Origin of the sequence: Sphingomonas sp. MJ1 (PH-R8) (assembly GCF_048058635.1) — a bacterium.
Taxonomy (GTDB): Bacteria; Pseudomonadota; Alphaproteobacteria; order Sphingomonadales; family Sphingomonadaceae; genus Sphingomonas.
Genome location: NZ_JBBEFX010000004.1, coordinates 225,631 through 280,850, shown reverse-complemented (window position 1 = coordinate 280,850; position 55,220 = coordinate 225,631). Strand labels below are relative to the sequence as shown.

The 55,220-nt window shown below is 65.1% G+C and carries 55 protein-coding genes and 1 pseudogene (1 of these 56 running past the window's edge); 29 read left to right on the top strand and 27 right to left on the bottom strand.

Annotated elements, in window-relative coordinates; all coding sequences use genetic code 11:
- Positions 1-2 precede the first annotated feature (2 nt).
- The 5 genes from VPH46_RS05910 to VPH46_RS05890 all read right to left on the bottom strand — a co-directional run bounded on the left by VPH46_RS05910 (position 3) and on the right by VPH46_RS05890 (position 4,679).
- Complete coding sequence (locus VPH46_RS05910) at positions 3-1,295, bottom strand: copper resistance protein B (protein ID WP_024310688.1); 1,293 nt, start codon at positions 1,293-1,295, stop codon at positions 3-5.
- Positions 1,292-3,325 (bottom strand): copper resistance system multicopper oxidase, encoded by a 2,034-nt coding sequence (locus VPH46_RS05905; RefSeq protein ID WP_018251213.1) that lies wholly within the window; start codon positions 3,323-3,325, stop codon positions 1,292-1,294. Before VPH46_RS05905 ends, VPH46_RS05910 begins: the two co-directional genes overlap by 4 nt.
- A 67-nt stretch (positions 3,326-3,392) precedes the next feature.
- A complete protein-coding gene (locus tag VPH46_RS05900) occupies positions 3,393-3,962 on the bottom strand; it encodes an RNA polymerase sigma factor (RefSeq protein WP_018251214.1) in 570 nt (189 codons plus the stop codon).
- A gap of 10 nt (positions 3,963-3,972) precedes the next feature.
- The gene (locus VPH46_RS05895; RefSeq protein WP_017980786.1) at positions 3,973-4,413 is read right to left on the bottom strand and encodes a periplasmic heavy metal sensor; all 441 of its coding nucleotides are present in this window, start codon (positions 4,411-4,413) and stop codon (positions 3,973-3,975) included.
- Entirely contained in the window at positions 4,410-4,679 is a 270-nt protein-coding gene (locus VPH46_RS05890; protein WP_020486670.1) for a hypothetical protein, read from the bottom strand. The genes VPH46_RS05895 and VPH46_RS05890 overlap by 4 nt, the downstream gene beginning before the upstream one ends.
- Before the next feature lie 127 nt (positions 4,680-4,806).
- Here VPH46_RS05890 and copC point away from each other — a divergent pair, with 127 nt between their 5' ends.
- Genes copC through VPH46_RS05875 form a run of 3 tightly spaced genes read left to right on the top strand, consistent with a single transcriptional unit; the run spans position 4,807 to position 6,428 of the window.
- Positions 4,807-5,175 (top strand): copper homeostasis periplasmic binding protein CopC, encoded by a 369-nt coding sequence (copC, locus tag VPH46_RS05885; RefSeq protein ID WP_020486671.1) that lies wholly within the window; start codon positions 4,807-4,809, stop codon positions 5,173-5,175.
- Between the two features lie 4 nt (positions 5,176-5,179).
- Complete coding sequence (gene copD / locus VPH46_RS05880; protein WP_017980789.1) at positions 5,180-6,106, top strand: copper homeostasis membrane protein CopD; 927 nt, start codon at positions 5,180-5,182, stop codon at positions 6,104-6,106.
- Positions 6,107-6,158: 52 nt separating this feature from the next.
- Positions 6,159-6,428 (top strand): flagellar biosynthetic protein FliQ, encoded by a 270-nt coding sequence (locus tag VPH46_RS05875; protein WP_017980790.1) that lies wholly within the window; start codon positions 6,159-6,161, stop codon positions 6,426-6,428.
- A gap of 45 nt (positions 6,429-6,473) precedes the next feature.
- Here VPH46_RS05875 and VPH46_RS05870 read toward each other — a convergent pair whose 3' ends face one another.
- The 3 genes from VPH46_RS05870 to VPH46_RS05860 all read right to left on the bottom strand — a co-directional run bounded on the left by VPH46_RS05870 (position 6,474) and on the right by VPH46_RS05860 (position 9,158).
- Positions 6,474-6,806, bottom strand: a complete 333-nt coding sequence (locus VPH46_RS05870; RefSeq protein WP_017980791.1) for a four-helix bundle copper-binding protein — start codon at positions 6,804-6,806, stop codon at positions 6,474-6,476.
- A gap of 89 nt (positions 6,807-6,895) precedes the next feature.
- Positions 6,896-7,774 (bottom strand): DUF4396 domain-containing protein, encoded by an 879-nt coding sequence (locus tag VPH46_RS05865; protein WP_017980792.1) that lies wholly within the window; start codon positions 7,772-7,774, stop codon positions 6,896-6,898.
- Between the two features lie 70 nt (positions 7,775-7,844).
- Positions 7,845-9,158 carry a hypothetical protein gene (locus VPH46_RS05860; RefSeq protein ID WP_017980793.1) on the bottom strand — a complete coding sequence of 438 codons (1,314 nt, stop codon included), beginning with the start codon at positions 9,156-9,158 and terminating at the stop codon, positions 7,845-7,847.
- 331 nt (positions 9,159-9,489) lie between these two features.
- On the opposite strand from VPH46_RS05860, the gene VPH46_RS05855 reads away from it, so the two are divergent.
- Together VPH46_RS05855 and cueR are read left to right on the top strand one after the other, a co-directional pair.
- Positions 9,490-11,847 carry a heavy metal translocating P-type ATPase gene (locus tag VPH46_RS05855; protein ID WP_380870750.1) on the top strand — a complete coding sequence of 786 codons (2,358 nt, stop codon included), beginning with the start codon at positions 9,490-9,492 and terminating at the stop codon, positions 11,845-11,847.
- Complete coding sequence (gene cueR / locus VPH46_RS05850) at positions 11,844-12,227, top strand: Cu(I)-responsive transcriptional regulator (protein ID WP_017980795.1); 384 nt, start codon at positions 11,844-11,846, stop codon at positions 12,225-12,227. The genes VPH46_RS05855 and cueR overlap by 4 nt, the downstream gene beginning before the upstream one ends.
- Before the next feature lie 52 nt (positions 12,228-12,279).
- On the opposite strand, the gene VPH46_RS05845 is transcribed toward cueR, so the two are convergent.
- A complete protein-coding gene (locus VPH46_RS05845; protein ID WP_017980796.1) occupies positions 12,280-12,801 on the bottom strand; it encodes a DUF6118 family protein in 522 nt (173 codons plus the stop codon).
- Between the two features lie 212 nt (positions 12,802-13,013).
- On the opposite strand from VPH46_RS05845, the gene VPH46_RS05840 reads away from it, so the two are divergent.
- The gene (locus tag VPH46_RS05840; protein ID WP_017980797.1) at positions 13,014-14,261 is read left to right on the top strand and encodes a cytochrome P450; all 1,248 of its coding nucleotides are present in this window, start codon (positions 13,014-13,016) and stop codon (positions 14,259-14,261) included.
- 73 nt (positions 14,262-14,334) lie between these two features.
- On the opposite strand, the gene VPH46_RS05835 is transcribed toward VPH46_RS05840, so the two are convergent.
- Positions 14,335-14,751, bottom strand: coding sequence for a MerR family transcriptional regulator (locus VPH46_RS05835; RefSeq protein ID WP_017980798.1), 417 nt, complete (start codon positions 14,749-14,751; stop codon positions 14,335-14,337).
- Between the two features lie 62 nt (positions 14,752-14,813).
- Between VPH46_RS05835 and VPH46_RS05830 the strand changes: the two genes are divergently transcribed.
- The 3 genes from VPH46_RS05830 (at position 14,814) to VPH46_RS05820 (ending at position 16,916) form a co-directional block, all read left to right on the top strand.
- Positions 14,814-15,230, top strand: coding sequence for a mercuric transporter MerT family protein (locus tag VPH46_RS05830; protein ID WP_017980799.1), 417 nt, complete (start codon positions 14,814-14,816; stop codon positions 15,228-15,230).
- Positions 15,230-15,451 (top strand): GDCCVxC domain-containing (seleno)protein, encoded by a 222-nt coding sequence (locus VPH46_RS05825; protein WP_081609171.1) that lies wholly within the window; start codon positions 15,230-15,232, stop codon positions 15,449-15,451. The genes VPH46_RS05830 and VPH46_RS05825 overlap by 1 nt, the downstream gene beginning before the upstream one ends.
- A 262-nt stretch (positions 15,452-15,713) precedes the next feature.
- Entirely contained in the window at positions 15,714-16,916 is a 1,203-nt protein-coding gene (locus VPH46_RS05820; RefSeq protein WP_081609172.1) for an aspartyl protease family protein, read from the top strand.
- Here VPH46_RS05820 and VPH46_RS05815 read toward each other — a convergent pair.
- A complete protein-coding gene (locus VPH46_RS05815; protein WP_007406847.1) occupies positions 16,910-17,329 on the bottom strand; it encodes a MerR family transcriptional regulator in 420 nt (139 codons plus the stop codon). The genes VPH46_RS05820 and VPH46_RS05815 overlap by 7 nt on opposite strands.
- A gap of 75 nt (positions 17,330-17,404) precedes the next feature.
- Between VPH46_RS05815 and VPH46_RS05810 the strand changes: the two genes are divergently transcribed.
- The 13 genes from VPH46_RS05810 (at position 17,405) to VPH46_RS05750 (ending at position 32,049) form a co-directional block, all read left to right on the top strand.
- Positions 17,405-18,031 carry a cation transporter gene (locus VPH46_RS05810; RefSeq protein WP_004212870.1) on the top strand — a complete coding sequence of 209 codons (627 nt, stop codon included), beginning with the start codon at positions 17,405-17,407 and terminating at the stop codon, positions 18,029-18,031.
- Positions 18,031-19,998, top strand: coding sequence for a cytochrome c/FTR1 family iron permease (locus VPH46_RS05805; protein ID WP_020486673.1), 1,968 nt, complete (start codon positions 18,031-18,033; stop codon positions 19,996-19,998). Before VPH46_RS05810 ends, VPH46_RS05805 begins: the two co-directional genes overlap by 1 nt.
- A 73-nt stretch (positions 19,999-20,071) precedes the next feature.
- A complete protein-coding gene (locus tag VPH46_RS05800; RefSeq protein WP_007406840.1) occupies positions 20,072-20,368 on the top strand; it encodes a hypothetical protein in 297 nt (98 codons plus the stop codon).
- A gap of 60 nt (positions 20,369-20,428) precedes the next feature.
- Entirely contained in the window at positions 20,429-21,706 is a 1,278-nt protein-coding gene (locus VPH46_RS05795; RefSeq protein WP_004212875.1) for a TolC family protein, read from the top strand.
- Complete coding sequence (locus VPH46_RS05790; RefSeq protein WP_004212877.1) at positions 21,706-22,884, top strand: efflux RND transporter periplasmic adaptor subunit; 1,179 nt, start codon at positions 21,706-21,708, stop codon at positions 22,882-22,884. The genes VPH46_RS05795 and VPH46_RS05790 overlap by 1 nt, the downstream gene beginning before the upstream one ends.
- Positions 22,885-22,887: 3 nt before the next feature.
- On the top strand, positions 22,888-26,133 hold the full coding sequence (locus VPH46_RS05785) for an efflux RND transporter permease subunit (protein WP_004212878.1): 3,246 nt from the start codon (positions 22,888-22,890) through the stop codon (positions 26,131-26,133).
- A gap of 53 nt (positions 26,134-26,186) precedes the next feature.
- A complete protein-coding gene (locus VPH46_RS05780; protein ID WP_004212879.1) occupies positions 26,187-26,675 on the top strand; it encodes an SRPBCC domain-containing protein in 489 nt (162 codons plus the stop codon).
- Entirely contained in the window at positions 26,672-27,049 is a 378-nt protein-coding gene (locus VPH46_RS05775; protein WP_004212880.1) for a hypothetical protein, read from the top strand. Before VPH46_RS05780 ends, VPH46_RS05775 begins: the two co-directional genes overlap by 4 nt.
- Positions 27,050-27,096: 47 nt before the next feature.
- The gene (locus VPH46_RS05770) at positions 27,097-27,510 is read left to right on the top strand and encodes a hypothetical protein (protein WP_004212881.1); all 414 of its coding nucleotides are present in this window, start codon (positions 27,097-27,099) and stop codon (positions 27,508-27,510) included.
- Between the two features lie 3 nt (positions 27,511-27,513).
- Positions 27,514-28,200 carry a ZIP family metal transporter gene (locus VPH46_RS05765; RefSeq protein ID WP_004212882.1) on the top strand — a complete coding sequence of 229 codons (687 nt, stop codon included), beginning with the start codon at positions 27,514-27,516 and terminating at the stop codon, positions 28,198-28,200.
- On the top strand, positions 28,197-28,805 hold the full coding sequence (locus tag VPH46_RS05760) for a cation transporter (protein WP_004212885.1): 609 nt from the start codon (positions 28,197-28,199) through the stop codon (positions 28,803-28,805). Before VPH46_RS05765 ends, VPH46_RS05760 begins: the two co-directional genes overlap by 4 nt.
- Complete coding sequence (locus tag VPH46_RS05755) at positions 28,802-31,303, top strand: heavy metal translocating P-type ATPase (protein WP_004212886.1); 2,502 nt, start codon at positions 28,802-28,804, stop codon at positions 31,301-31,303. Before VPH46_RS05760 ends, VPH46_RS05755 begins: the two co-directional genes overlap by 4 nt.
- A complete protein-coding gene (locus tag VPH46_RS05750; RefSeq protein WP_004212890.1) occupies positions 31,300-32,049 on the top strand; it encodes an HAD-IIB family hydrolase in 750 nt (249 codons plus the stop codon). Before VPH46_RS05755 ends, VPH46_RS05750 begins: the two co-directional genes overlap by 4 nt.
- Before the next feature lie 196 nt (positions 32,050-32,245).
- Here VPH46_RS05750 and VPH46_RS05745 read toward each other — a convergent pair.
- Together VPH46_RS05745 and VPH46_RS05740 are read right to left on the bottom strand one after the other, a co-directional pair.
- A pseudogene (locus VPH46_RS05745) lies at positions 32,246-33,889 on the bottom strand (Tn3 family transposase); the annotation flags it as partial.
- Between the two features lie 54 nt (positions 33,890-33,943).
- Positions 33,944-34,819 carry an MBL fold metallo-hydrolase gene (locus VPH46_RS05740; protein WP_061780293.1) on the bottom strand — a complete coding sequence of 292 codons (876 nt, stop codon included), beginning with the start codon at positions 34,817-34,819 and terminating at the stop codon, positions 33,944-33,946.
- A gap of 68 nt (positions 34,820-34,887) precedes the next feature.
- Here VPH46_RS05740 and VPH46_RS05735 point away from each other — a divergent pair, with 68 nt between their 5' ends.
- The 3 genes from VPH46_RS05735 to VPH46_RS05725 are packed head-to-tail and all read left to right on the top strand — an operon-like array spanning position 34,888 to position 36,515.
- A complete protein-coding gene (locus VPH46_RS05735; protein ID WP_042469298.1) occupies positions 34,888-35,205 on the top strand; it encodes an ArsR/SmtB family transcription factor in 318 nt (105 codons plus the stop codon).
- A 4-nt stretch (positions 35,206-35,209) separates the two neighbouring features.
- A complete protein-coding gene (locus VPH46_RS05730; protein ID WP_042469176.1) occupies positions 35,210-35,728 on the top strand; it encodes a rhodanese family protein in 519 nt (172 codons plus the stop codon).
- Between the two features lie 7 nt (positions 35,729-35,735).
- Positions 35,736-36,515 carry a sulfite exporter TauE/SafE family protein gene (locus VPH46_RS05725; RefSeq protein WP_042469177.1) on the top strand — a complete coding sequence of 260 codons (780 nt, stop codon included), beginning with the start codon at positions 35,736-35,738 and terminating at the stop codon, positions 36,513-36,515.
- Between the two features lie 23 nt (positions 36,516-36,538).
- Here VPH46_RS05725 and VPH46_RS05720 read toward each other — a convergent pair whose 3' ends face one another.
- Positions 36,539-37,165 (bottom strand): recombinase family protein, encoded by a 627-nt coding sequence (locus VPH46_RS05720; protein ID WP_082052512.1) that lies wholly within the window; start codon positions 37,163-37,165, stop codon positions 36,539-36,541.
- A 129-nt stretch (positions 37,166-37,294) separates the two neighbouring features.
- Here VPH46_RS05720 and VPH46_RS05715 point away from each other — a divergent pair, with 129 nt between their 5' ends.
- Together VPH46_RS05715 and VPH46_RS05710 are read left to right on the top strand one after the other, a co-directional pair.
- Positions 37,295-40,264: a Tn3 family transposase gene (locus VPH46_RS05715; protein WP_042491074.1), complete on the top strand. Its 2,970-nt coding sequence runs from the start codon at positions 37,295-37,297 to the stop codon at positions 40,262-40,264.
- Between the two features lie 90 nt (positions 40,265-40,354).
- Positions 40,355-40,825, top strand: coding sequence for a YybH family protein (locus VPH46_RS05710; protein ID WP_053003295.1), 471 nt, complete (start codon positions 40,355-40,357; stop codon positions 40,823-40,825).
- A 79-nt stretch (positions 40,826-40,904) separates the two neighbouring features.
- On the opposite strand, the gene VPH46_RS05705 is transcribed toward VPH46_RS05710, so the two are convergent.
- The 6 genes from VPH46_RS05705 to VPH46_RS05680 all read right to left on the bottom strand — a co-directional run bounded on the left by VPH46_RS05705 (position 40,905) and on the right by VPH46_RS05680 (position 45,204).
- The gene (locus tag VPH46_RS05705; RefSeq protein WP_042469180.1) at positions 40,905-41,357 is read right to left on the bottom strand and encodes a flagellar hook-basal body complex protein FliE; all 453 of its coding nucleotides are present in this window, start codon (positions 41,355-41,357) and stop codon (positions 40,905-40,907) included.
- 292 nt (positions 41,358-41,649) lie between these two features.
- A complete protein-coding gene (locus tag VPH46_RS05700; protein ID WP_231738854.1) occupies positions 41,650-42,003 on the bottom strand; it encodes a hypothetical protein in 354 nt (117 codons plus the stop codon).
- A gap of 531 nt (positions 42,004-42,534) precedes the next feature.
- Positions 42,535-43,824, bottom strand: coding sequence for a Fic/DOC family protein (locus VPH46_RS05695; protein WP_042469182.1), 1,290 nt, complete (start codon positions 43,822-43,824; stop codon positions 42,535-42,537).
- 2 nt (positions 43,825-43,826) lie between these two features.
- Complete coding sequence (locus VPH46_RS05690) at positions 43,827-44,084, bottom strand: hypothetical protein (protein WP_042469301.1); 258 nt, start codon at positions 44,082-44,084, stop codon at positions 43,827-43,829.
- Positions 44,085-44,212: 128 nt separating this feature from the next.
- The gene (locus VPH46_RS05685; RefSeq protein WP_042469183.1) at positions 44,213-44,599 is read right to left on the bottom strand and encodes a DUF3768 domain-containing protein; all 387 of its coding nucleotides are present in this window, start codon (positions 44,597-44,599) and stop codon (positions 44,213-44,215) included.
- 305 nt (positions 44,600-44,904) lie between these two features.
- A complete protein-coding gene (locus tag VPH46_RS05680; RefSeq protein WP_042469185.1) occupies positions 44,905-45,204 on the bottom strand; it encodes a hypothetical protein in 300 nt (99 codons plus the stop codon).
- 274 nt (positions 45,205-45,478) lie between these two features.
- Here VPH46_RS05680 and VPH46_RS05675 point away from each other — a divergent pair, with 274 nt between their 5' ends.
- Positions 45,479-45,988, top strand: a complete 510-nt coding sequence (locus VPH46_RS05675) for a hypothetical protein (RefSeq protein ID WP_231738850.1) — start codon at positions 45,479-45,481, stop codon at positions 45,986-45,988.
- Positions 45,989-45,993: 5 nt separating this feature from the next.
- On the top strand, positions 45,994-46,359 hold the full coding sequence (locus tag VPH46_RS05670; RefSeq protein WP_042469187.1) for a hypothetical protein: 366 nt from the start codon (positions 45,994-45,996) through the stop codon (positions 46,357-46,359).
- Between the two features lie 166 nt (positions 46,360-46,525).
- Here VPH46_RS05670 and VPH46_RS05665 read toward each other — a convergent pair whose 3' ends face one another.
- From VPH46_RS05665 to VPH46_RS05635, 7 genes are all read right to left on the bottom strand, one after another.
- Complete coding sequence (locus tag VPH46_RS05665; protein ID WP_042469188.1) at positions 46,526-48,355, bottom strand: ParB/RepB/Spo0J family partition protein; 1,830 nt, start codon at positions 48,353-48,355, stop codon at positions 46,526-46,528.
- Positions 48,356-48,399: 44 nt separating this feature from the next.
- Positions 48,400-48,591: a hypothetical protein gene (locus tag VPH46_RS05660; RefSeq protein ID WP_042469189.1), complete on the bottom strand. Its 192-nt coding sequence runs from the start codon at positions 48,589-48,591 to the stop codon at positions 48,400-48,402.
- Between the two features lie 949 nt (positions 48,592-49,540).
- Positions 49,541-49,858: a DUF6488 family protein gene (locus VPH46_RS05655; protein ID WP_042469191.1), complete on the bottom strand. Its 318-nt coding sequence runs from the start codon at positions 49,856-49,858 to the stop codon at positions 49,541-49,543.
- A gap of 44 nt (positions 49,859-49,902) precedes the next feature.
- A complete protein-coding gene (locus VPH46_RS05650) occupies positions 49,903-50,505 on the bottom strand; it encodes a hypothetical protein (protein WP_416609616.1) in 603 nt (200 codons plus the stop codon).
- Entirely contained in the window at positions 50,505-51,152 is a 648-nt protein-coding gene (locus tag VPH46_RS05645) for a HupE/UreJ family protein (protein WP_042469303.1), read from the bottom strand. The genes VPH46_RS05650 and VPH46_RS05645 overlap by 1 nt, the downstream gene beginning before the upstream one ends.
- A 107-nt stretch (positions 51,153-51,259) precedes the next feature.
- A complete protein-coding gene (locus VPH46_RS05640) occupies positions 51,260-54,493 on the bottom strand; it encodes an efflux RND transporter permease subunit (protein ID WP_042469194.1) in 3,234 nt (1,077 codons plus the stop codon).
- A protein-coding gene (locus VPH46_RS05635; RefSeq protein ID WP_042469196.1) for an efflux RND transporter periplasmic adaptor subunit crosses the window boundary here: on the bottom strand, positions 54,490-55,220 show its 3' portion. It continues 424 nt past the right edge of the window; the window shows 731 of its 1,155 coding nt (coding positions 425-1,155); its start codon lies beyond the right edge, outside the window; its stop codon occupies positions 54,490-54,492. Before VPH46_RS05635 ends, VPH46_RS05640 begins: the two co-directional genes overlap by 4 nt.

The window sequence follows — 55,220 nt, the reverse complement described above, 5'->3', positions numbered from 1 at the left end:
GATCAGAACCAGACACGAACGCCGGCGACGATGCTCTTGGACGTTGCGCGATCCCCATCGGCGCGCGCGTAGCGGGCGGTGTCGCCGAAGCGGCGATCCCATGACACGCCGACATAGGGGGCGAACTCGCGCCGGATCTCATAACGCAGCCGCAATCCAAGCTCGGCGTTGGATAGGCCCGATCCGATCCGGTTTTCCGGCACGTCCTGCGCAGCGAAATTGAGCTCGGCGCGCGGTTGCAGGATCAGCCGCTGGGTGATGCGCTGGTCGTAATAGCCCTCAAGCCGCCCTAGCAGGTCGCCCTTGTTGGACAGGAATACCGCGCCCTCTAGCTCGAAGAAGCCCGGTGCCAGCCCCTCCAGCCCGACGGTCGCATAGGTGCGTTTCGGGGACGGCCCCAAATCCTGGCGGACACCCGCTTGTAGATTGAAATAAGGGCCAATGGTCCGGCTATAGAGCGCCTGCACCTCGGCGCTCTCGATGCCCTCGCGGAAGGCTCCCTCGCCCTCAGACTTGATGAAGAGGCGGTTGATGTCACCCCCGAACCACGCCTCGCCATCCCAGCGATAGCCGTCACGACCGTTGCGGAATTGATACTCAGCGAGGTTCAATAGCACCTGGCTGAAGTTTTGACCGCCGTGATGCTGCTGAAGGTGATGGCGACCCATCGCCATCGCGTCCGCGCCGTAAACGCTGTCGGCCGCATGGTCGGTCGGCAGGGGCGGGGCGGGGGCGTTTCCTGCGGGAAGCGCGGTGCCAGTCTGCTGCACCCCATCGGCCGCCATGCCTGGCATTCCGGCCATTCCCGACATGCCCTGCATGTCGTGGCCGCTGTGCTGGTCGGCTGGCATGGTCATCCCCGGCATCGCCGAATGGTCCATGCCCTGCATCGGCTGCTGGGAGCCCTGAGGGACCGTTTGGCCGTTTCCGGGCATCTGCATCCCCGGCATGGCTTCCATGCCCTGCTGTGAGCCCTGCGGAGCCGCATGGTCCATGCCGGGCATAGACGAGTGATCCATGCCCGGCATGGTCCCGTGATCCATACCATTCATGCCGGCCGTTGGCGCGGCGCGGCGTTTCGTCGTCGAAGCTGATGGTCGCCTCGCAGGAGCTGACCTAGTCTTGGCCGGCTTGCCTTTGGCCGTGGGCTTCACCACCGGCTTCTTTTTCGCAGGCATCGGCATGGTCATGCCCGGCATTGCCGAATGATCCATGCCCTGCATCGACTGAGCGGCGACAGGACCGGCGATGCCGAGCATGGTGGTGGCGGCGAGCGCCGCGGTCAGCCGGTTCATGCCGCCTCTCCCGCGAACGGGCGAACGGTGACGACGCGCATCATGCCTGCGGTCATGTGGTAGAGATTGTGACAGTGGAACGCCCAATCGCCGGGTGCATCGGCGGTCAGATCAAAGGTCATCTTGCCTCCAGGCGGCACGTTGACGGTGTGCTTGCGCGGCGCATGATTGCCGTGCCCCGTCACCAGCTCGAAGAAATGGCCGTGGAGATGGATGGGGTGCGGCATCATCGTATCGTTGACCAACGTCACCCGCGCCCGCTCGCCTTTGCGGAACGGGATGGGGTCGGCGGGATCGCTCAGCTTCTGCCCGTCGAAGCCCCACATGTAGCGCTCCATGTTACCGGTCAGATGGATCTCGAACTGACGCGACGGCGCGCGCACGTCGGGGTTGGGCGCGAGCGAAACGAGGTCGCGATAGGTGAGGACGCGGTGATCCAGGCCCTCCAGACCCTGGGGCGGTTCACCGCTACGGTCCTTCGGCATCGGGGAGATGGTCTGCACGCCCGGCCCCATCTTCACGCCCGGCGCATTCTTCGGGTCGCGCATGTTCATGTTCATGCCGCCACCCGACCCGTGGTCCATCCCGGCCATGCCGCCAGCCTGGCCCGATCCGCCCGACATGGCACTATGGTCCATGCCGGCCATGCCAGCACCGCCCGCTGCCATTTGGCTATGGTCCATCCCGGGCATTACAGCGCCGCCCATCTGGCTGTGGTCCATGCCCGACATGCCGGACATGCCCGCCATCGCTGCGCCTGCCGCGACCGTCCCGTGATCGGTCGGCCCCTTCCAGCCCGTCAGCTTCCAAAGATTGCGCGAGGCGTTCTGCATCAAGGTGGGGTCCGGCCCGCGCGTGGCGACCGGGCTCTCGTCCTTCATGCCGGACATGCCCTGCATCCCGCCCATGCTCCCCATGTCCATGCCCATATCGGTCATGGTCAGCAGCGTGCGCGGACGAAGCGGCGGGACCGGGGCGACCATCCCCTCACGCGGGGCGAGCGTCGCCCGGCCCATGCCGGAGCGATCGATAGCCTCGGAGACGAAGCTGTAGGCCCGGTCCTCGGGCGTCACGATCACGTCGAACGTCTCGGCAACGCCGATCTGGAACTCGTCGATCTTCACCGGACGGACATTCTGCCCATCGGCCTGCACGACGGTCATCGGCAGGTCGGGGATGCGGACGTTGAAGTTGGTCTGCGCCGCGGCGTTGATGATCCGCAAGCGGACCCGCTCGCCCGGCTTGAACAGCCCCGTCCAGTTGTCATACGGCCCGTAGCCGTTGACCAGGAAGGTATAGGTCGAGCCGGTGACGTCGGCGATGTCGGCGGGGTCCATTCGCATCTTTCCCCACTCGATCCGGTCCTTGAGCGGCATTTCCCGACCCGCGAGCAAGCCCGCGAGGGTCGGCCGCTGATAGTTGAAATAGGCGCCGCCCATCTGCTTCAGCTTCCGGAAAATCTGCTCGCCGGTCATCTGGCTGTGGTCGGACAGCACGATCACATGCTCGCGGTCGAACGCGATCGGATCGGCACCGGCCGGGTCGATCACGATCGGCCCGTAAAGTCCGCCCTGCTCCTGCTCGCCGGAATGGCTGTGATACCAGTAGGTGCCCGACTGGATGATCGGGAACTCGTAGATGAAGGTCGAGCGCGCCTTGATGCCGGGGAAGCTGATGCCGGGCACGCCGTCCATCGCGAACGGCACGAGCAGCCCATGCCAGTGGATCGAACTGTCCTCGTCGAGATTGTTGGTGACGGAGAGGCGGACCTTTTGCCCCTCCTTCAAGCGAATGAGAGGGGCCGGCACCGTGCCGTTGACGCCGATTGCGGGCGTCGACTTGCCGTCGACGGGAAGTCTGAAACTGTCGATCGTCAGCGCGATGTCAGTGCCCGAGACGGTCGGCAGCGGTTTGACGATCCCGCCCGAGACAGGCTGCGCCCACGCGGGCATATAGGCGGTCAGCGCCATGCCACCGCCAGCAAGGGCGGCGCCGCGAAGCATCTGGCGGCGATCGATAGTGCGGCTCATACGGTCCTCAAGGCTCTCGAACGGGAGTGTCCCTCTAGCCTTGATACGCAGCTCAGGGCGCTATCCCTCAGCGCCCGCCCAATCGCTCCAGCAACTTCGATCGCGCGCGATAGAGGCGGGTTTCTACCGCCTTTTCGCTGATCGACAACACTGCCGCGGTTTCAGCCTGGCTCAACCCCTCGATCGTGCGCAGCACCAAGGATTCCTTCAATGCGGTCGGCAAGCCCGCAATGGCGCGCGTCACGCGGTCGAGTTCCTGTCGGTCGCCCGTCGCGTCGTCGATCGCCACCTGGTCGTCTGCAATGGCTTCGGCTTCCGGGCCGATCGGTGCGGCGAACGCCAGAAAGCGCCGCACGGTGCGCTTGCGCCCCCAATCGCGGCACTTGTTGATCGCGATCGTCGATAGCCACGCGCGCATCGATCGATCGCCGTCGTAGCGGGGCAGGGCCTGATGCGCCGCGACGAAGGTCTCCTGCAGAAGGTCCAGCGCCTCGTCGGCCTCGCCGACGCACGCGCGCACCATGCGGAAGATTGACTGCCGATGGCGGCGCATGATCTCGGCGAAGGCGGCTTCGCGCCCGGCGATGCTGAGGGTCGCCAGCTCGCCGTCCGTAAGCGTGGTCCAGTCGAGGCTCACGCGCCGAACCTCAACGTGCGTCGTCGGTGAGCGCCTTCACCACGGCCTGATCGAACTGGCCGGTCTGATTGGGCCGCAAGAGCTGGCGCATGGCGAAGATGTGCGCCAGCGTCGCTTTCTGGAGCTCGCCCATGACGGCGTGGCTCTGGTCGACCGCTGCGGCGACGCGCGGCCCGTTGCCATGCTCGGCCTCGATCGCTTCAGCGAGCCGGGCATTGTTCGCCCGCAATTCCAGCTCGAATGCGCGCCGCTGCACGGCGAAACGCTGCTCCAGCACTTCAAGTCGCGCTTCCTGGTTGGCGTCCAGCGCCAGCTTATGATGCAGCACGTCGTGCAGCTCCGAGCCGGGCTGGGCACGTGGCGGAAGTAGCGCCCGCCCCACGAACACACCGATGATCGCGGCGATGAAGCACGCGACAATGCCAAGCAGAAGGCGGATGCGGCCGCTCATTGCACGCCGACGAGCAGCGTGGAGGGCGCGAGCGGCGACACCGGCCCCAAGGGCGATAGCGAAGCCGCGCTGGCTTCCTTCGCGGGCACACCGGCACCGAAGATGCCCATGACGAGCGCCGCAGCGATCGTCATTGCCCCAACGCCTAAGCCGGCGCGCGCCGCTGGACGTGCGGCGACCCGCGCCAGCACGCGATCTTCCATGCCATCAAGGCTCGCGGGCACGGGTGCTTGCGCCAGCCTCATCAATACTGCGTCGAGGTCCATGTCGTTCACTCCACCCCTCTAGCATGGATTACGCAAGCGACGCGCCCATCCCTCAAATCCATCCGTGAGGGGTGGTCGATCGGGGCGCGTAATGAAGGACAGGAACCCTCCTGTCGAAAGGCCCCCTATGCGCCGCCTATCCGTTCTGACTGCTGCTGCCGCTCTCGTCATGTTCGCCGGAACGGCGAACGCCCATCCTAAGCTGGTGTCGGCATCGCCGGCCGCCAATGCGACGGTCGCGAAGCCCGCTCGTATCGAACTTCATTTCAGCGAGAAGCTGATGCCAGCCTTCTCCAAGGCCGATCTCACGATGGCAGCGATGCCCGGCATGGCAGCCATGAAGATGGCCAGCGCCTCCGCGCTCTCGTCCGATGGCCGGACCCTCGTCATCACCCCGAAATCGCCGCTCCCATCGGGTCGGTATAGCGTCGCGTGGAATGTCGTCTCGACCGACACCCACAAGGTCGCAGGAACCTACGTCTTCGCGGTGAAGTGAGGCGATGGGGGACTGGTCGCTTATCGGCGTCCGCTTCGCGCTCTACGTGACGCTGGCTGCGCTGTTCGGCCTTGCCGCATTCAGCCTTTATGGGCTGCGGGCGCGCGAGCGCGGCGACGCGCTCGCGCTGCGTCCCTGGTTCATCGCCAGCGCTGGCCTGAGCCTGTTGTTTTCAGGCGCCTGGGTCGTGCTGATGGCCTCCTCAATGGCCGGAACGCCGGCCTGGCCGATCGACCGTGAAGCAGTCGGCGCGCTGCTCACCGGCTCTGCGATCGGAGCAGCATGGAAGCTGCGAATGGTCATGGTGGCCCTCGCGGCGCTGGCAGCGCTGGTCGCGGGCGGGCGCGGCATCTGGCTGAGCATCGTCGCGCTCTGCTCGGCCGTGGCACTCGCAACGCTGGCGTGGACCGGACACGGCGCGATGGACGAAGCCGTGATGGGCTGGGTCCACCTCATCGTCGACATTCTCCATCTGATCGCCTCGGGCGCTTGGGTTGGCGCACTACTGGGGCTGCTCCTGCTCGTCTCCCGACCCGCGGCGCGCGTAGACGCGGCGCATCTGGGGCTGACGCACCGCGCGCTGCACGGGTTCGGCGCGATCGGGACGGTTGTGGTCGGCACGATCCTCGTCACCGGCCTGGTCAACGGCTGGATGCTGGTCGGGATCGGCAACCTCGCCACGCTTCCTGCGACGCTCTATGGTCAGCTCCTGATCGCAAAGCTGGCGCTGTTCGTCGCCATGCTAGGGCTCGCCTCGCTCAACCGCTTCCGGCTCACGCCGGCATTCGAGCGGTCGATCGCAGCGGACGATCACAAGGGCGCCCTCGGCGCGCTGCGGACAAGTCTGGCGATCGAAACCGCCTGTGTCATCGCGGTTCTCGGGCTGATCGCCTGGCTCGGGACGCTCGCGCCGCCTGCATCGGCGATGTGATGCGCGGCCGGGGAGCCCTCGCGGTCCCCGGCCGTTCACGGGGCCGCGCCTGATGGATCAGTCGATCCTGCTCGACGAGACGGGGAGGATGCTGGCCGTGGCCGGCCTGATCTGCGTGGTGCTGCTCGTGCCGATGATGATCGTCGGGCTGATAATCAGCATCATCCAGGCGGCGACGTCGATTAGCGAACAGACGCTGAGCTTCGTGCCTAAGCTGATCGCGCTAGGCGTATGTTTGGTGATTTTCGGGAGCGCAGCGACCGAGCTCCTGACCAAGTTCACGGCCGAGCTGTTCGCTGTGATCGCGAGCATGGGCCGTTGATATGCAGATAGCTGCGCGGGCGGGCGACCGCCCGCGCAAGCCCCGCTATGCCGCCATCCGATCGCAGGAATCGGCGCACTTCCGGCACGCTGCCACGCAATCCTCCATGCCGCCCAGGGCCTCGCAGCTCGCTGCGCAAGCCCGGCAGATCTCGGCACACTCGCGGCAGATATGCTGATGGTGGGCGGACTTGCGCGCCATGAAGTCGATCGCAACCGCGCAAATTTGCGCGCAGTCGGCCATGATCTTCATATGCTCGGGCGCGGCGTGCTGGCCGCCCATTTCGAGGCAATGGTTCATCGCCATGTGAAGACAGGTCACATGGCATTCGTGGCAGGCGTCCATGCACGCCTTCATGCCGGGGTCGATCTGGTGCATCGCATTATCTCCGTATGAGCCCCCGCCTGTTCCTAGATACGCGCGCCGCGCGATCACCCCTTGCCGCGATCTCCGTCGTTCGCGGCAAGTTACATGGCCCACCGACCGAACAGCGTCGCAACGATGATGCCCGCGCCAAGCATGATGAGCGTCAACACTGTCATCGCGGCGATCTGAGGTCCGGTCACGCGCGCGCCGGCCGCCATGCCGCTCATCCCTGCCATTGCGTCGTGTCCCATGTCCGGCATCGGCGTGGCCGATTGCCGGTCCGCGCCGACTTCGTGTCCGCCATGCCCCAGCGCGCGCACCGTGCCCATGCCGTGCTTCAAGCGCACGCCAACCAGCCAAAGGTTGATCGGATAGGCGACTGCGAACCCGACGAGTGTCGCCAGCGACATGACGCCCCAAAAGCGGAGCGAGCTGGCGTGCATCGCGGCCATGTCGCGGCTCATCAACACCACCATCGTCGGGATCATGCCGGCCATGACGGCATTCATCGACAGCCATTCGGGGATGAACGACATGCGAAGCGCGCCCCAATAGGAACCGCCCGCCATGTCGCGCATGAAAAGCGCCTGGAAAATCAGCAGTCCGAACGCGAAGCCGAACACATATTCCGCGATCACGTCCTGCCACATCGGCAGGCCGAGCGCCGTGGTGATCGCGGCTGCGGCGATGACGCCGGTTGCATCGCCCGCCATGCAATGGATGGCCGAGCCGAACGCCTGCTTCCAGAGCGGTCGAACGAAATCCTCGTGCCGCTCGTTCGCCGGCTCCTGGCAGGACAGGACATAGGCCGCGGCCATGATCGGGCCACCATAGAGCGTGACCAACAGCCACCCCCATTTCATCACGCGCAGCTCGGGGTTGCGGGTGAAGGCATCCCACGCGACGTAAGCGACCGAAAGGGCGGTCAGCACGAACCACCCGATCAGCACGGCGTCGAGCCAGGGGGCCGGGGATGGCATCGTCACGGCAGCACTCCTCTACATGCTAGAGGATACGCGGCTCTCCGGATCATCCCTTGCGCGGAGCGGGCTAGGCGAGCTTGCTGGAAACGGCCTTGATCGCTTTCAGTCCCGATCCGAACCGCGCGATGGCCTCCCGGTTCTTCTCCAGCTCGCCATAGGGCAGGTAGGATATGTCGAGGTCGGCTACGCGGCTGAACGCGGGCCGCTGCAACTGCGCGCGAACGTCCGTCTCGCGCGCGTCGGGCGCGACAAGGAACAGCCCCGCGGTCGCGTGAAGGTCGCCACCGCTCAAGGCCAGGTCGAGCATCCTGACGATGCCCGAATAGATCGAGGTCGAATGCTCCACCTCGAACGCCGCGGCGACATGATCGCCGGCCTTCTCAAGCCACAGCACGTCGATCAGCCGGATCGAGTCAGCGCCCTTCGACGTCGCGATCGTGTCGGGCAGGCGCTCAAGGCATCCTGCGCCCAAGGGTGATCCGTCGAAGGCGCGGCTGCGGTCGTTCGCGGCGATCCATACGTCATAGCCGAGCGCCAACCCTAGATCGCGAAGCCATGCCTGGATTTCGGTATGGGTGCGCTCGTTCTCGCCCTCGCGCTGAGCGGCCTTGCTGAGCGTGCGCGCTTCCTCACGCGCCGCCTCAAGCCGCTGCCCCCAGCTCGCCAGCGTCGCGCCGCTCACGTCGAGGGGCGGAGCCGGATAGCGATCGGAGCCGATGTCGAACAACAGACCGCCGATCGCGCCTAAATCATTCGATAGCAGCTCGCGGAAGCGGTCGTTGAGATCGAGGATGCCGGTCCGCATCGCCAGAAAATGCTCCCAGCTCCCGAGCTTCACATTCGCCCCCGTCAGCGCGTTGTAGCCCTTAACGATTGCGGTGTTGAAGGGCGGCACCAGCGTCGGGTGAAGGAAGTAGAGGAGGTTGGCGACCGCCGGACCCAGCCCCTTGATCTTCAAACGGTCGATCGCGTGGATATGGCTGATGATCTCCTCGGCCGTGTCGCAACAGGAACAGGCGTCGAGCAAGCGGCCGAACGCGCGCTGATTGTCGGGGCTCTCGTAAATGTCGGGGATGCGGAGCTTCGGCTTCCAGAGGAACGCATGGTCCGCGCCCTTGAAGATTTGCCGCTGCTCGGCGACGGAATGGACGACGGTTTCGAGCGACGATCCGCGGTAGGCGACGCCGAACGTGCCGCGCTCGATCTCGCCGACAACCTGGGTGATGCCGCGCCGGATTGATCGGAAGTTCTTCAACCGCTCGTCCCAAAGAAACCAGCTCCGATAGGTCGCGCCCTGATCGTCACGCCAGCGGGCAATTAAGCGGCGCACCAGGCCGTCATGGTCGGTGCCAGTAGAAAGACTGTCGATCTGCGCTGCCATATGTCCCCGATTGCCCCCGGCCCGCGTTTGGCGAGCTAGTAATAGACCTAAGCTGCGGCCCTTATGGCGTCGAGGGTGTAGAGCTGGCCCCCGCAATATGAGGGCAACGCCGCTCCCGCGCGTAGATTCAACATACACGCCAGCGGTGCCGACAGGGCCTTGACCCTAACACGGTGTCATACCCTACATGCTCTCGGGTCGAAGGAGTCTTGCCATGAACGACCCTCATTCCCATTCCCAAGCCGGGGGTTGCGGCTGTTCGAAGCCTGCGCCTGAATCGGTCTCCACGCCCTCATCCTGTTGCGGGGGCGGCTCGGCCGCTCCCGCAAAGATCGAGCACGAACATCATCACACCGAAGCGGGCGGCTGCTGCTCGGGCAGTAAGGACAACGATGCCGCAGCAGCAGTGATCGACGCGGTGTGCGGCATGACGGTCGATCCCGCAAAAACGACACACCATGCCGAGCACGCTGGTCATGCCTATCATTTCTGTAGCGCAGGGTGCCGGAGCAAGTTTGTCGCCAATCCTGACGCCTATCTGAGCGATAAGCCGAAACCGGAGCCGATGGCGACGCCGGGGGCGATGTGGACGTGCCCGATGCACCCGCAAATTCGCCAGGAAGGGCCGGGAACTTGCCCAATCTGCGGCATGGCGCTCGAACCCGAAGAACCGTCGCTCGACGATACTCCCAACCCTGAGCTGGTCGACTTCACGCGCCGACTGTGGGTGGCGGGCGCGCTCACGATCCCGCTGCTCGTCGTCTCGATGTTCGCGGAAATGTTAGGCCTGCATGTGGTTAGCCCTGCGGCCTCGCCTTGGGTCCAGCTCGCACTCACCGCGCCGATCGTGCTGTGGGCGGGCTGGCCGTTTTTCGAGCGGGGGTGGACATCGCTTCGTACCCGCCATCTCAATATGTTCACACTGATCGCGATCGGCGTAGGTGCCGCCTTCCTCTATAGCGTGGTCGCGACGCTCGCGCCGGGCATCTTCCCAGCGACCTTCCGCACGCATGGGAGCATGGTTCCCGTCTATTACGAGGCGGCTGGCGTCGTGGTGACACTGGTGCTGCTCGGGCAAGTGCTCGAACTGCGCGCTAGGGCGGCGACAGGGCGCGCGATCCGCGCTCTCATGGATCTCGCCCCCAAGACGGCGCGACGCTTGCAGCCTGACGGTTCTGAAGAAGAAGTCGGGCTTGCCGACGTGGCAACCGGTGACCGGCTGCGGGTCCGCCCCGGTGAAGCCATCCCGGTCGATGGCGTCGTGGTCGAGGGTCGTTCGTCGGTCGACGAAGCCATGCTCACCGGCGAACCCGCGCCGGTCCTCAAGGAAGTCGAGGCGATCGTTACCGGGGGCACCGTCAACGGGACGGGCAGCCTGGTGATGGAAGCCCGCGCGGTTGGTTCGGACACGATGCTCGCGCGTATCGTCCGCATGGTCGCGGAAGCGCAGCGAAGCCGCGCCCCGATACAGGCGGTCGCCGATCGGGTTTCAGGATGGTTCGTGCCGCTCGTCGTGCTGATCTCGATTGCGACCTTCATCACTTGGTCGCTGGTCGGCCCTGAGCCGCGCATGGGCCATGCCCTGCTTAACGCCATCGCAGTGCTGGTGATCGCCTGCCCGTGCGCGCTCGGGCTCGTCACGCCCATGTCGATCATGGTCGGCACGGGACGCGGCGCTCAGGCCGGCGTGCTGGTGAAGAACGCGGAAGCCTTACAGGGGCTGGAAAAGGTCGATACCCTTGTCATCGACAAGACGGGTACGCTCACGGAAGGCAAGCCCAAGCTGATCGCGGTCGAGACGGTCAGCGCGGTCGGAGAGAACGACATGCTCGCGCTTGCCGCGGCCGTCGAAGGCCAATCCGAACATCCGCTCGCGCACGCAATCGTCGTTGCCGCCAAAGAACGAGGATTGCAGCTCGGCACAGTCGCGGACTTTGCCTCGCAAACCGGGCTGGGTGTCAGCGCCACGGTGGGCGGCCGCTCGGTCGTGATTGGCAATGCGGTGCAAATGAGCCGGATCGGCGCTGATCTCAAGCCGGTCGACGCCGCGGCCGATCGTCACCGTGGCGAAGGCGCGGGCATCATCCTCGTCGCGATCGACGGGGCGCTCGCCGGTCTGCTCGCAGTCGCCGATCCGGTGCGCGCATCGGCGCGCGACGCTATTGCCGCGCTTCGCAAGGAGGGCCTGCGGGTCGTCATGCTCACCGGCGACAATCGTGGGACGGCCGATGCTGTCGCGCGCGCCGTGGGCGGTCTTGATGACGTGCGCGCCGATCTGCTGCCGGAAGACAAGGCGCGTATCATCGGCGAGCTGAAAGCGAGCGGCGCAAGGGTCGCAATGGCGGGCGATGGGATCAACGACGCCCCGGCGCTCGCCGCCGCGGATGTCGGCTTGGCGATGGGAACGGGAACAGACGTGGCGATCGAAAGCGCCGGCATGACGCTCACGCGCGGCGATCTCTCGGCGATCGTGCGCGCCCGCAAGCTCGCTCGCGCGACGATGCGAAATATCCGCCAAAACCTGTTCTTCTCGTTCTTGTTCAACGGAATCGGCGTGCCGGTTGCGGCCGGCGTGCTTTACCCGGTTGCCGGTATCCTGCTGTCGCCGATGCTGGCCGGTGCAGCGATGGCGCTCTCGTCCTTCACCGTGGTCCTGAACGCACTGCGGCTCAACGCGGTAAAGCTGTGAACATCGGAGCGGCGTCGGACGCCAGCGGCGTCTCCCAACGCATGATCCGCCACTATGAAAAGATTGGTTTGGTGCCCGCGCCGCCACGGCGCGGGAACTACCGGGACTACGCCGACGCTGACGTTCATCGGCTGCGATTTATCGCCAACGCGCGCGACCTGGGGTTCCCGATCGAGGAAATCCGCACGCTGCTGGGGCTGTGGTCGGATCGCGATCGGTCGAGCGCGGAAGTGAAGACGCTGGCGGAAGCCCGCGCTGCCGAACTGGGCCGCAAGGTCCGCGTCTTGGACGCCATGCGCCGCTCGCTTACCGGGCTCGCCCAAGCCTGTCATGGCGATGATCGGCCTGATTGTCCGATCATCGAACGCTTGGCTGAATAACTTGCGCGGCTAACTTTTACTCCACTTGAGCGTGATCGTGCGTCGCACCGTTTCACGCGTTTCGCGCTGCGGCTTTGCCGCACCCCTCGATCGCCGCGCGGTTGGCCGTCACGATCCTGTCGGCCCCGACGATGGCGCGGAACGCGGTGGGACTGGCGCTCTGGATCATACGCTGCCCGGCTTCCCAGCGGGGCAAGTCGAGCGTCCGCGCCGCCATGCGCTCGGGCCATTGCCAGCTCGCCGGTGCGATCTCGCGCGCGACCAGGCCCGGCACGATCGCCCATGCGAGGATGCCGGCCGCCACCCCACCCAGGGCAAACCATAGCTGCCGATTCTTCTGGTCGGCGCGTGTCCATGCGGACCCGGCGATGGCGCGAAGATCGGCCATGATGCGGGCCTTGTCCTCGCCCGCCTTGGCGAGCGCCGCCTGATCCTCGCGCCGGGCGGCGCTGCCCGCCGCGGCGATGCGCTGCGCCATCTGCTCCGGCGTCATCGCCAGCGCCGGGGCCGCTTTCAGGAATTGGCCGATGCGCGCGACGTTCTCGCCTGCCGTGTTCACGTTCTGCTGGAGCACGCCAAGCGTCTCGGTATGGTCGGGTATGTCGATCGCCGCGCTCGGCCGCCAAGCCCTCCACGGCGCAGCGCCAGCTCGCCGCGCATGGCCTCGAACGCCTCGGCCGCGCCTGCTCCGCCCTGATCGTCCTCGTTCGTCACCTGTCGTGAGCCTGCAACCCGTGATATTCCTCCGAGTTAATCAAAGGAGACCCAACAATCACCGGACCGGTCATGCCTAAGACACCACACACGAAAGGCCCGGACGAAACCCTTTCTCTCCTCGCCGATCCCTATCGGTTCATCTCCAGGCAGTGCCAGCGCCTAGGCGCAAACGCTTTTGAATCCCGTTTCCTGCTGAAAAAGACCAACTGCCTTAAGGGGGCCAAGGCCGCCGAAATCTTCTACGATACGACCCGCTTCGAGCGCGAAGGTGCCATGCCGGTCGCTATTCAGAAGACACTGCTGGGCCAAGGCGGCGTTCAGGGTCTGGACGGCGAGACCCATCGGCACCGCAAGCAGATGTTCATGGGCCTGATGACACCAGAGCGCGTGCGGGCGCTGGCGCAATTGTTCGAGGCCGAGTGGCGCAGGGCGGTGCCGGGCTGGACGCGCAAAGGAGAGATCGTCTTCTATGACGAGTTGCATGAGCCGCTGACGCGAGCGGTATGCGCTTGGGCGGGAGTTCCTCTTCCGGACGATGAAGCCGGCAACCGCGCGGGCGAGCTGCGGGCGCTGTTCGACGCCGCCGGCTCGGCGAGCCCAAGGCATCTTTGGTCACGGCTGGCCCGTCGTCGCGTCGACGCATGGGCGAAGCGGATCATTGAAGGCATTCGGGCCGGGAGCATCGGCTCGGGCTCGGGGACCGCGGCTTACGCGATAGCCTGGCATCGCGACCGGCACGACGATCTTCTTTCGCCGCACGTCGCAGCGGTCGAACTGGTAAATGTCCTTCGCCCGACCGTCGCGATCGCAGTGTACATCACCTTCGTCGCCCACGCGCTGCAAACCTGTTCAGGGATCAGGGCGGCCTTGGTTCAGCAGCCGGACTATGCCGAGCTCTTCGTCCAAGAGGTCCGCCGATTCTATCCCTTCTTTCCCGCTGTGGTGGCGCGCGCGAGCCAAGATTTCGAGTGGGAGGGGATGGCCTTTCCGGAAGGGCGTCAAGTGGTGCTAGACCTTTATGGGAGCAATCACGACGCAGCGACCTGGGCCGACCCCCAGGAGTTTCGCCCTGAGCGTTTCAGGGCTTGGGACGAAGACTCCTTCAACTTCATTCCGCAGGGCGGCGGCGATCACTATCTCGGCCATCGCTGTCCCGGCGAATGGATCGTCCTCGCGATCATGAAGGTGGCGGCACACCTCCTCGTCAACGCGATGCGCTATGACGTACCGGACCAAGACCTGAGCATCGATTTCGCCAGGCTGCCAGCGCTTCCGAAAAGCGGCTTCGTGATGCGCAACGTCCACATAGGTGGCTAGGGCCGCGTGCCGTGGTGATGGTGATCGGCTCCGTTATCGACCGTTTGCGCGAGTACGGGGTGCGATGCGACATCTACGCAGTCGAATGTTGGTTCAGCAAGTCGATCACGGCGCACCTCGCCGCCCCGTCGCCTTCGCAACGGTCGATGGTCGCAGCCAGCAGGCTTTCTAGTTGCGCCAGATCCTCCATCTTAGCGCGCACACGCTCTAGATGGTGAGCCGCGATCTCGCGGACCTCACTGCATGACGCCTGCGCAGAACCGCCAAGAGACAGGATCGCGCGCACCTCGGCCGGGGAGAAGCCGAGTTCGCGCGCGCGACGGACGAACCCAAGTGCGCGGACGTGACCGGTCCCATATACCCGCCGCCCGCCGCTTGTGCGGGGTGGCGTTGCGAGAACACCAACGCGCTCGAAGTACCGGATCGTCTCGATATTCACGCCAGTCCGGCGAGACAGCTCGCCGATCGTGATGCTTTCCTCAACGCGCATATATTGCTTGCTCCTGTAGTCACTACAGGATGCATAACGGGCTAACCCGCTAGAGGCGATAGATGAACCAAGAGACCATCCCGCGTGAACCCCTAGGCGCACCAACGTCACGACGTCGCGCCGACACGGGGCTATCCGCCCTCGGCGCGCTTGCGAGCTTAGCCGCTGTTCTAGCTGCGGCGTCATGCTGCGTCCTGCCCCTCGCACTCGCGGCGCTCGGCCTGGGGGCGGGCCTGTCCAGCAACTTCGCCGCGCTGATACCACTACGGTGGCCGCTAACGGCGACCTCCCTCATCGGCTTGGCTGCTGGGTGGTGGGCCTACGCGCAGCGGCGGAGGTCCTGTGCTGGGGACCGGTCCTGCACAATGCCGCTGCCCTCGCGCGCGACACCTATCCTGCTCGCGATCGGAACGGTTCTGACGCTTATCGCGTTCGCCTGGGACCTCCTAGAAGCGCCGCTGATGAACGCGCTTTCCTGATGCAGCTCACCTCAACCCTGACCTGTCCCAAATGCGGCGGGGTGGCCACCGAAAGGATGCCCACCAACGCCTGCCAATTCTTCTATGATTGCCGGCATTGCGCGGTGGTGCTGCGGCCCCTGGCTGGCGACTGCTGCGTGTTCTGCTCATTTGGCGATGTCCCATGCCCTCCGATCCAGGAAGCGAAAGCAAACGGGACTGTGGCGGGCTGCTGCGGGTGAGGCGATAGCTTCACGTTTCTTCGTGAACTGGGGTCCTGCTCGCCAAGGTCGCGCAAGCGAAATTGCCTACTTCGGTCTTATTCGACCGGTTCCTGACCTGCCTCAACTGCTCATTTTCGAGAGGGCATTTGAACAGGATAGCATTTCGGGCGCTTCAAAAACCCTTGCTCCTCCAGTTGCTAGAGCATGTAACCGCAATTTGCTCTCCTGCGGACGGGGGGCTGGAGGTGGCTTTTTGACGGCCCGTGTTGAAGCAATCGGTATGTCTCGACGCTCATTAGTGGCGCGGCTGGTGGCCTGTGGAACCGGCTTGGTGCTCGGTTCTCCAACGCTCGCGCGACAGACTTCCCGGTCTGCGGCCTCGTGGAACTTCGGCGCGGCTCACCTCGAATGGGAGCCGCTGGAAGTCGGCACGGGTGATACCCTCCTTGTTTCGGCACAAGTGCGCGGAGTGCCGGCGCGGGCGGTGCTCGACAGTGGCAGCGGCGCGTCGATCATGAGCACGGCGCTCGCGACGAAGCTCGGCTTGAACAATGGTGAGCGGCGCATGATTAGCGGGCTGAGCGCCAAGGCCCCGGTGCTGCTGGTCCGCGACATCGACGTACAGCTCGCCCGCGAAACCCGTCGCTTACCCTTTGCCGTTGTTGGTGATCTGAGTTCAGTGTCGGCGGCCTTCGGACGACCGATCGACGTTCTCCTCGGTGCCGATATGTTCACGGGCAGCTGCATCGCGCTCGATTTCGCGAACAGGCGTATGGCGGTCGTCAAGTCAGGCACGTTTCTCGCCGGCCCCGACTGGCGCGCTGTCGCGCTCGGACGCGGTGCCAAGCAGGAGCTGTTCATCCGGGCCTCCGTCGAGGGCCTGTCTCCCGTGCCCTTGATGATCGATCTTGGCAGCTCGGCCGCGCTGATGCTCTCGTCGGCCTATGCCCGCGATCAAGGGCTGTTGAACGGGAAGCTCGTCTCGACCGCGGCGATCGGCGGCGTCGATGGCGTGCGGGTCAACGATGCTTTCACAACCCAGAACATCAACATTGAAGGGCTTGGCGTCTCGAACGTCCCCACACTCGGGATGAGAGCTTGGCTCTCCACCAGCACGGTTGGCAATGTCGGCCTACCGCTGATCGCTCAATTCGACGTGGTGTTCGACGTGACCGCCGGATTCGTGTGGCTCCGGCCACTCGGTCCTCGTCGTCGCCTGCCGATGCTGAAGGACCGTAGCGGCCTTGGCCTCGCAGCCTCACCAACGGCGCTCACCGTCGTTCATGTGGCGGCGAACAGTCCCGCGGAAAAGGCTGGCTGGGCGGTTGGCGACCGGATCGTGGCGGTGAACGGCCATTCGATCGATGCGAACTATACGCGTGGGGAGCTCTGGCAAGTGCGCTCCCGGCCTGCTGGCACCCTCGTAAAGCTGACGATAGCCTCGGGTGATGTGCGCGACCTCAGGCTAGCCGACTATTACTGATCGGCTTGAGGGTGGCCTTTGCCGATCGCCTTCATGATCCGACAATCGGCCATGCGCGCCTTGGTGCAGCTCTGGCTGAGCATTGCCAACTCATCCCGCAACACCGCGAGTTGCGCCAGCCTCTCCTCAACATCCTTGAGGTGCTGAGCAGCGATAGCTGAGGCGGCACCACAATCCTGGTCCGGGTTCTGCGCCAGCCCCATCAACGATCGTATTTCGTCGACCGAAAAGCCGAGCCGGCGACCGTTGCGGATGAAGTGCAAACGCTCGATGTCGCTGGCATCATAGGTTCTACGGCCCGACGCCGTGCGCGGGGCGGAGCGCAGCAACCCGATCGACTCATAAAACCGGATCGTCGTCACTTTTGTCGACGTCTCGCTGGCGAGCTGCCCAATCATCACCGGCTTCATCATGCCATCCTTGCTAATGCGAACGTGTCGCACATTTCGCTTGCTTCTACAGCGACTGGAGGTGGTAAGGAAGGCCGCATGAATGCTTCTACCGAAAGCTGCGGGTGCCACGGGGAGCCCGCGCGCGCGCAAACCGATCCGGCCTATCGCCGTGCGCTGCTGACCGTCGTGGTGCTCAACCTCGGCTTCGGAGTCGCCGAGCTGTTCGGCGGGTTCATCGCCGATAGCCAAGCGCTGAAAGCGGATTCCCTCGATTTTCTCGGGGACGGGTCGATCAGCCTTATCGGTCTTCTCGCGCTTGCCTGGTCCGCACGGGCGAGGGCAAAGGTCGCGCTGACGCAGGGGTTGTTTCTCGGTGCGCTTGGCGTGGGCGTAATCGGTTTCGCGATTTGGCGCGCCCTGAACGCAACCGCGCCGGATGCCGAACTGATGGGCACAATCGGCGTTGTCGCGCTCGCGATCAATGTCGTGTCCGCCTTGGTGCTTGCGCGTTTCCGGGAAGGGGACGCCAATGTTCGCGCGATCTGGCTGTTCAGCCGCAACGACGCGCTCGCCAATGTCGCGGTGATCGCCGCGGCCGGTCTGGTGGCGTGGACAGGAAGCGCCTGGCCGGACCTCGCCGTCGCCGGCCTCATCGCCCTCCTGTTCCTCCACTCCGCTTATGAAATCGTCACTGGCGCTCGGCGCGAACTGGGAGAGCGGTAGTGCGTCTGCTCACCTTGATCCGGGCAATGCTCTCGCTGCGGCTGCTCGCCGCGCTCGCTGCGCTGCTGATCCCTGCTGCGGCATTCGCCGAACCCGGCGACGTGCAAACCGCATGGCGGCTGCTCGACTATATGGCCGTCGATTATGGAGGCGCGGTCGCGAACGGTCGGATCAAGAGCGCGTCGGAATACGCCGAAATGAATGAGTTTGCCGCGTCGGTCTCGACACGGCTTCAAGGCCTGCCGGCGAAGCCGGAGCGCCAAGCCCTCATTCAGCGGGCCGCCAACCTCCAAGCGGTAATCGCGGAAAAGGGATCGACTGAACAGGTGGCAACACTGGCGCACGGGCTCGCGGCCGATCTGCTGCGCGCCTACCCGGTGCCGCTCGCGCCCGATAAGGCTCCGAACCTCGTCTCCGGCCATGCCCTGTTCCAACAATCCTGCGCGTCCTGTCACGGCATGACGGGCAACGGCCGTGGCCCCGACGCCGCCAAGCTCGCGACACCCCCGATCGCCTTTACCGATGCCGAACGTGCGCGCCAGCGCAGCGTCTTCGCGCTCTATCAGGTGGTGACGCAGGGCATCGACGGGACGGCGATGCAGAGCTTCGCCGATCTGCCGAACGATCAGCGCTGGGCGGTAGCATTCCGAGCCGGGAGCTTCGCCTTCACGGACGCGCAGGCGCGCGAAGGCGAGCGGCTGTGGAAATCCGATCCGACCCTTCGCCGTCGCATCCCGGACCTGAAAACCCTGGTCGCACTCACCCCGGCCGCGCTCGGCGCGGCGATCGGCGACGCCAAGGCTGACGCCGTGCTCGCGTTCCTGCGTCGCCACCCTGAACAGGTGATGCAACAGGCTCCCGGCTCGCTCGCGGTCGCCCGCGCCAAACTCGCCGAAAGCGTGGCCGCTGCCCGGCGTGGCGATGCGCGGATGGCAAAAGAGCTGGCGCTGTCAGCCTATCTCGATGGGTTCGAGCCGATCGAACCAACGCTCACCGCGCGCGACGCGACGCTGATGGGCCGAATCGAGGGCGCCATGGGGGAGTTCCGCGCCGCGATCGACCGGGGCGCATCGCCCGATGATCTCGCGGAGAAGGTCACGGTGCTGGGCGGCTTTTTCGATGATGCAGAAGCGGCGCTCGCGCCCGATGCCGCCACCGAGGCGTCCACGTTCCTGGGCGCGTTCACGATCCTGCTGCGTGAAGGGCTCGAAGCCCTGCTCATCGTCGTCGCCATGATCGCGTTCCTGCGTAAAGCCGAGCGCGGCGAGGCGCTGCGGTACGTGCATGGCGGCTGGGTCAGCGCGATCATCGCGGGCGGGATCACCTGGGCGGTCGCCACCTATGCGATCGGGATCAGCGGTGCGAGCCGGGAGCTGACGGAAGGGTTTGGCTCGCTGTTCGCCGCGGTCGTGCTGCTCTCGGTCGGGATTTGGATGCACGGCAAGGCGCAGGCCGATCAGTGGCAGCGCTATATTCGCGAGAAGATGTCGCGGGCGCTCTCGGGCGGGTCGGGCTGGTTCCTGTTCGGGCTGGCGTTCGTCGTAGTTTATCGCGAGGTCTTCGAGACGATCCTGTTCTATGCCGCGCTTTCGGCGCAAGGTGACAACGGGATGCTTCTCGCGGGGGCCGGGTCGGCGATTGGACTGCTCAGCCTGATCGCTTGGGCCATGCTTCGCTACAGTCGCAAGCTGCCGATCGCGCAGTTCTTCCGCTATAGCTCCTGGCTCATGGCGGTCCTGACCGTCGTGCTGGCGGGTAAAGGCGTCGCCGCGCTCCAGGAAGCCGGCCTTATCAACATCGCACCGCTCGCGGACGTGCCACGGCTGTCGATGCTCGGCGTGTTTCCCACTTGGCAATCGGTGCTGGCGCAACTCCTGATGGCGGTCGCCATTGCGGTCGGGTTCGCCTGGAACGGGCGCGACCGATCCCGCTCGGGTTCCGGCTCAGTGACCCTTGGTTCGAATTAGTGCAATGACATGAAAACCCTTCCGTGATAGAGGCAAGCTAGTGCGAGCCTTTTTGCCTTTCCTGACATGCCTGATGCTGGTCCTGACCAGCTTCTCCGGCATGGCCCATGCCGCCGATCTGGCGGGGGGAAGCATCGCGGGCGTTGAGTTCACGGTCCATACCGCCGGTGACATCGATCAGGTGCCATCGGACTCGGACAAGAATGTCCCGCATCATCACAATTATTGTCACGGACACGACGTCGGCGCGCCTGCGCGCACGACGATGGAATATACCCCCGTCCTCACAGTGCCCAAGCCGACAATCTCCGCCTCTGCGTCGCTCGACGGCCGCACCGGCATGGTCCATTTGAGGCCCCCCCAAGCCTGACGTCCGATTTGGGCGTGCGTTGGCGCGCCCCTGTCGATCATCGTCAGGAGTCCTATTTTCATGAATCGTATCCTCGCGGCCATGCTGGCCGCAGCGTCTTGCGCCACGATGGCGCAGGCGCAGGTCGGACCGTCCGCGCCTGTTGCGCAGGATGCGCCGGTCTACACGCTTGACCAAGCGGTCAGTGCAGCGGGCGGTTCGGCCCCTGCTGCGGAAGCGGCGACAGCTGGAATCGACGCGGCCCGTGCAGGTCGCACAGTCGCCGGCTTGCGGCCCAATCCGGTGGTTCAAGGCCAAGTCGAGAATGTCATCGGCTCCGGGCCGTATCGGGGGGTCCGCAGCGCGGAAACCACGGTCGGCTTTGCGATCCCGATCGAGCTAGGCGGCAAGCGCGGCGCCCGCGTCGCGGTCGCCAATGCGCAATTGTCCCGGGCCGAGATCCAGGCCGCGATCATCGCGGCGGATGTCCGGCTTCAGGTAACGCAGCTCTATGTCGAAGCGGTCGCGGCCGATCGCCGGGTAATGACAGCCCGCGATCAGGCCCGGATCGCCAGCGATGCGCTGCGGGCCGCGAGCGTTCGCGTGCAGGCAGGGCGGGCATCGCCACTCGAGCAACAGCGCGCGGATGTCGCGCGTATCAATGCCGACGCCAATGTGGAGCGGCAGCTTCGCTTGGCCGAGGCGGCCCGCGCCAATCTGGCGCGTCGGATCGGACGGCCGATCGACGGCCTGCTCGATGACACGCTGCTCGATCGCCTTCCCGGTGTGAACGTCTATGGGCCGTTGGCACCGGTCAACACGACCGGCACACTCGCGCTGGCGGCAGCCAACGCGGATTTCTCCATTGCCGAAGCCGGCGTGCGGCTCGCGCGCGCCAATCGCGTGCCTGACCTGAACGTCGGGCCGTCGATCCGCCGCCTGGAAGCGACCAACGACATGGCGGCGGTGTTCAGCGTGTCGATCCCGATCCCGGTGTTCAACAATGGTCGCGCCGCGATTGCGCAGGCGACCGCGCAGCGGACCCAGGCGGATGCGCAGCGCCGCGTGACCGCGCTCGACATCGAACAGGCGATCACGGACGCGCAGGCGCAGGCGGCCAATGCCGCAACGACGGCTCGTGCGGCGTCGGGGCCGGCGCTGGCGGCTGCACAGGAGGCCGCCCGCATCGCGCGGATCGGCTATCGCGAGGGCAAGTTCGGCCAGCTCGAATTGCTCGATGCTGAACGCACGCTCGCCGAAACGCGGGTCGCCGCGATCGACGCGCTTGCCAATTACCAGAATGCCCGCGCGCAAGTGGAGCGACTGACCGCTCGTGCGCCCAATGGGGGGAATCAGTGATGAAGAGCTTTTATCTCGCGGGCGCGGCGTCGCTCGCCCTGCTCTTGGCTGCCTGCGGCGGCAAGGATGGCGGAAACGAGGCAACTGCCGAAGGCGCAGCTGCCAATGAGACGGCAGCGGGCACGGAAAAGGGCGGTGCTGAAGGCGGTCATGCCGGTGAAGGCGTCGTCACATTGGGTGCCGACCAGATCGCCACAGCGGGCGTCCAGGTCGGACGGCCGATCATCGGCGGGGCCGGGACGATCGAGCTGCCCGCGATCATCGAGGGCGACCCACAGGGAACGCAGGTCGTCTCGGCCGCAATTGCGGGACGCGTGGTCGCGCTCACCCGTAACCTCGGCCAATCGGTCGGACGCGGCCAGACCATTGCGGTCATCGAAAGCCGCGAGGCGGCGCAGATCAAGGGCGAGGTCGAGGCGGCGCGGGCGCGGCTTCAGCTCGCTAATTCGAACCTCGCGCGCGAACAGCGGCTGTTCGCGCAGAGAGTCTCCCCTGAACAGGATCTGATCGCCGCCCGCACAGCGGCGACGGAGGCGCGGATCGCCCTGACGCAGGCGCAGAGCATGGTTTCGGCGGCGGGTGTCGGCGGCGGCGGGCTCAACCGGCTCGGCATTGCCGCGCCGATCTCGGGCCAGATCATTGCGCGCCCCGTGACGCTGGGACAAACGGTCGCGGCGGATGCCGAACTCTATCGCATCGCCAACCTGAGCCAGGTGTCGATCGCGCTTAATCTCAAGCCCGAGGATGCGGGCCGGGTGCGTCCCGGCAATACGGTGCTGGTGAAGGCGGCAGGCCGTCAGGCGACCGCCCGCGTGACCTTCGTGTCGCCGGCGCTTGATCCGCAGACGCGGCTCGTGCCTGCGCTCGCCACCCTCGACAATCGCGGTGGCGAATGGCGGGTCGGCGAGCCTGTGACGGCAGCCGTGCAGCTCACGGGCAGCGGCGGGAGCGGGGCGGTCCGCGTGCCGACGACGGCGGTCCAGAGTTTCGAGGGCAAGTCGGTCGTGTTCGTGCGCACGCCCACCGGCTTCAAGGCGACCCCGGTCCAGCTCGGCGATGCGTCGGGCGACACGGTGATCGTCCGGTCGGGCCTGACCGGCAACGAACAGATCGCCACCACCGGAAGTTTCACGCTCAAGGCCGAGATCGGCAAGGGCGAAGCGAGCCACGAGGATTAAGCCATGATCGCCCGTATCGTAACCTGGGCGGTCGAGAAGCGCTGGCTAGTCCTGCTCCTCACCGTCATCGTCGCCGCCATCGGCGCCTTTTCCCTCTACCGGCTACCGATCGACGCGGTGCCGGACATCACCAACAATCAGGTCCAGATCAACGTCCGCGCGCCTGCCCTCTCGCCCGAGCTGGTCGAGAAGCAGGTGTCGTTTCCAATCGAAACCGCGCTCGCCGGCACCCCCGGCCTGGAATATACGCGCTCGTTGAGCCGCAACGGCTTCGCGCAGATCACGGCGGTCTTTTCGGACGCGACGGACATCTATTTCGCCCGCCAGCAGGTGGGCGAGCGTCTGCGGGGCGTGCAAGAGAATCTGCCCGACGGCGTGAACCCTGAAATGGGTCCGATCGCGACAGGCCTGGGCGAGGTGTACATGTACACCGTTCGTCTCGATCATCGCGAGGACGACAAGCACAAGCCCGGTGAACCGGGCCAACAGCCCGATGGCAGCTACATCACGCCAGAGGGCGAGCGACTGACGACCGAAGAGGACAAGGCGACCTACCTGCGCACCGCGCAGGACTGGATCGTGACGCCGCTTCTGAAGACCACACCGGGCCTCGCCGGTGTCGACTCGATTGGCGGTTACGCCAAGCAGTTCCTCGTCGTGCCCGACGTGCAGAAGCTGGCCTCGCTCGGCATCACGCTGACGGACCTGGGAAATGCGCTGGAGCGCAATAACACCAGCGTCGGCGGTGGCTTCGTCAATCGCAATGGCGAAGGTCTGGCTGTTCGCTCGGATGCGCTCGTTCGCAATGCCAGCGAGTTGGCCAGGACCGTGATCGCGACACGTAACGGCGTGCCGATCACGGTCGAACAAGTTGCGACTGTGAAGACGGGTCAGGCGATCCGCATGGGTTCGGCATCGGAGAACGGTACCGAAGTCGTCGTCGGCACGGCGATCATGCGGATCGGCGAGAACAGCCGCATCGTGTCGACCGCGGTCGCTGAGAAACTGAAGACGATCAACGCTTCGCTGCCTCCTGACGTCGTAATTCAGCCGGTGCTGAACCGCACCGAGCTGGTCAATTCGACGATCAAGACGGTCGCGAAAAACCTGTCCGAAGGCGCGGTGCTGGTCATCGTCGTGCTCTTCCTGCTGCTCGGCAACTTCCGTGCGGCCCTGATCGCGGCGTTGGTCATCCCGATCACCATGATGCTGACAGGCTTTGGTATGCTGCGCGCTGGGGTCTCGGCCAATCTGATGAGCCTTGGGGCTTTGGACTTCGGTCTGATCGTCGACGGCGCCGTCATCATTGTCGAAAACGCGCTGCGCCGGCTTGCCGAGCAACAGCATCATGAAGGCCGATTGCTCAGCGTCAAGGAACGGCTCGCGACCGTGGCAGCCGCTGCGCGTGAGATGATCCGTCCCTCTGTGTACGGGCAGGCAATCATCATCCTCGTCTACGTACCGCTGCTCACGCTGACCGGCGTGGAGGGTAAAACGTTCGGACCGATGGCGCTGACCGTCATCATCGCGCTCGCCTTCGCCTTCATCCTCTCTCTCACCTTCGTGCCGGCGATGATTGCGATCTGGCTGTCGAAGAAGGTCGAGGAGAAGGACGGCCGCATCATCACGTGGCTGAAGAAGCGCTACGAACCCGGTCTCGACCGGGCCATGAAGCGCCCGACGCTGACGATCGGTGCGGGTGTGGGAAGCCTTGTGGTGGCGGCGCTTGCTTTCACTACGCTCGGCTCGGTGTTCCTGCCGCAGCTCGACGAAGGCGATTTGCTGATCCAGTCGCTCCGCATTCCGGCAACGTCGGTCCAGCAGAGCCAGGCGATGCAGGTGCCGATCGAGCGGATGATGTCGAAGCAGCCGGAGGTGCAATTCGTCTATTCCAAGACGGGCACCGCCGAGCTGGCGGCCGACCCGATGCCGCCGAACGCGACCGACATGTTCGTCATCCTGAAGCCGCGCAAGGATTGGCCGGATCCTGAGCTTCCCAAGGAGGAGCTGGTCAGCCGGATCGAGGGTAATCTCGCGAAGATTCCGGGAAATGCCTACGAGATCACCCAGCCCATCCAGATGCGCTTCAACGAGCTGATCGCCGGCGTGCGCGGCGACATCGCGGTGAAGGTGTTCGGGGACGACTTCAACCAGATGAACCGGACGGCCGAGCAAATCGCGGCGGTGCTGCGCAGAACGCAAGGCGCAGCGGACGTGAAGGTGGAGCAGACGACCGGTCTTCCCATGCTCGACATTCGCGTCAACCGCGACGCGATGGCGCGGTTGGGCGTTACGGCTCAGGATGTGCAGGACACCGTGACTGCGACGATCGGCGGGCGAACATCGGGCCAGATCTTCGAGGGCGACCGTCGCTTCCCCGTGGTGATCCGCCTGTCGGAGGCGCAGCGTGCCGACATCGGCCTGCTCCAACAGGTGCAGGTGCCGGTGGCAGGCGGCGGCTATGTACCGCTGTCCAGCGTCGCCGAGATCAAGGTGGTCGATGGTCCGAACCAGATCAGCCGCGAGAACGGCAAGCGGCGCGTGGTGGTGCAAGCCAACGTGCGTGGCCGCGACGTCGGATCCGTCGTGGCGGATGCGCAGGCGGCGATCGGCAGCCAACTCCGGCTGCCTGCCGGCACCTATCTCGAATGGGGCGGCCAGTTCGAGAACCTCCAATCGGCAAGCGAACGGCTGAAGCTGGTCATTCCGGCTTGCTTCATCTTGATCCTGCTGCTCCTCTACGGGGCGTTGGGATCGGTCCGCGACGCCGCGATCGTGTTCACCGGCGTGCCTTTCGCGCTGGTGGGCGGCGTCCTGTTGCTGTTCCTGCGGGGCATGGACTTCTCGATCTCGGCGGCAGTGGGCTTCATCGCCCTCTCGGGCATCGCGGTCCTCAACGGCCTCGTCATGGTCAGCTCGATCCAAGATCTGATCCGATCAGGGATGAGCCGCGAGGAAGCCGCGCATGTTGGCGCGATGCAGCGTCTGCGACCCGTCATCATGACCGCGCTAGTCGCCAGCCTCGGCTTCGTGCCGATGGCGCTGGGCGAAGGCGCCGGCGCAGAGGTTCAAAAGCCTTTGGCGACGGTCGTCATCGGCGGTCTGATCTCGGCGACGCTTCTTACGCTGTTCGTGCTGCCGACACTCTATGCCCGGTTCGGGCAGAAAGTGATCGAGAAACCCGAGCACTACAATGAGGAGCATGAAGGGGACGACCACGGTCAGACCTTCGTGAACAACTTGGCCTGATGGATGGGCGGGGCGATCCGCGATCGCCCCGCCCATCTCTGGGAGATGGGGATATGCCTCGCACCATAACCAGCTCGATGCTTCACGGCGGGCCACTGCGCATCTGGTCGGCACTCACCGATCCGGATCATCGCCGGGCGTGGAGTCCGCTCGTATTTCTCGATGATCCGTCCCGGCTCGGCGACACAGAATGCACCTTTGCGATCCAGGGCATCACCCGGCCAATTCGGACGCCAGCACGGATTGATCGATTCGATAAACCGCACGCCTTCGCTTGGTCCTGCGGCATCCCCTATCTGTTCACGCTCGAAGAGCGGTACGAGCTGGCGGGGGACGATGGCGGCACCAGGCTAACGCATAGCTGCACGCTGCGCGGGGCGCTCTCCCTGCCGTTCGCGGCGATGATGTTGCGCCGCCTGCGATCCCTGATGGTCGAATCTGACGATCGCCTCGCAACCTATCTCCGCTGGCGGGTAGGTCAGCCTGCCCGGGCTATCAATCGTCAGCGCGTCCCCTTCCGCTACAGGAGGAAGGCGCGATGATGATGCACTGTAAGCGGGTGCTGCCCGCCGTCATCCTCGTTGTCGGGCTCGCGGCGTGCTCGGAAAGAAAGCCGCCAGCCCCGCCAACGGAGCAGCAGATCCATTCGTCCGACAGCGCCGTGGCGACCGGGGAAATGGGGCGGCATAGATATCGCTGTTCCGACGGGGAACCGCTGTTCGTCGATTACAAGGACAACGGCCTGCAGATCGATTTGCGGCGCTCCAACGGGGGACCGCCGATGATGCTGACCGCGCCAGCGCAGGGCCTGCAATATGTCGGCGAAACAGCCACCGCGACCTTCAAGGGGTCGCAGCTCACCATCGTGGAAGGCGATGGCCGTACCCGGATCTGCGAGCGGGAAGGCACGCGATGAACTGCCCTGCCTTCGAACGCCACAGGGCGCTTCGTCGGAAGAGACCGATGTCTGACACGTCGATTTCAAATGTGACAACCTTGTGCGGCCTGAATCGGGCCGGTCTGGCGATCGCGCGCCTCGGCGTCGTTCTCGTCTCCGGGGCGGTTATAGGGGCGTGTAATCCAGCGCCGACCCAGCCTACCGAGCCGGCGCATGAAAAGCATCTGACGTCGAAACTAATCGCGCAGCGCATCATGTACTGCGACGACGGCACACGCGCCGATGTCGACTTCATCGATGACGGCTTGAAAATGGCCGTCACCTGGCTGCCGAAGGGCAGGACCGAGATCCTGCGCGCGCAGCGAACCGGTGACGAGTTTCGCGGCGACCATTCGCGGGCTGTCGTGGCGGGCGGATCGATCGCGTTCACGCGACGCGGGAAGATCCGCGTCTGCCACCGAACCCCGGAGGAGTCCTAGGAAATGCAGGCACTGCTCTATACGCTTGCGCCTGTGCTGGCGGTCGTGCTCGGCGCGATTGTCGCGAGCCGCACCAAGTTGAAACCTGGCCTCGTGGCGGGCCTACAGCATCTCGCTGCCGGCGTCGTGTTCGCGGCGGCAGCGACCGAAATCCTGCCGCAGGTCAAGCATGAGGCATCGCCCAGCGCGACGTTGATCGGCGGGGCGGCGGGCGTCGCGACCATGCTGGGGCTCAAGGCTCTTGAGGCCCGCTTCAAGGGGCCGATGGCGCTACTCGCCGCGATCGGCATCGACATTCTGGTCGACGGCCTGGTGCTCGGCCTCGCTTTCGTGGCGGGCGAGAAGGCAGGTCTCCTGCTGACGATCGCGCTCACTCTGGAAGTGTTATTTCTGGGACTGACGCTGACCGACGAGCTGGCGGAAACCTATCGCTCGCGCTTGCGCATCATCGTGATCGTCTCGGCATTGGCCCTGCTGCTGCCGATCGGCGCGCTCGCTGCCGTGCCGGTCGCCGCGCTGTCGCCGGTGATGATCGCCGGCTTCCTCAGCTTCGGGCTGATGGCGCTGCTCTACCTCGTCACGGAGGAGTTGCTGGTCGAGGCGCACGAGAAACCCGACACCCCGCTCATCAGCTCGATGTTTTTCGTCGGCTTCCTGGCCCTGCTGACACTTGAGGAGATGATGGGATGATCCCGGGCAACGACAACAATGGCGGGCAGGAGCGCCGCACACTGTGGATCGTCCTGCTGCTGAACGCGGCGATCGCTGCGGGCTTCTTCGTTTCCGGCTTCTTCGCGGACTCGAGCGCGCTGATCGCCAACGGCGTCGACAACCTGTCCGATACGGCTGTGTATGCGCTGAGCCTTGTGGCGCTCACCCGGGGCCAGACATGGAAGACACGCGCCGCGGTCGCTTCGGGCGTCATGCTGCTGATCTTCGCGGGCGGCATCTTGATCGATGTCGGACGGCGCTACGTGCAGGGCAGCGAGCCCATCGGACCTACCATGATGGTCATGTCCGCGATCGCCGGCGTCGTGAATTACCTCTGCCTGCGGCTGCTCCAGCGCCTCAAGGATCCGGACGTCAATCTCCGGGCCGCAACCACCTTCAGCTTCAACGACTTCATTTCCAACGGCGGCATCCTGATCGCCGGCGTGCTGGTGCTGTGGTTGGGTACCAATTGGCCGGACCTGCTGGTCGGCTTCGCCACCGCCATCATCGCCATCAAGGGCGGTGTCGAAATCCTGCGCGACGCGCGCGCCGAAACCAAGAAAAGCGAAAGGAGGTCGTCATGAACGACAAGCTCGAACTCGACATTCCAGTGTTGTTGCCGGACCTTCCTGACGCGGCCGATGCCTGCCTGGACCGTCTCGTATCAACCCTGTCAAAGCGCGAAGGTGTCGAGCGGGCGCATGTGATCTGTCTCGACGGCAACACGCCAGCGGCGCTGTGCATCCATTTCGATGCCGCCAAGCTGCCGCTGCCACGGTTGCGCGAAATGGTGCGCGCCGCAGGTGCCGAAATCACCGAGCGCTACGGCCATGCGATCTGGCAGGTGACGGGGATCAACCACGAACGTCGGGCGCGCACGGTCAGCGATGCGCTGTGCGCCTTGCCCGGCGTGGTCCAGGCAAGCGCCAGCACCAGCGGGTCTGTCCGGGTCGAATATGATCGCCGCGAAACCACCGAAGAGGAGGTGCGCGCTGCGCTTCGCAAGCTGAAGGTGAGGGTGGGCAAGCGGGTCGCTGCCGATGAACATGCCGGCCACGACCACGGCCCCGGGGGCCACGGCGCGGGCGAAGAGAAGCACGGCCCCGGCGATGGCCACGACCATAGCCACGCCGAATTTCTCGGCCCCAATACCGAGCTGATCTTCGCGCTCGCCTGTGGCGCGCTGCTGGGGATCGGCTACGCGATCGAGAGGCTGGTCGCTGGCGCGCCCGAATGGCTGCCGACCGCCTGCTATATCGCAGCCTATTTCTTCGGCGGATTCTTCACGCTGCGCGAGGCGATCGACAACCTCCGGATGAAGAAGTTCGAGATCGACACGCTGATGTTGGTCGCTGCGGCCGGCGCCGCTGCGCTGGGCGCATGGGCCGAAGGTGCGCTGCTGCTGTTCCTGTTCAGCCTCGGCCATGCGCTTGAGCATTATGCAATGGGCCGCGCCAAGAAGGCGATCGAGGCGCTGGCGAAGCTCGCGCCCGAAACCGCGACCGTGCGACGCGGCGGGCAGACCAGCGAAATCCCGGTCGAGCAGATGGTCGTCGGGGACATTGCCATCGTCCGCCCGAACGAGCGCCTGCCTGCCGACGGCTTCGTCATCAAGGGCACCAGCGCGATCAACCAGGCCCCGGTCACGGGTGAAAGCATCCCGGTCGACAAGGTGCCGGTCGCAGATGCCGCAGCGGCACGCGCCAAGCCCGATGCAGTCGACGCGGAAAGCCGGGTTTTTGCTGGTACGATCAACGGCGGCGGCGCGATCGAGATCGAGGTGACACGCCGTTCCAATGAAAGCGCGCTTGCCAAGGTCGTGAAGATGGTGAGCGAAGCGGAGACGCAGAAGTCGCCGACGCAGCGCTTCACCGACCGGTTCGAACGGATCTTCGTGCCCGCCGTCCTGGTCCTGTCAGTGCTCCTGCTGTTCGCATGGGTGGTCGTCGACGAGCCGTTCCGCGACAGCTTCTATCGCGCGATGGCGGTGCTGGTGGCGGCAAGCCCGTGCGCGCTCGCGATCGCAACGCCGAGCGCGGTCCTGTCGGGCGTTGCCCGTGCAGCGCGGGGCGGCGTGCTCGTGAAGGGCGGTGCACCGCTCGAAAACCTCGGGTCGCTCAAAGCGATCGCTTTCGACAAGACGGGCACGCTGACCGAAGGTCGTCCGCGCATCACTGATGTCGTGCCCGTCGATGGCGCCGATGAAGGCGAGTTGCTGGCGCTGGCTGTCGCCGTCGAAGCGTTGAGCGACCATCCCCTGGCCCAAGCGATCGTCAAGGACGGCCGCGAACGTCTGAACGATCGTGCCGTGCCGACTGCCGGCGACCTCAAGAGCCTGACCGGTCGGGGCGTCACCGCGAGCGTGGATGGCGAGACGGTGTGGATCGGCAAGGCCGAGATGTTCGGAAGTGAGGGCATTCCGGCGCTGGGGCAGGGCGCGCAGGACGCAATCGCGAAGCTGCGCGAGAACGGCCGCACGACAATGGTGGTCCGCAAGGGGGACCGCGACCTGGGCGCGATCGGCCTGATGGACACGCCTCGCGAAGCTGCCAAGACCGCGTTGCGTCGGCTGCACGAGATGGGCGTGTCGCGGATGATAATGATCTCCGGCGATCACCAGAAAGTCGCCGAAGCGATCGCCGACGAAGTCGGGATCGACGAAGCGTGGGGCGACCTCATGCCCGAAGACAAGGTTGCCGCGATCAAGAAGCTCGCCGGCGAAGACAAGGTCGCGATGGTGGGCGACGGCGTGAACGATGCGCCGGCGATGGCAAGCGCCACGGTCGGCATCGCGATGGGCGCGGCGGGGTCGGACGTTGCGCTGGAGACAGCCGACGTGGCGCTGATGGCCGACGATCTGGCGCACCTGCCATTCGCAGTCGGTCTTAGCCGCCATACCCGTGGAATCATCCGGCAGAACGTCTTCGTCAGCCTGGGTGTCGTCGCCTTCCTGGTGCCTGCTACCATCCTCGGCCTCGGCATTGGGCCAGCGGTGGCGGTTCATGAGGGATCGACGCTGCTCGTCGTCATCAATGCGCTCAGGCTGCTCGCCTACCGCGATCCGGCAGGGAAGGCGGCATGAAGTGGCTGATCGCCTTCGACCTCGACGGCACGCTTGCCGAGAGCAAGCGGCCGTTATCGGAGGATATGGCCGCAATCCTCGCCCGATTGCTCGCCATCACGGATGTGGCGGTGATCTCGGGCGGGGACTGGCCGCAGTTCGAAAAGCAGATCGCCTCGCGCCTTCCTGCCGGCGTCGCGCTCGACCGTCTCTGGTTGATGCCGACCACAGGCACGAAACTCTATCGGTTCATCAATGGCGCTTGGCGCGCGGTCTATGCCGAACTGTTCGACGACGCGGAGAAGGCGAAGATCCGCACGGCCTTCGATCAGGCGCTGACCGATGCCGGTCTCGCCGACGAACGTATCTGGGGCGAACGGATCGAGGACCGGGGCAGCCAGATCACCTTTTCGGGCCTGGGGCAGGCAGCGCCGCTGAAGGAAAAGGAAGCGTGGGATCCTGACCGAAAGAAGAGGACCGCGTTGCAGGCCACGTTGCGCGCGAAGCTGCCGGAGCTCTCGATCAATCTCGGTGGCACGACATCGATCGACGTGACCAGAGCAGGGATCGACAAGGGCTATGGCCTGAAGCGCCTGAGTGCCGAGAGCGGTGTCCCGCTCGACGGGATGCTGTTCATTGGGGATGCGATATTCCCCGGTGGGAATGACTATCCCGCTGCTGAAATCGGCCTCGACACAGTGAGGGTGCGCGACGTCGCGGAAACCACCGCCGTCGTGACCGCCATCATCGCGTGTCTGCACCGATAGGATCAAGATACATGGTCGGCTCCATCGCGGAATGCCGCATTGTCAAAGCTCTGGCTTCTGTCGCTTAGGGCAGCGCTTCCTAAAACGAAAAGAAGGCAATGTGCGCGTCTCCGCGAACAAAGCCTCCAGCGATCAATCTAAGAGATTCCGCCGCGCTTCTCAATCGTAGGGGGCGTTTGCGGGAGGGGGCGGAATCCTACGCTAAGGATTTGGGCCAGCGATATTCCCCGGTTGGATTGATGTGTTCCCATCCCAACGGCGAGACGTGGGCGAGTAGATCAGGCGCGATATGGGTACCGCTGGCGGCCCGGGTATTGACGACCTCGCCGAGCTTCATGGTGTTCCAGAATATGATGATGGCGGCGAGCAGGTTCATTCCGGCGATGCGATAGTGCTGGCCTTCGCCGGATCGATCCCGGATTTCACCTCGGCGGTGGAAGCTGATGGCGCGCTTTAGGGCGTGGTGGGCCTCACCCTTGTTGAGGCCGATCTGAGCCTGGCGCTGGAGGCCGGCATCAAGAATCCAGTCGATCATGAACAGGGTTCGCTCGATGCGGCCCACCTCTCGCAATGCGAGGGCCAGCTCATTCTGGCGCGGGTAAGAGGCGAGCTTGCGAAGAATCTGGCTGGGGGCGACGATCCCCGCTGCGATCGTCGCCATGATGCGCAGGATGTCGGGCCAGTTGCGCTCGATGTGCGGTTCATTGATCTTACCTCCGACCAGCGCTCGCACATTGGCCGGCGTCGCGTTGGGCGTGAAGGCATAGAGTCTTTTCTGAGGGAGATCGCGGATACGGGGGGCGAACCTGTAGCCGAGCAAGGCGCAGGCGGCGAACACATGATCGGTGAAGCCGCCCGTGTCGGCAAAATGCTGGCGAACGCGGCGGCCCGCGTCATTCATGAGCAGCCCGTCCAGGATATAGGGAGCCTCGCTGACCGTTGCCGGGATCACCTGGGTTGCGAACGGCGCATATTGATCGGACACATGGCTGTATCCCTTGAGGCCCGGGACGTTGCCATATTTCGCGTTGATCAGATTCATCGCCTCGCCCTGCTCGGTAGCAAGGAAGAACTGCCCGTCGCTGGATGCCGATTGCCCTTGTCCCCAGAAGGCGGCCATGGGCAGGGCGGCGTGGGCCTCCACGATCATGGCGAGCGCCCGATCATAGGCGCTGCCTTCGACATGCCAGCGCGCGATCCGCAGCAATTCCCAGAAGCTGTGCGTGTTGGTCGCCGCCGCCATCTTGCGCAAACCGAGATTGACGCCTTCCGCCAGCAACACGTTCATCAGGCCGATCCGGTCGCTGCAGGGCGCGCCGGTGCGCAGATGCGTGAACGCCTCGGAAAATCCGGTTCGCTCATCGACTTCCAGCAACAGATCGGTGATCCTCGCGGGCGGGAGCTGTTGATAGAGATCGAGCACGAGATCCTCGGCCCCTTCGGGCGTGTCGGCCCTCAGCTTGTCGATGTGCAGCTTGCCGTTCTCGATGATGCCGCCTGGGATCGTGCCGGTTCGCGCCGCGCGGCCAAACTCCTTCAGCCGTGTATCCAGTCGAGCCCTGCGCTCGGCCAGCCATTCGCCGGGTCGCAGCGGCACGGCGAGCCGCGCGGTCTGCTCTATCGCCTGTGGCGGGACCAGAAGCTGCTTGAGGTCGCCATAGCGGCGCGATCCCGCCAACCATATGTCACCGGACCGGAAGGCGTCGCGGATGTGGAACAGCACCGCGATTTCCCAAAGCCGGTGGTCGCCGCTGGGCTCAGCGCGAAGATGACGATGCCATTTCGAGTTGGGACGTAGAAAATCCACCGGCGGATCGACCTTGATCCGGGGACCGGTGAGAGGATGGTCGAAAACGTACGCTAAGCACAAAGCCGTGTCAGCGATCGTATGACATCACGGATGGCCGGCTTTCCATTTTACCGGAATACGCAAGTAGGTGACACCGTTCGCCTCCGCCTGATCGAAATGGCCCGCGCGGATGTTGACCTGGATCGAGGGCAGCAGGAGCTTGGGCACGGATAGCCCGGCGTCACGCTGCTCGCGCATGGCGACGAAGTCGTCCTCATTCACACCGTCATGGACGTGGACGCTCGACCGTCGCTGCTCGCCCACCGTCGTCTCCCAGCGATAGTCGTCGCGACCCGGTGCCTTGTAGTCGTGGCAGAGGAACAGTCGCGTCTCGTCGGGCAGCGCCAATAGCCGGCGGATCGAGCGATAGAGCGTCCGCGCATCCCCGCCCGGGAAGTCGGCGCGGGCGGTGCCATAGTCGGGCATGAACAGCGTATCCCCGACGAACGCCGCATCGCCGATCAGATAGGTCACGTCGGCCGGGGTGTGGCCGGGGACATGCAGCACCTCGACCGCCAGCGCCCCGATCGCGAACTGGTCGCCATTCTCGAACAGGCGGTCGAAGTCCGAGCCGTCCGTTTTCAGATCATCCATCGCGAACACGGGGCGGAAGATTTTCTGCACGTCGCGGATATGCGCGCCGATCCCGATCCATGCGCCTGTATGCGCCTTGATGAAGGGTGCGGCCGACAGATGATCGGCATGAGCGTGCGTCTCCAGCACCATCGCGATCCGCCAGTCCTGCTCGCGGGCGAAGGCGACGATCCGCTCGGCCGAGCGCGTGTCGGCGACGCCGCTCGCCATGTCGAAGTCGAGGACTGGATCGATCACCGCCGCAGTCCGTGTCGCGGGATCGCCGACGAGGTAGCTAATCGTATTGGTCGGCTCGTCGAAAAACGCCTCGATGAGGGGCTGAGTCATGATTTTCTCCGTTAGCGCTTGCTAATATATTAGCTGGTGCTACATAAGCAACACCTAATGGAGTGGCGATGATGCTCAAACCGCCGATGGACCTGGCGACATTCGAGGCGAAGGCCGGGCAGGTCGCCGACACGCTGAAGGCGATCGGCAATGCTCGCCGGCTGATGCTGCTGTGCAAGCTGGTCGAGCATGGCGAGATGACGGTCGGCGATCTGGCCCGTGATGTCGGCTTGTCGCAGTCGGCCTGCTCGCAGCACCTGGCCAGGATGCGCGACGAGGGTCTCGTCACCTACCGGCGGGAGAGCCAGACGCTCTGGTACGCCATCGCGGATGCCCGCGTCGAAACGCTGCTCGGCACTCTCTACCAGCTCTACTGCAAGGATTGATGCGATGACGCTCGCGACCCTTTCTCCCGACGATACCCGTGCCGCGATCGATGCCGGTGCGCGCCTGATCGACATTCGCGGTGCCGACGAGCATGCGCGCGAACGCATTCCCGGCGCGATGAACGTGCCGCTCGACCGGATCGGCGATCTCCCGCGCGACGATCGTCCGGTCGTCTTTCACTGCAAGTCCGGGATGCGCACCGCCGCCAATGCGGCGCAGCTCGGCGCGGCAGCGGGTGGCGCGCCGGCCTATATCCTGGGCGGCGGCATCGATGCGTGGCGGCAGGCAGGACAGCCCACCGTCGCCGATCGGTCGCAGCCGTTGGAAATCATGCGGCAGGTGCAGATTACCGCCGGTGGGCTGGTGCTGATCGGCGTTCTGCTCGGCACGTTCGTCGCTCCCGGCTTCTTCGGGCTGTCGGCGTTCGTCGGGGCGGGGCTGATGTTCGCGGGCGTGACGGGGTGGTGCGGCATGGCCAACCTGCTGCGCGTCATGCCCTGGAACCGGCGCGCGACAGCCTGAGGCGATCGTGGACACCGCTGCCACCCTTGCCGCGCTTGCATCGGGCGGCGTGATTGGCCTGATCCTCGGCCTTGTCGGCGGAGGCGGGTCGATCCTCGCCGTGCCACTCCTGATCTATGTTGTCGGCGTCGGATCACCGCACGCTGCGATCGGGACGGCCGCTGTCGCCGTCACCGTCAATGCGCTTGCCAGCCTGGTCGGCCATGCGCGAGCGGGCCGCGTGAAATGGCGGTGCGCCAGTGTCTTCGCCGTCTCCGGAATGATCGGCGCGGCGCTGGGGGCGGAGTTGGGCAAGGCGTTCGACGGCAAGCGACTGCTTGTCCTGTTCGGGCTTCTGATGATTGGCGTCGGTTTGTCGATGTTGCGCAAGCGCCGCACGGCGGAAGCGCCGGACGTGCGACTGACCCGCGATAGCGCCTCGACGCTGCTGCCGCGCTTGGTTCCGATCGGGCTGGGCGTCGGGCTTGCCGCCGGCTTCTTCGGGATCGGGGGCGGCTTCCTGATCGTGCCGGGGCTGATCCTCGCGACCGCGATGCCGCTGCCCTTCGCGATCGGCACGTCGCTGGTCGTCGTCAGCGCGCTGGGGTTGACCACCGCCTTGTCCTACGCCCTGTCGGGGCTGGTCGACTGGAGCGTGACCGCGATGCTGGTCGTGGGCGGCGTCGCTGGAACGATCGGCGGTATTGCATTGGGCAAGGTTCTCGGCACCCGTAAGGGGCTGCTCGAACGTGGCTTTGCCGCCGTCGTGATTGCGGTAGGAACCTACGTTACGGCATCGTCGCTCTGAACCTGAGCAGCTTCAGCCGACTGCTATCGGCGCCCTCGCGCCAACAGCTTTTCACCATCGGGCCTGATCTCGCCCTTCGGCGTGACGTGTCGGTAGAGTGTTTGGCGCGTCACGCCGAGTTCGGCGCATAGCTCCGCGACCTTGGTTTCCGGTTTGCCCATCGCGGCCTGGGCGAGACGCAGTTTGGCCGGCGTCATCTTGAACGGACGCCCGCCGTGCCGACCGCGTGCCCGAGCGGACTCCAGACCGGCGCGCGTGCGCTCGACGATCAGTTCTCGCTCGAACTCGGCGAGGCCGGCGAAAATCGCGAAGATCAGCCGACCGTTGGCGGTGGTTGTGTCAATCGACGCGCCTTCGCCCGCCAGCACCTTCAACCCGATGCCACGCTTCGTCAGATCACCAACCGTATTGACGAGGTGGCGCAAATCGCGGCCGAGCCGATCGAGTTTCCAGATGACCAGCGTGTCGTCGCGGCGCAGCGCCTTCAGGCAGGCGTCCAGTCCCGGTCGCTTGTCGAGCCGGCCCGATGCGGCATCCTCATAGATATGCTCGGGATCGACGCCGGCCGCGACCAGCGCGTCGTGCTGCAGGTCGTGGACCTGGCTGCCGTCCGCCTTGGACACCCGCGCGTAACCGATCTGCGTTGTCACATATACGTCCGTTCACGTGACGGAGCGGCATTGCCCGTCGATCAATCGCGATAATGTCACATAACCCGTCTTCTGGTCTATGCTCCATGAACGGGTACGCTTTCCTGTTTCGTGACGAACAGGAAGCCGATGCCGACCAAGACCATCCTGTCGCCCGCGCAGCGTGCTGTGATCTTCGACCCGCCTGCCGATCGCGCGACGATCGAACGGCTCTATACGCTCGGTCCCGACGATCTGGCACAGGTGGCGCGACGTCGGCGCGGGGCGAACCGGCTCGGCTATGCGGTGCAGCTTTGCTACCTGCGTCATCCCGGTCGCAGGCTACTGACGGGGGATGCGGTGCCCGCCGCCATGCTCGCGCTGCTCGCCGATCAGATCGGGTGCGTAGCCGACGACTTCACCGGCTATGCCACGCGCCCCACGACATTGCGCGAACACCGGGCCGAGATCGAAGCTCTGCTCGGTCTGCGCGCCTTCGCGCGGGTGGATGTACGGGCGATGCTGGCGCTGGGATCGGAGATTGCCGCTTCGACTGATAGAGGTGAGACGATCGTCACAGGCATGGTCGATCGCTTGCGGGCGGACCGGATCGTACTGCCGGCGACATCGACGCTGGAACGGCTCGCCCTCATCGTGCGGACACGGGCGCGCAAGGCGGCCCATTCCAATCTGATCCGCGACTGTTCGACCGAACAGGAAGCCGCACTCGAACACATGATCGCCTCCGACGATGATGGGCGCACCCGGCTAGGATGGATACGCGAATGGCCGGAAGCACCATCGGCCGCGAACCTGAAGGGAATCGTCGAACGGCTCGACACCGTGCGCGGCATCGGGATCGCGGCTGATCGAGCACGACGTATCCATGCTGCTCGCTATGCCGTCATTGCGCGGACCGCCGGCATCGTCACCGCCCAGCACCTGCGGCGTCTCGAACGTCCGCGCCGGCTCGCCATGCTCGTAGCTTCCGTGATCGAGATGGAAGCGACGTTGACCGACGCCGCGCTGGTCATGGTGGAGAAGATGGTGGGCGCGCTGTTCCGCCGTGCCGACCGCACCCGCTCCGATCGGCTGCTCGGCCAGGCACGGATGCTGAAGGACACCGCGCGTTTCCATGCCCGGCTCGGTCGCCTGCTGGTAGATGCTCGTGCGAGCGGGCGCGATGCCTTCCGCGCGATCGACGCGAAGATGGGCTGGGATCAGCTCGAACGCAGCATCCGCTTTGCCGAGGATCTGACGCGCTCGGCCGATGACGGGCTGGAAGAAGTGGTCGAACGCTATCCCGCCGTGCGGCGTTTCGCCCCGACGTTTCTCGCCGCTTTCACCTTCCGCACCGCGCGGTTGGCTGATCCGCTGCTCGGCGCGATCGAGGTGCTGCGCACGATGTACCGCGACGGTCGATCGGTCCTGCCGAAGCGAGTGCCGACCAGCTTCATCAAGCCGCGCTGGCGCAAGGTCGTGCAGCCGGCGGAAGGGACGATAGACCGGCGCGCCTATGAGATCGCAGTGATCGCCCACCTGCGCGAGCGGCTCGGCTCGGGCAGCATCTGGGTGGACGGCAGCCGCGCCTATCGCACGCTCGACGACTATCAGCTGCCCATGCCCGCCTTCGAAGCGATGCGCGCGAGCGGCGATCTGCGCCTGGTTGTGCCGACCGACTTTTCCAAATGGTACGAGGAACGCCGCACCCTGTTGGCCCGGCGCATGACGGAGGTGGAGCGCGCAGCCGCAGCGGGCGAGCTGGTCGATGTGACGATCGAACGCGGGCAGTTGCTCATATCGTCGATCCGGCGATCCCCGTCCGACGATGCCGATGCGCTAAAGGCCCGGCTCTACGCGATGCTGCCGCGCGTCCGAATCACCGATCTGCTGGTCGAGGTCGCCGCATGGTCGGGATTCGCCGACCGTTTCGTCCATGCGCGCAGCGGCGCCCCCGCCTCCGACCAGTCCGCGCTGATGGGTGCGATCCTCGCCGATGCGACCAACCTCGGCCTGGGCCGCATGGCCGAAAGCTCGCGCGGGCTGACGTTGTCTCGCCTGCGCTGGACGGCGGAATGGCATGTGCGCGACGAAACCTATCTGTCGGCGCTGGCGGCGATCGTCGATTGCCATACCGCGCATCCGCTCGCGGCGGTCTGGGGACCGGGCGATACATCGTCGTCGGACGGGCAGTTCTTTCGTGCCGGTGGTCAGGGCGAGGCCCGCGCCGATCACAACGCCCGCTATGGCACCGAACCAGGCGTGCTGTTCTACACCCACGTCACCGACCGCTTCACGCCGTTCCACACCAAGGTCATCGCCGCCAATGCCGGCGAGGCCGCGCATGTCCTCGACGGCCTGCTCGACCATGAAAGCGAGCTGGTCATCCGCGAACATGCGACCGATACCGCCGGCGCGGTCGATCATGTCTTCGGCCTGTGCCATCTGCTCGGCTTCCGCTTCGCGCCCCGCATCCGCGACCTCAACGAGCGCCGGCTCTACAGCCTGTCGCCGCTCGACTCGTGGCCGACGCTGCGCCCGCTCGTCGCCGGTCCGGTCAAGATCCGCGCGATCGAGGAGAACTGGGACGAAACCCTGCGCCTTGCCGCCTCGATCCGCGCCGGCACGGTGAGCGCCTCGGTCATGCTCCGCAAGCTGGCGGGCTTCCCGCGTCAGAACTCGGTCGCCCGCGCGCTGCGGGAGATAGGTCGGATCGAACGCACCCTGTTCATGCTCGACTGGTTCGATGATCCCGACCAGCGTCGTCGCACCGGCAGCATTCTCAACAAGGGCGAGGCCCGCAACGCGCTCGCCCGCGCCATCTTCTTCAACCGCCTCGGCGAACTGCGCGACCGCACCTTCGAGAACCAGCGCCATCGCGCCTCCGGCCTGACCCTCGTCACCGCGGCCATGACGCTCTGGAACACCGTCTATCTCGACCGAGCTGTCCGTCATCTGCGCGGCAGCGGCGTCGACGTGCCCGACGAGCTGCTCGCCCACGTCGCCCCTCTGGGCTGGGAGCATATCGGCCTCACCGGCGACTATCTCTGGGGCGAGATCGACAAACCTCGCGAGCGGTTCAGGCCGCTGCGCCTCCACCAGCAAAGCCGGGACGCTTAGCGTACGTTTTCGACCATCCTCTCACCGGTCCCCGTATTGCCTCAAACGGCGATAGCCTAAAGTGGAGAGTTTTATTTTGGGAGATCAGGAATGAACATCGGGATGAAGACGATCATGGCGTTGTCAATTGCTCTGCCCGCCGCGGCGTGGGCGCAGTCTGACGCTCGAGCCGCTGATGCGCGCGCCGTGAAGGCTGTGCTGTCGTCGTACAAGAAGGCGATCGAAAAGCTTGACGCCGCTGGAACCGAGCGACTGTTCACGACCAACGCGCAGATTTTCGAGACAGGAGCATCTGAGGGCAGCTACACCACGTACTTGGCTCATCATCTCGGTCCCGAGCTGAAGCAGTTCAAATCGTTCCGTTTCTCAGACTACAAGGTCGACGTCCGCTTCGAGGGACCGGTTGCCCTTGCAACCGAAACCTACCGTTACCGGATTCAGCCCAAAACCGGTGAGGCGGCCGAACGGCTCGGTGTTGCCTCAAGCGTACTTAAAAAGGTGGGCGGCAGCTGGAAGATCGTGTCCATGCACAACAGTGCTCGTAAGCCGAAGGGAAGCTAATGGAGGTAGGCGGAGGCTGGTGCGTGAACGTATTTCTCAGCAGGGATTAACGACTCAGGGAGGTGCTTTCGGGATTGCGCTACACCGGCATGCTCATAATGTCCTTGTAGGCGGACAGCACTTTGTTGCGAACCTGCAACGTCGCCTCGAATGCGATTGAGGACTCCTGCCGCGCAAGCATCACCTTCGCGATGTCGGTTTCCTCTCCGCGTTCGTAGGCAACCGTCAAAGCACCAGCGCGCGCATTGATCGCATTAATTTTTTGAAGCTGCGTCTGAAAAGTAGCGGCGAAGCCGCCTAGATCGGCGTGTCCTGATTGCGAAACGGCCGCCGCTCCGCCCACGCCTGAGACAGAATTTGGGCTATCCGCCTTTCCCAGCGCGGTGTGCATCGCTGCGTCAAAAGCCGCTCCTTTCGCAGCCCCGGACACGGAGACAGAGTTCGGGTTGCTTGCTACGTTCCGAAGCGCCGCGTTCTTGTCGAGGACAGCGTTCCGCAAAGCCATGACATCATTGATGGAGATGCTGCTCATATTTTACCTCGGTGCGCCTTCAGCGCACCGACATGTCGCATTGAAACCGTTATGGCATGGTTAATTGAACTTAGTACTGATTGCCTATTCATGAAGCTATGCACCGATCCCTCGCGCAACGTCTCGTCGCGGATAGGTTCGAGGGTATTGTCTTGATACCAGCGTCGCCCCTCGATCCGGCTCCCGGTGCGAAGCACGCCGGTCGCATAGGCAGCGCGGTCCGCATCATCCATCATAGGGTCGCACCAGCGCCAGCGCCGTTTCGTGGGGCCCGTCAAGCTATGTGGTGAAGTCACGCAGATGGAGGATTACCGGCATCGCCTTGGGATGCCATGGCGAGACGATCGCGTTCGGCGAAGGCGTAGGCTTCGCTACGCACAGTCGGTCGCCATATGCCGACGAAGAACGCGATCGGCTCATTGGGGATCAAGAACCACATCTGCCGGGGCTTGCCATCGTCGCCAGTCCCGCCCTCGGGGTGGGGTCCGGCGAAATGGGTGAACGGGACAAGGCAGCGCCGCTCCGGGTTGGCGAGCGACGGCTTCCACATCGATGAAGCGAGGTTGCGGCCATGGGTCACATACTTGTCCAGCTTCACGACCGGGTCGCGCTTGCTCGGCGCCTGGATCGCGAAGCCCCATTCCATCGTGACCGGCTCCAATGGCCGGTTGCCCGGCGACGATCACCGCACGCCCAGGCGCACCGAGGGGTCTTCTTCTCGGTAGGGAAGACTTCGCGCGGCACCGGGGAGGTCTCATCCCCAGGATTGGCAGACGTATCGCTAAAGCGATCCCCGGCAATGGGGTGCGGGTTCGATCCCTGCCGCTGACGTTAAGACCGAGCAAGACGGATCATGGATGTCAAAAATCGCGACTACGCGGTTTTAATCAAGAGAACGCAATAAAAGTTTAGCGTGAGTATTTTGCGCTCTCGATCTGATATTTCCCAACCCGGAAATGAAGTTCTTTGAAGCATGGAGGGTTGATATCAATTCTGAATGCCGGAAGCAGGCACTTTGAGATATTCGACACGAAGGTGACAACTCACGTTTCATCTGTGACGGTGACCGTATCAGGTTTCACGACCGCATCTCCTTGCGTTGACAATCCGGTTCCCGCTTGCGGCGGGGACCGCAATCACACAACCGATTGCACATTCCCCCGTCCTCCAAAAGCTGTCAGCGACTCCGGTCCTTATCGCGCGGTGCTGGCGCTTGCGCCGGGGTCGCGCGGCCGATTTTGACGTCCAGCGATCCGCCCGCTTTGATCCGATCGGCGACGAGCTGGCGCGTCGACTCCGCGATGGCTCCGACCATGCGCGCGCTCTCGCCCCGATCGCGCGCGGTCTTCATGGCCGCGTCGACGATTGCCTGGGCGGGCGCAAGGCGCGGATCGGCTTGGTTCTTCTCCGGCGTGTTCTTCAGGAACAGCTCGGCAAGCCGCTCCTGCCCCGGCGAGTGACCAGGGGGCAGGATCGGCCGCTCCAGCGACCGCACGGCGCGCTGGAGCTGGGCCGGCTGCTGGTTGTTGATTTGAACACCGAGTGCTGCGCCGATCTCCCGCACGCGCTCCAACGGCGTCTGCTGCGGCGTCACGACGGCATCGACCTGACGGACACCTAGATAGGTGAGAAGGTGCGATTGATAGATCGGCCCTTTGGCATGGCGGACATAGGCGAGTTCGGTGCGCGCGTTGGCGATGGCGGGGGAGGGGGCACCCTCCTTAATCAACCCACGCAGCCGATCGGCCGCCTGTTGGCGAGCGGCCGGCAAATAGCGTTCCAGCTCCTCGCGCGCCTTGGTCAGCGTCACGCGGTAGCGTTGCCCCTCGGGCGGCGCGCGCTTGGGGAGCATGGCGATCCCTGCGGGGCCAATCCGCGCCTCGGGCGCGAGGTCGCGCTTGATCGCCGCTGCGGAGAGAACCGCCGCCATTCCGCGATGATCGCCGGTAAGAAAGCCGTGACGGGACGCCTCCATCCAACGGTCCTTGTCGATCGCGGCGATGCGGATCGGGTGGCCGGCTTCGCGGGCGAGCTGGGCGGCATGGTGGCGCATGGTGCGCCCGTTCCCTTCGCGGAAGGGATGAATGGCGTTGATCTCGTTGATGTGGTTGCCGAGCCGATCGAAAAACTCGTCGCGAGGAAGCACCCGCAAGCCGCTCTGCGCTCCTACCTCGGCGAACCGCTTGTCGAGTTCGCGCGCGATGTAGGGGACGGCGGCGAAGCTCGATCCGCCCTTGGCGATGTTGACGGTGCGGTCCTGGCCTGCCCAATCGTAGAGGTCTTGGAACAGGTGTTTGTGAAGGGCACGGTAGCCGTCGGCGGTGGCTGGAAAGGTCAGGCGCGCAGCCTCCGCGCCGCGCGCCTGCGTCAGTCGTCGTTCGGCCTCGGTAAGCGTTTTGTCTTCCGTAATCCCGAGCCGGTTACGAAGCGTCTCGGTGCCGGGATATGTATAAGGATCGCTTGCCAAGGTCAGGCAGCGATCTGGCGGGTTCCGGGCTGATAGAGACTGAGGATAATCGAGGGCATGAGGGCGGGCGGAACGCCCTCGTCGAGCATCATCGAGAACATCGCGTCCTCGTCGATGGTCGGGGTCATATCCTCGATAACGAGATTGGCACGGGCTTCCGCTACGTCCTCGCGCCAAAGCGCAACCTGTTCAGGGCTGCCGCGCTCGAAATCCATCTGGCGGATGCGCTCGCGCAGCGTTTCAAGATCGATCTGGGCCATCGCGGTCATCCTTTCTGCTCATAACCCTACGCCTTCCAACGCGATTCCTCAACAAATCACGTGCGATAAGAGCCGGTCGGTGCGTCGCGATCCGCGCTCGCTTGAACGCGGATCGCACGCCGGGGACGTCAGTATTCGCTCGCGAGCATGATCGTCAGCACGCGCTTGGTCTGTTGCTCATCCCACGGCGCTTCGCTGCCATAGGTAAGCGTGTTGTCGTAGTAGTCCACCTTCCAGAAAACGGTTTCGGCGATTGCCTTGTCGTCGCTCGGTCGCTCCTGCGTCCACGTTCCCGTCGCGAGCCGATAAACCGCGCCGAAATCATGTTCTCCGTGAGGATCGTTGTCGCCGGTGAATTGCGAGAAGCCGACGATCGCCGCCAGCGCCGCGAAGCGATCCGCGTCGGGGAGAGACTGGAAACCCAGCGTGACGTTGGCGATGGATGCGGTGCCCGGTTGGCTCCGGGCTAGGTCATTAAGGCGACGGATGGTGTCGAGTTGTTCGGGGCTGCACATCACTGATCCTCCTTCTGGCATGGGCCGCAAGGCCGCTCGGCCTCACGGCCCTGCCTGTCCGGCGAGGACGGGATGGGGAGGGGGAGCGAGAATCTACCGCTGGTGCGGGCGAGCCGCCTAGCGCGGCCGAAGCCTCCGGCGACGGGTGCCGCGGTTGGCGGATTACACGGGCGGTCGATTGTCGTTCGGGAACGAAAGGGCAGCGCCCTTGGTGTTCCCCTAGCGCCGGTCGCGCGCATCGCGATCGGCGAGAGTTGCGCGGTGCGGATCTCCGCACGGCACTATCGCGCGCAAGCGCGCCCCCGTCAGGAGGGCGCGTTGCGTGCGTCGCGGGCGGCGATCACCAGATCGACGATACGCGGCTGATGGAACAGCTCGCCACGCTCGACAACACCGAGACCGGGACCATCGAGAACGTCGCGGATGCGATCCTGCACGACCTCCTCCAGGTCTCCGGCGAGAACCCAAAAGTGGCGCGGGTCACGATCGCGGCCATCGGCGCGGAACTGGTCGCTTTCGACGACGGCCTGGACCAGCGCGTTCAGCGCGGCCATCCCCAGCGCGCGCTCGAAGGCGAGCTGCGCGAATAGGCGATGATGGGACATGGAAACCTCCGTGTTGCCGTGATTGGCGACGACGGCGGGAGGGGCGCGGAACGCCGGGTCATAGGACCGCGCCAGCGGCCGGCTTGCCGGGCAGCGGGGGAGCCGATTTGCGCAGCAAATTGGGGGGACCGCTGATCCTTGAGGCGGCGTTCCGCGCCCCTCACGATGGGCGGAGACTGACGGACTGCCTCTACAAACCAACGCCCGCCCACGGGGCGGACCGCTAGCCGATTTTCTGCTTTCGTTCTCGACTCGGCTGACTCATAGAATCGTCATGCCGATCATGGCCGAACATCGCTGGCTCTACCCGATCGACTGGCCTGAGTTGTCGAGGCTGATCCGGTTCGGCCGCGCCAAGGGGCGCTGCGAGCATTGCCAGCGCCCGCACGGCCGGCGGGTGTTCCACTTGGGTGACGGACGCTGGTGGGACGCTGATCGCCACCAATGGCGCGACGGGCGCGGTCGCCGGGTGCGTGCGCCTAAGTCGGACGTGGCGACGATCGTGCGCATCACGCGGGTCTATATCGCGTGTGCGCATCTGAACCATGACCCCACCGACAACGCACCACGCAATTTGGCTGCACTCTGCCAGCGATGCCATATGATCCATGACGCGGCCGAACATCGGCGCCGGCGATGGCTGAATGCTTACAGACGTCGGGCCTTGGGCGATCTGTTCGCATGGTTCGAACCACGCGCGATCTTGGTGAGGAATGGCGGCGGTCGTAGTATCAGCTTGGGTGACGGGCTGCGCGGCTCACACGCGAATAGCAGAATGGAGTGATAGCAATGGATACCTTCAACGCTGGCGTCCAATACAACGACTTCAAGGGAACCGTTGCCGCGGACATTTCCGATAATGTCGCGCTTGCCGGCCATCTGGTGTCTTTGGGAAAAGCTGAAAGCGACGAGCGTGTCATTGGATTCAGGATCGCTTCTGGGGAGAACCAGGGGACACCCGTGACCGATGTGTCGCTGGTGGCTTATCTTCTTCGGTCTGCTGAGTTTGAGCCAGCCCCGGCAGAGGTGCGTGCTGTCGAATTGCGCATCACGCCGGGGGAAGCGCTCGCATTTTTCAAGCGTTTCGACCTCGTGGCAGTTCGGCGCGGCGTCGATTTGAGCGGCACTCACGTAGATGGCCCGCATTACGATTAAACTCGCCATCGCGCCGCCCGTCCCTTGTGGGCGGGCGGCGTGCGCTGATCTGCAAGGGCAGCGCGCGCGACGGCCATGCAGAGCATGGCTGTCGCGCCGGCGAGGGGGCTGATGCTGGGCGGTTGGTCGAGAAAAGGGGGTGATTATCACCGCCCCCCGTATCCGTTTACGCCATTTCGTCGGCCTCCATGTCCTCGCCATCGAAGGCATCGGCGTCGGGATCGTCCAGTTCGTGCCGCTCGGGCTGGTCGAACGCCCCGATCTGCATCGGCGCGGGAAGCCAGTGCGAAGCGAGCCGCCCCGACACGTTGACCGCCAAGTCTGCCTTCTTCTTGATGGTTGCGCAGTTGTCGGCGCTGGCATCGCCGCATTCGGCGCGGAGTAGGTCGATAAGGGCCGCACGGCGCATCTTGTCGAACAGGGCGATGGGGGCTTGCCAGCGGGTCGCAATGTCCACGCCTGTCGCGCGGGCCACCTGCTCAAAGTGATGGTGACGCGCACCGGGGGCACCGCCTGCGAACAAGGTGCCGTCCACCGTCATCGCCACCAATCCGGCGAGTAGCGCCATCTTGTCGTCGTGACTCATGGCGCGAATGACCTCGAACCGGCCATCTGCTGGGACCGATGCGAAGCGGTCGGCCATCGTTTCTTCGACCTCCCGCACGTCGCTGGTCGCCATAAGGTCGTCGGCAACATCGGTCGCGATGGTCTTGGCCTGCACGTCTATCGCCATCTGATAGCTGTGCGCGCCGTGGAGTAGCTGACCCGCAAGGCTGTCCAGCAGCACATCCAGCGCCAGCGCCGGGTCGGCTGAAACCGCCTCCTGCACGATGCGGGTCTTGATCCGCGACAGGTCTGCAACAAGGCTGTTGCTGTAGAGCGGCTGCGGCTCGCCGCTGCTCGCCTTGGGCTTCGGCTCGGCCTTCGCGCGATAGAAGCTCTTGCCGAGCGATCCGTCATGCGAAACCCAGAGCGCCACGCCCCCGACCGCGACCTGCTCGGCATTGAACCCGCGCAAGCCCTCAGTGATCGCATCCCGCTGATCGGACAACGGCGCGATGCGGTCGCTGTCCTCGCCCTCGGCCTCGGCGATCTGTTCGATAGCGACGTCGATTGCCTCGATCCGCGCGGCCTCGTCCTCGGTCGGCTCGCGCGTGGCCGGATACAGGCTGCCCTTCATGTAAAGGTCGTAGGGCCGGTCCAGCGTGGCGCGGACCTCATGCCAACCGATCGCGCGATACTCGTCGGCGATACCGTCCAGCTTGTCCTCCGCCAGTTCCTGCACAAGCTCGGGATGGTCGGCAAACCCCTCGGCCCCTTGGCTGAACAGGTCTACCGTGATCGTCCCGCCCTTCGCCTCGTAGGCGTCGCGCCCGACGAAGATAAACGCGCCGCTGGTGGTGTCCACCTTCTCGGTGGTGAGCATCCGCCGGATGGTGTGGGCGTGGCCGTTCGCCGCCTTGCATACCTTCACCTGTTGGTCGTGGTCGTCAGTGAGGGTGAGCGCGCGCGCCGCCTCAAGCGACAACTGGTCCTTGGCGATCAGGTCGATCAGCGCCGGTGCCAGCGCGGAAAGGCGAAGCATCTTATAGACGAAGCTGACCGCCTGACCGAACCGGGCAGCGATTTCCTCGGCGTCCATGCCGGTATCGCGTAGCGCCGCAAAGGCGCGGATGCTGTCTGCCGGGTGCATGTCCTCGCGCTGGAAGTTCTCCGCGAGCGACAGTTCGATGGCCTCTTCCTTGGTGCGGACCTCGACGGGAAACGCGTCGCTGTTCTTGATCTGCTTGCGCTTCGCCAGTTCTTTGAGGCCGCGATAGCGCCGCCCTCCGGCGAACACATAGAACAGGCCCTCGTCCTCATAGGCGACAAGGTTTTGCAACAGGCCGTGCGCGGCAATGTCGTCGGCCATGCTCTCGACGGCGGAAGGCTTCACGCGCCGCTGATTGAGCGGGGAAAGGCGAAGCTGCGACAGCTTGACGGTGATGATACCCATGATGATGCTCCTGATCTGAATAAGGTTCGGTGATGGGGGAGGGGTCAGCCTTCGAGGCTCGCGAGTTCGTCAAACTCGGCCGATGCGCGCGCCGCGCCGTCCCCTGCGTAGGTCGCGCCGGAACGCGGATAGAAGAACACGCGCTCGCCACGGCGGTAGGGGGTGCCGTCCGCGCTGGTCCCGTCCACATTGGCCCGTTTCCAGTAGGGATCGCCCTTGTATCGGGTGTAAGCCATTCTCTTTCCTCCTTCTTCCTGCGGCTGAAAGCCGGTTGCCGCAGCAACCGGGTCTGCCTCTCCGGCGAGGAGCGGGATGGGGAGGGAGGAGGAAAATCGATGGCCTGGCGCGGGCAGGCCGCCTTAGCGCGGCCGACGCCCCTTAGGGCGTCGGGTGCCGCGCTTGGCGGACCACACGGGGCCGTCTATTTTCCTTCGGGAACGAAAGGGCAGCAGCCCTTGGTGTTCCCCGCGCTGGCGGGCCTCCGGGGGAGGGCCGTGGCGCTCTACAGGGGAGCGTCTCGCATCTTTGCGCGTCCGCAGGTGTGCCACGTGGCACACCTCACGCGAGGATCGTTACCCTTTGGGACGAGACGCCGGGACGGTGGCTCGGTCGGCGCGAACGCGCCGATAGGGCCGTGCCCGTCAGGGTCGCGCAGGGTCTTCAAGCCTGATGGTATGGATTTCGCCGTCTTCACCGCCGAAGCGTCAGACCCGCTCATTATCATCGGTGAGGATGTTGGCAGATGCGTAGGAGAGTGCGACCGCGCTCGAATGCGATCGTTCCTCCGGCCATGATCGCACGCGTGTGACGCCCCGTGAAGGGCTCTCCTGTCTTGGACGCCGCCAGAATCTCGGTCGGCCCGGACGGCAACCATGTCACGGCCATGCGCAAACCGTCGTCGAGGAAATCAATGTCGGCCCGGCTGCCGTCTGCGCATGTGACGTATCGCTGTTCCAAGACCCGCGTCATTGAGTGAGGTCGGTGTATCTCCGACGTGTCGCGAGTATTTGGTGACGGCTCCGAACAGCCAACGGTCATCATAAGTAGCGTGGCGGCGCAGATGCGCACGTCAACCATTCCGCTTCCTCATTAATCCGGACTCACGCCTCGCGGGTCCGTCGCCAAGTTGGCCGGCAACCCCGAAGGGCTGCCGGCTCGGGTATGGTCCCGCAACGAGCCGGTTATTCAGCTCGCCGAAGGGTTGGCGGAAACAACCTTGCCGTCCGCACCAATCACGACGTGAAGCGTGCGCCGTGCGACAGGCTCGGAGGGATTGGTGAAAGTCACGACGGTCTGACGCGCGCCGTTGGCGGTCCGCTGCGCGGTGCCCTCGACCTTTGCTTTGGACCAGCTCGGGGCGAGCTTGGATTGCGTCACCATGCGAACGACGTGCTGACGCGCCACCTCGGCGGGCGCTTGGCTATGCGCTTCCTCGTCGTGAACGGGATGGGCGGCGGCGGGGGCTGCGGCCAATACCGCGACGGCTAGGACTGCGTATTTCATGGGTAGTCTCCTCGTGGTGGAAAGGGTGGAGTGCATCGCTACGATCAGGTTTTCGGCTTCGCAGCGAAGCTGCGGAACGTGCCGGTCGCCGTCACGGTGATGGTCACGGGCGCAGTGGTGCGGTTGCGCCAATACCATCCGTGCATCCCGTCGAAAGGAGCCTGGAAATCGCCCTTCTCGCCGGCGGACGATCCTTTCTCGTAGCTGGTGTATTTATCTGCCGGCGCGTCGTGTTCCTCGCCGTGAAGCTCGAAACGGACCTCCGGTCCGCCGGTCGACCAGGCGTAGGCGATCCGGTCGCCAGCGCGCATGTCTGCCTTCACTTCGCGACCTTCGTCGGGCTGGAGCGTGATCTTCACCTCGGCCGTCTGCGCGGTCGCCGGCACGCTCGACCTTGCAGCCGGCGAAGCCGGCGCCGTGGTCGCCGGGACTGTGGCGGTCTCGGCTGCATGTTCGGCCTGCTTGACCTCTCCCATGCGAGTGAGGCCGAGCAGGCGGCCCGTCCCGATCGGATCGACGCCGTATTCGGCGGGCAGGATCGTCGTCGCGAGCAGCGCGACGGCGACGCCGAAGGCAAGCGCCGTTGCCCGGTTGAGCTGGCGCAGCGTCGGGAGATCGCCGACGTTTGGCAGATTGGCGTTTTTCATCAGGCGTTCCCTTCGAGAATGAGGCCGGCGAGCTGGTAGCCGGTAAGGACGAAGCCCGCGGTCATCAGGACCACGTTCGCGGCAAAGGCATGTCGGCGGAAGCTGGCGGTGCGGCGCCAGTAGCCCATGACGATCAGGATCGCGGACAGAGCGAGTAACTGGCCGATTTCGACGCCGACGTTGAACGACAACAGATTCACCAAAAGGCCGTTCGATGGCAGCGCGAAGTCCTGGAGCTTGGTCGCGAGGCCGAAGCCGTGGAACAGGCCGAAGATCAGGACCGCGGCCTTGGCGTTAGGCTGGACGCCGAACCACCGCTGATAGGCACCGAGATTGTCGAGCGCCTTATAGACCACCGACAGACCGATAATCGCGTCGATCGCATAGGGACTGACGTGGGTGCCGAGCAGAACGCCGGCGATCAGCGTCGTGCTGTGGCCGATCGCGAACAGCGTCACGTAGGCGGCAACCTGCTTCATCCGGTAGAGGAAGAAGATCACCCCGAACAGAAACAGCAGATGGTCGTAACCTGTGACCATGTGCTTGGCGCCGAGATAGAGGAAGGCGCCAGGGGCGGGTCCGTTGATCGTTTCGATGAATGCCTGATCGCCTTCGGCGACCCCATGTGCATAGGCGGCGCTTGCCATGAACGTCGCGGTGGCGACGGCAAGGAACGTCGTCACCCCTCTCAAGTGCAGCGGGAGGCGCCACGGGCGGTTGGATGATGTTTCCACGGTAAATTGTCTCCGCTTCATCACGCGAGCGCGTGCGTCGGGGTGGCAGGGTCGGGGCGTCGCCGTTGCGACCACCGGCCCGCCAGGGCGGTGATCGCTGGCAGCACCAGCAAGGTCAGGGCGGTCGAAGTAATGAGGCCGCCGATGACGACGGTTGCGAGCGGCCGTTGCACCTCGGCACCTGTGCCGGTGGCGAGCGCCATCGGCACGAAGCCGAGCGATGCCACCAGCGCGGTCATCAGCACCGGGCGGACGCGCTCCATTGCGCCGTCCACGATCGCGTCATCGTCGCTCGCCCCTTCCTCGCGATGCTTCCCGATCGCGCTCATCATCACGAGGCCGTTGAGGACGGCGACGCCCGACAGGGCGATGAACCCGACCGCTGCGGTGATCGAGAAGGGGATGCCGCGCAGCAGCAGCGCAAACACGCCCCCGGCAAGCGCCATCGGCACCGCCGAGAACACGATCGCCGCCGACACGAAGCTGCCGAGCGCCATGTAGAGCAGGGCGTAGATCGCAATGAAGCAGATCGGCACCACGATCAGCAGGCGTAGCCGAGCCGATTGCAGGCTCTCGAAGGTGCCGCCCCACTCGGTATACATGCCAGCGGGGAGCTGCATCTGGCCGATCTTCGCCTGCGCTTCCTCGACGAACCCGCCAAGGTCGCGCCCACGCACGTTGATCTGCACGACCACCATCCGCTTGCCGTTCTCACGACTGATCTGGTTCAACCCTTGGGTGTAGTTGAACCGGGCGACCTGGCTTAGCGGGATCGAGCGCGCCACCTGACCTTCGGCAGCGGGCAGCATCACCGGGATCGACCCCAGCGTCTCAAGGTCGTCCCGCTGCGCGTCGGGCAGGCGGACCACGACGTCGAACCGCCGGTCGCCCTCGAACAGCAGCCCGGCCTCACGCCCGCCAAGCGCAGCCGAGACGGTGTTCGCCACCTCCTCGACCGACAGGCCGTAACGGCCCGCCGCCTGACGGTCGATCTGCACGTCGAAGGTCGGCGCGCCGGACGTCTGTTCGGCACTCACGTCGCCAGCGCCGGGGATCGTGCGCATGACGGCGGCGATGCGCTTCGCCTGTTCGCTCATCGCGTCGAGGTCGTCGCCGTAAAGTTTGATCGCGACGTCGGCGCGAACGCCGGCGATCAGCTCGTTGAAGCGCATCTGGATCGGTTGCTGGATCTCCGTCCGGTTGCCGATCAGCGGCTTCATCCGCTCCTCGATGCGGCGAAGAATGTCCTCCTTGCTTTTCACCTCCGTCGGCCACTCGTTCTCCGGCTTGGGGATGACGTAGGTATCCGACGCATTGGGTGGCATCGGATCGGTGCCGAGGTCGGCGTTACCGTTCTTGGAGAAGACCAGCGCCACCTCCGGCAGCGTCTTCAATGCATTCTCGATCTGGAGCTGCATCTGCGTCGATTGGTCGATCGACGCAGATGGCACGCGGAAGTTGGTGACGGTTATGTCCTTCTCGTCGAGCTGCGGCATGAACTCCTCGCCGAGGAAGCCAAAGCTCAGCACGGCCGCGACGAACACGCCGACACCGCCCAGGATGAAGGGCATCGGGCGGGCGACAGCCCGGCCCAGCACGGGGGCGTAGCGTTCCTTGAACCAGCGGATCGGCTTCACTTCCGTCTCACTGACCCGGCCCTTGACGACGATCGCGATCATCGCGGGAACGAAGGTAAGCGACAGGACGAAAGCAGAGGCGAGCGCCACCATCAACGTGATCGCCATCGGCGCGAACGTCTTGCCCTCAACGCCCTGGAAGGTGAGCAGCGGCACGAAGACGAGGAAGATGATGAGCTGACCATAAACGGTCGGCCGCACCATCTCCTTGGCCGCGAGCGTCGTTTCCTCCATCCGCTCTTCGCGGGTGAGAAGCCGGCCTTCATGCTCCTGGCGTTCGGCGAGGCGGCGAAGCGCGTTCTCGACGATGATGACGGCGCCGTCGACGATCAACCCGAAATCGAGCGCGCCGAGGCTCATCAGATTGCCCGACACGCCCAGCCCGTTCATTCCTGCGGCCGTCATCAACATGGTAATCGGGATGACTGCGGCGGTGATGAGCGCAGCGCGGATGTTGCCGAGCAGCAGGAACAGCACGACGATGACGAGCAGCGCGCCTTCGGTCAGGTTCTTTTCCACCGTCGCGATCGTCGCGTTGACGAGCTTTGAGCGGTTATAGACCGGCTCGGCGAACACGTCGGGCGGCAGCGCCTTGTTGATCTGCGTCAGCTTCTCGGCGGCGTCTGTCGCGACGATGCGGCTGTTGTCGCCTACCAGCATCAGCACGGTCGAGATGACCGCTTCCGATCCCATGCGACTGCCGGAGCCGGTGCGGACCGCACCGCCGATCACCACCTGGCCCACGTCCTTGACGCGAACGGGGACGCCGTTGCGGGTCGCGACGACGGCTTCCTGAATGTCTTCGATCGACTTCAGACGAGCATCGGCGCGGACAAGGAAGCTCTCGCCAGCGCGGCGGACATAGTTCGACCCGGCGGAGAGGTTGGCCCGCTCCATCGCATCCGCCAGCTCCGTGACGGACAATCCATAGCTGGCGAGCGCGTTGAGGTTCGGCTCGATCAGATATTGCTTCACATAGCCGCCGTTGGAATCGACGCCGGCGACGCCGCGCACCGCCCGCATCTGCGGGCGGATGATCCAGTCCTGCACCGTGCGGAGATAGGCGGCCTTCGCCAGTTCGGTGGTCAGCCGCTCGCCCTCGGGGGTGAGGTAGCTGCCGTCCGACTGCCAGCCCGGTTTGCCGTCGACCGTCTTCAGGCCCTTGCCGTCGGGATGGCGGAAGGCGACCGAATAGAAGAAGATCTCGCCAAGCCCGGTGCTGAGCGGCGCGAGGATCGGCTGCGCGTTGGCGGGAAGGCTGTCGCGCGACTGTGCGAGCCGTTCCGTCACCTGCTGGCGCGCAAAGTAAATATCGGTGCGGTCGGTAAAGACCGCTGTCACCTGGCTGAAGCCATTGCGTGAGATGGAGCGGGTCATCTCAAGCCCTGGTATTCCGGCAAGCGCCGTCTCCACCGGGAACGTCACCTGCTTCTCGATGTCGACCGGCCCCAGCGTCGGCGCGAAGGTGCTGATCTGGACCTGCCGGTTGGTGACGTCGGGCACGGCGTCGATCGGCAGCTTGGTGATCTGCCAGAGGCCGAAGCCGATGACGACGAGGGTCAGGAAGGCGACAAGCCATCGCATCCGGACCGAAAGGGAGAGGATGCGGCCGATCATTCCGCCGACTCCTTCTCGATCTCGGCCTTGAGAAGGAAAGCGTTGGTGGTGGCGATCTGCGTGCCGGCGGCAAGGCCGCCGGTGATCGCCACCATCCCGCCCGATCGGCTGCCGATCTGAACCGGCTGCGCGCGGAAGCCCTGGCCGGTGCGGACGAACACCACGCTGTCGCTGCCAAGCGTCTGCACCGCGTCTTGCGGCACCATCACGCCGCTCTTTGCGGCCCCGCCACTGGCGAGGATGCGAGCCTGAACAAGCTGGCCCGGGGCAAGCGTGCTGCCGCCGGCGGTCGGCGTGACGACGACCGTCGCGGTCCGCGATTGCGGATCGACGACGCCGGTCGCCGAACGCACCCGCCCTTCTATCGTGCGACCGTCTGTGGTGGTCAGCTCTACCCTGTCGCCTTCTCGGACACGGCCAGCATCGGCAGGCGGGACGCTTGCGGTAATCTGAAGCCGGCTCGGATCGGCGACGCGGAACAGCTCGGTTTCAGCCGCGACGAACTGGCCGAGATTGGCACCGGCATTGGTAACGCGCCCCGAAACGGGGCTGACGACCGCAACCGATCGACCGTCGCCCGACACGCGAGCCGCGCCCGCGGCGGCGCTAGCCCGGCGAGCGTCGGCCTGGGCGACGGCAAGGTTGGCCTGTGCCGATTCATAGTCGGCGCGGGGTGTCACACCCTGCGCGAGCAAACCGCGCTCTCGTTCGAGCTGACGCGCGGCGA

What these genes read in the sequence shown, in the direction of transcription:
- VPH46_RS05675 (WP_231738850.1), top strand. Translation starts at nt 45,479, where the DNA reads ATGCCGATCATGGCCGAACATCGCTGGCTCTACCCGATCGACTGGCCT.
- VPH46_RS05870 (WP_017980791.1), bottom strand. Translation starts at nt 6,806, where the DNA reads ATGCACCAGATCGACCCCGGCATGAAGGCGTGCATGGACGCCTGCCAC.
- VPH46_RS05655 (WP_042469191.1), bottom strand. Translation starts at nt 49,858, where the DNA reads ATGAAATACGCAGTCCTAGCCGTCGCGGTATTGGCCGCAGCCCCCGCC.
- VPH46_RS05660 (WP_042469189.1), bottom strand. Translation starts at nt 48,591, where the DNA reads ATGGCTTACACCCGATACAAGGGCGATCCCTACTGGAAACGGGCCAAT.
- VPH46_RS05650 (WP_416609616.1), bottom strand. Translation starts at nt 50,505, where the DNA reads ATGAAAAACGCCAATCTGCCAAACGTCGGCGATCTCCCGACGCTGCGC.
- VPH46_RS05710 (WP_053003295.1), top strand. Translation starts at nt 40,355, where the DNA reads ATGAACATCGGGATGAAGACGATCATGGCGTTGTCAATTGCTCTGCCC.
- VPH46_RS05730 (WP_042469176.1), top strand. Translation starts at nt 35,210, where the DNA reads ATGACGCTCGCGACCCTTTCTCCCGACGATACCCGTGCCGCGATCGAT.
- VPH46_RS05800 (WP_007406840.1), top strand. Translation starts at nt 20,072, where the DNA reads ATGCTGGTCCTGACCAGCTTCTCCGGCATGGCCCATGCCGCCGATCTG.
- VPH46_RS05780 (WP_004212879.1), top strand. Translation starts at nt 26,187, where the DNA reads ATGCCTCGCACCATAACCAGCTCGATGCTTCACGGCGGGCCACTGCGC.
- VPH46_RS05895 (WP_017980786.1), bottom strand. Translation starts at nt 4,413, where the DNA reads ATGAGCGGCCGCATCCGCCTTCTGCTTGGCATTGTCGCGTGCTTCATC.
- VPH46_RS05665 (WP_042469188.1), bottom strand. Translation starts at nt 48,355, where the DNA reads ATGGGTATCATCACCGTCAAGCTGTCGCAGCTTCGCCTTTCCCCGCTC.
- VPH46_RS05705 (WP_042469180.1), bottom strand. Translation starts at nt 41,357, where the DNA reads ATGAGCAGCATCTCCATCAATGATGTCATGGCTTTGCGGAACGCTGTC.
- copD (WP_017980789.1), top strand. Translation starts at nt 5,180, where the DNA reads ATGGGGGACTGGTCGCTTATCGGCGTCCGCTTCGCGCTCTACGTGACG.
- VPH46_RS05680 (WP_042469185.1), bottom strand. Translation starts at nt 45,204, where the DNA reads ATGTCCCATCATCGCCTATTCGCGCAGCTCGCCTTCGAGCGCGCGCTG.
- VPH46_RS05765 (WP_004212882.1), top strand. Translation starts at nt 27,514, where the DNA reads ATGCAGGCACTGCTCTATACGCTTGCGCCTGTGCTGGCGGTCGTGCTC.
- VPH46_RS05750 (WP_004212890.1), top strand. Translation starts at nt 31,300, where the DNA reads ATGAAGTGGCTGATCGCCTTCGACCTCGACGGCACGCTTGCCGAGAGC.
- VPH46_RS05690 (WP_042469301.1), bottom strand. Translation starts at nt 44,084, where the DNA reads ATGGCCCAGATCGATCTTGAAACGCTGCGCGAGCGCATCCGCCAGATG.
- VPH46_RS05715 (WP_042491074.1), top strand. Translation starts at nt 37,295, where the DNA reads ATGCCGACCAAGACCATCCTGTCGCCCGCGCAGCGTGCTGTGATCTTC.
- VPH46_RS05840 (WP_017980797.1), top strand. Translation starts at nt 13,014, where the DNA reads ATGCCTAAGACACCACACACGAAAGGCCCGGACGAAACCCTTTCTCTC.
- copC (WP_020486671.1), top strand. Translation starts at nt 4,807, where the DNA reads ATGCGCCGCCTATCCGTTCTGACTGCTGCTGCCGCTCTCGTCATGTTC.
- VPH46_RS05760 (WP_004212885.1), top strand. Translation starts at nt 28,197, where the DNA reads ATGATCCCGGGCAACGACAACAATGGCGGGCAGGAGCGCCGCACACTG.
- VPH46_RS05785 (WP_004212878.1), top strand. Translation starts at nt 22,888, where the DNA reads ATGATCGCCCGTATCGTAACCTGGGCGGTCGAGAAGCGCTGGCTAGTC.
- VPH46_RS05905 (WP_018251213.1), bottom strand. Translation starts at nt 3,325, where the DNA reads ATGAGCCGCACTATCGATCGCCGCCAGATGCTTCGCGGCGCCGCCCTT.
- VPH46_RS05815 (WP_007406847.1), bottom strand. Translation starts at nt 17,329, where the DNA reads ATGATGAAGCCGGTGATGATTGGGCAGCTCGCCAGCGAGACGTCGACA.
- VPH46_RS05770 (WP_004212881.1), top strand. Translation starts at nt 27,097, where the DNA reads ATGTCTGACACGTCGATTTCAAATGTGACAACCTTGTGCGGCCTGAAT.
- VPH46_RS05795 (WP_004212875.1), top strand. Translation starts at nt 20,429, where the DNA reads ATGAATCGTATCCTCGCGGCCATGCTGGCCGCAGCGTCTTGCGCCACG.
- VPH46_RS05685 (WP_042469183.1), bottom strand. Translation starts at nt 44,599, where the DNA reads ATGTGCAGCCCCGAACAACTCGACACCATCCGTCGCCTTAATGACCTA.
- VPH46_RS05890 (WP_020486670.1), bottom strand. Translation starts at nt 4,679, where the DNA reads ATGGACCTCGACGCAGTATTGATGAGGCTGGCGCAAGCACCCGTGCCC.
- VPH46_RS05755 (WP_004212886.1), top strand. Translation starts at nt 28,802, where the DNA reads ATGAACGACAAGCTCGAACTCGACATTCCAGTGTTGTTGCCGGACCTT.
- VPH46_RS05865 (WP_017980792.1), bottom strand. Translation starts at nt 7,774, where the DNA reads ATGCCATCCCCGGCCCCCTGGCTCGACGCCGTGCTGATCGGGTGGTTC.
- VPH46_RS05910 (WP_024310688.1), bottom strand. Translation starts at nt 1,295, where the DNA reads ATGAACCGGCTGACCGCGGCGCTCGCCGCCACCACCATGCTCGGCATC.
- VPH46_RS05790 (WP_004212877.1), top strand. Translation starts at nt 21,706, where the DNA reads ATGAAGAGCTTTTATCTCGCGGGCGCGGCGTCGCTCGCCCTGCTCTTG.
- VPH46_RS05810 (WP_004212870.1), top strand. Translation starts at nt 17,405, where the DNA reads ATGAATGCTTCTACCGAAAGCTGCGGGTGCCACGGGGAGCCCGCGCGC.
- VPH46_RS05820 (WP_081609172.1), top strand. Translation starts at nt 15,714, where the DNA reads ATGTCTCGACGCTCATTAGTGGCGCGGCTGGTGGCCTGTGGAACCGGC.
- VPH46_RS05740 (WP_061780293.1), bottom strand. Translation starts at nt 34,819, where the DNA reads ATGACTCAGCCCCTCATCGAGGCGTTTTTCGACGAGCCGACCAATACG.
- VPH46_RS05830 (WP_017980799.1), top strand. Translation starts at nt 14,814, where the DNA reads ATGAACCAAGAGACCATCCCGCGTGAACCCCTAGGCGCACCAACGTCA.
- VPH46_RS05640 (WP_042469194.1), bottom strand. Translation starts at nt 54,493, where the DNA reads ATGATCGGCCGCATCCTCTCCCTTTCGGTCCGGATGCGATGGCTTGTC.
- VPH46_RS05700 (WP_231738854.1), bottom strand. Translation starts at nt 42,003, where the DNA reads ATGGAATGGGGCTTCGCGATCCAGGCGCCGAGCAAGCGCGACCCGGTC.
- VPH46_RS05875 (WP_017980790.1), top strand. Translation starts at nt 6,159, where the DNA reads ATGGATCAGTCGATCCTGCTCGACGAGACGGGGAGGATGCTGGCCGTG.
- VPH46_RS05775 (WP_004212880.1), top strand. Translation starts at nt 26,672, where the DNA reads ATGATGATGCACTGTAAGCGGGTGCTGCCCGCCGTCATCCTCGTTGTC.
- VPH46_RS05670 (WP_042469187.1), top strand. Translation starts at nt 45,994, where the DNA reads ATGGATACCTTCAACGCTGGCGTCCAATACAACGACTTCAAGGGAACC.
- VPH46_RS05835 (WP_017980798.1), bottom strand. Translation starts at nt 14,751, where the DNA reads ATGCGCGTTGAGGAAAGCATCACGATCGGCGAGCTGTCTCGCCGGACT.
- VPH46_RS05735 (WP_042469298.1), top strand. Translation starts at nt 34,888, where the DNA reads ATGATGCTCAAACCGCCGATGGACCTGGCGACATTCGAGGCGAAGGCC.
- VPH46_RS05645 (WP_042469303.1), bottom strand. Translation starts at nt 51,152, where the DNA reads ATGGCAAGCGCCGCCTATGCACATGGGGTCGCCGAAGGCGATCAGGCA.
- VPH46_RS05825 (WP_081609171.1), top strand. Translation starts at nt 15,230, where the DNA reads ATGCAGCTCACCTCAACCCTGACCTGTCCCAAATGCGGCGGGGTGGCC.
- VPH46_RS05860 (WP_017980793.1), bottom strand. Translation starts at nt 9,158, where the DNA reads ATGGCAGCGCAGATCGACAGTCTTTCTACTGGCACCGACCATGACGGC.